Raw genomic sequence first — 57,671 nt, 5'->3', positions numbered from 1 at the left:
CGGCGGCGGTGACGCGATCGCCATGCGGCATGTCGTACGCGGGGTGGTGCGCCAGTTCCAGCGCGAGGCCCGCCTGCTCCGGCCGTCCGAACTGGGCCCCCACGCCGATCTGCTCGTCGACACGTCCCGGAGGTGACCTTCGATGCTGCCGACCGAACCCCCGCTCTCGCTGCACCGGCTGGTGGCGCCGGTGCCGCCGGCGCGCGCCCGGGAGGTCGTGGCCGCCGCCCACCAGGGGCGGACCGGCCCGGTTCCGGTGAGCAACGCGGCACTGGCCCACAGTGTGTACGCGCTGGTCAAGACGCCGTCGGCCGCTACCCAGGACCAGCTCGGCAACGCTGCCGTGACCAAAGCAGCCGCAATGGCGTCCCCTGCCGTACCGCTGATCATCATGCCGTCGAAGACGCGCTCCGCGAACGCGCCGAGTTGGTGAGACCGCAAACGACCTGAGTGAAGTCCACAACCGCTCCGGTAAGCGCCACAGTCGACGAGTGCAACGGCTTCTCGCAGGGTGAGGGCGGCGTCCTCATGCGGGCTGCGCTCACCGCGCCTCGCGCGCTGCGACCTTGCGCCGCAGCTCCTCGACCCGCTCGACCAGTTCCCGTGCCGCCTCCAGATGCTCGTCCTCGGCGCCGACGCCCCAGTCGTCCGGGGCGTCCATCAGGCGCTCCGTCTCGCGTAGTTCTTCGAGATGGAGTTCCTCCAGCACCGTCAGCAGGGAGTCGCCCCGCCGCTTCACCCTGTCGCGACGAGTGGTCTTCTCCCGCAGTCTGAAGACGGTCGGCCGGCCCGCAGCGAGCTCGGACAGCCGGTAGCAGAGCACCTCCTTGTTCTCCCAGGATGGGCTGTTCGTGCCGAGCGTGAAGACGAGGGGCAGGAGATCGGGGTCCAGGGCGAGAAGCTTTGGCTCCGTCCCGTCGGGCGGATCCGAGGCGGCCAGCGGGCCGCCCCGCGCCGGCGGGACGGCCAGTCGCCACGGCTGATCGGTGCATACGACCAAGAGGCCGAGTCGCCACAGCTCGGCCTCGGCGAGCACGAGGAACTCCAACGGCAGATCGACCCCGTAGCACTCGCGCATGACCTCCGGCACGGACAGGCCGTTCTCGTACAGCGCATGCGCCAGACGGGCCATCGAGGAGTAGTTCTCGCGGGACGCCTCCGCCCGCAGCTGCCGGAGTACGGACTCGTCCACTTACTTCCTCCCTGCTTTCGCGCTCTCCTCGGCCTCGGCCTTGGCCTCCTTCAGCAGGAGGGACAGCTTCCGCCAGACGCTCTTGAGCTCCTCTGCCGTCAACGCGGTGATGATCTCGCTCGTCACGGCTTCCGCCCTGACGAGGACGTCGTGCAGTCTTTGTTCCCCGGCGTTGCGTTTCGCCACCGGCGGGAGCTTCCCGAGGTACTCCCGGACCGACTGTTTCATGGTCTCGATGCGTTTCTGGATCTTCGGGTCGTCCACCGTCAGCTCCGGGTTGTCGACCATCATCTTGACGACGGCCTCCACATGGGAGAAGACGTCCGCGCGCACGAAGTTCTTGGCCGGGAGGCCCAATCCCAGATTCGCCAGGAACAGTTCGTTGGCCAGCACTTGCGCGTTCGCCATCGACTGCGACTGCAACATGATCGCGTACGCCATGTGGCGTTTGCTGCGCGCGCTCGGCCCCCGCACCGCGAGTCTGCGACCGGGGTCGTTGAGCTTCGCGTCCGTGCTGATGGAAGCGCTCGGATCGTACACGGGGGAGAAGCCGCGGCCGTAGAGACGCAACAGCCACTTTCGGAAGCTGCGTCCTTCCCCTTCACCGAAACCGTAGGGACGTTCTTCCTTGGCCGCCTCGTCGGCCCGCTTCTGCATCATCTGGAAGACGCCGTTCAGGCGAGGCTCGTCCCAGACCTTGACCAGTGTGTTGGGCTCGGTGGGGTACGTCATCTCCGGGATGCGCCGGGCGAGGGCCGCCCGGACCGCCCGGTCGACCGCGTTGGCGAGCTGTGTCAGCTGCACCACCCGCTCCGGGGCGCCCTCCTGCCACTTGAGCTCGTCGAAGTCGTAGCCGCCGACGATCATGATCGGGTCACGTTCGACGGCACGGAGGATCTGCTCGTACGCAGCCAGCACACCACGGCCCCCGGGAGCGTGGACGCCGCCGTCGGGATCCTGGCTCAGGGCGTGGACCTGCTGGTTGACCTTGCTGAGGACGGCGACCGCGCGCTCGGTGTGCGAGGACGTGAAGACGTGTCCGCGCAGGAGCCCGTACGGCACCGCCTTCGCCCGCTTGCTGCCGATGCCCTTCTCCTCCTCATGGCGTGCGGCCCTCTTGTGCTCGTCGGACAGGCCGTCGTACGTGCTTTTCACCGTACTGAAGGGAACGGTCTTCTTGCTCTCGATGTCGAACCACTCGGGCGTCCAGACGAAGCCGAACGCGATCATGCGCAGCTTGTCCGGGCGCAGGATGGCCCCCAGCGCGGCGGAGATCACAGGAACGCCGCTTTCCGAGTGCCCCGGGTCCAGGCGTTCGGCGGAGTTGACGCCGATGACGACGGCGGTCCTGGCCCACGCAACCTTCTTTTCGGAGGAGCCCGCCCAGGCCTCGTCGAGATAGCGGGCGGCGATCCTCGGCCTTCTCTTCACCTCGTTGGGCGTCGCCACCATGGTGATGACGAAGGCGGCCGAGTACTTCTCCGGCAGCATGGGGTGGTCGATGTCGTGCAGGGCGCCGACCGGCACGCCGACGTCGGTCAACACGGTCGACGCCGCAGCCTTGCCGATCTTGTAAGGGAAGAGTTTCTTGAGCGGGGTCTTGGCGCTGGGATTGATGGAGACCGTGATGAAGTAGGTGTTGCGGGCCGACTGCTTGAGTTCGATCCGGGAGAGGCCATGGCGCGCCTTGATGGTGGGAAGCCCTTGCCGTACGGTCTCCTCCGTCGCCGACTTGGCGTCCAGCAGACGCGTCGCCTCGCGGACGGCGGCGTCCAGGGCGCGCTGCATGTCCTTCTTGGACCTCTTTTTCCTGCGGTCCTTCCTCTGGCGGTCCGGATGGCTCCTGTGCCTCGGCCGCCGTTCGTCGCGGCGCTTGGGCCGTCGGCCACGGCGCCTGCCGGGGCGGTCGTGGTCGTCGCGGCGCTTCTTTGGCTTCTTCCGGCCGAACTTCGACCTGAGTCTCGCCCACACCTTCTTCACCAGGCCCACGATCTTGTCGATCACCCAGTCCACCGCCCGGTCGACCGGCTTGGACAGGGCCTGGACGATCTGCTTGACCTTGGCGGCGATGCCGCCGACGCCGAGGAGGGAGGCCAAGACGCCGAGCAGGACCGGGATCGAGCGGGCCAGGGCGCGTTCGATGAGGCCCGGGACGCCGCCGCTGCCGCCTCTTGCGATCAAGATGACCGCGTCGAGCACCGCGTTCACGAACTCGAAGATCTGGCGCGCCTGGGTGACGATGAAGCGCACGATGTCGATGATCAGCTTCACCGCGCGCACGAAGGCGGACGCCGGGTTGAGCAGTGAGAGCACCCACATGATCCCGGCCTGGATGATCGTGGGGGTCACATACGCGATGACCTTGTCCAGCAGATCTTTCTTCAGGTCGCCCACGCGTGCCTTGAGGTCCTCCCACATCCCCGCGACGCCCCGCTTGCGGACCTCGGCGACCAGCGGGACGGCGGTCTCGGCCGCCGCGACCGCCGGTTCCATGTTCGGGACTTTGCGGACGATCCGGCCGCGGATGTTCTGCCAGGTCAGCCCGAGCAGAGAGGCGAGCATCTTCAGGACGCCCCGGGTGTCGAACGTCGCCGGCAGCTCGATGCCCGCCTCGGCCGTCTTGCCCAGCAGCCAGGACAGGATGCCCTGTTGCAGATGGCGGCCGATGTTCGCCAGGAACTGCCGCAGACCGGCGCCGACGGCGGACACCAGGTTGCGCAGGAAGCCGATCGGGTCCTTCAGGATCAGCATGACCGCCTGGGCGGCCTTGGCGAGGACCGCCAGCAGCAGCCGCTTCAGTTCCAGGATCGTGTTGATCACGGCCTTGACCGCGTCCACGGCCTTGGCCACCAGGCCCTTGTTCTTCTCCTTCTCCGCGGCGATCTCGTCGTCGACGGACTTGAGCGCCTCGGTGTACTTGGTCGCCAGGGTGTCGACCAGCTGGGTGCCCTTGTCGTCCACGGCCTGCGTGAGCTCGTCGAACTTATCGGTGAACTCGGAGGCCGCCTGCTGCCCGATGGTGCGCAGGTCGGCCGGGAGCTTGCGCACCGCCTCCTGCATCTCGGTCCGGCCCTGAGCGATACGCCGCTTGGCCCGGTTCAACTCCGCGCCGATGGTGTCCGCGACGTCGGAGATCACCTGCCGCATCCGGCGTACGTAGTGGTCGCGGGCCTCCTCGAAGATCTTGTCGGCCTCCGCGGGCAGCCCGGCGAACTTGTCGCGCACCCAGCGCAGTTTGCCCCGCACGCCCGAGTACCGGCGGTCCTTGTACTCGTCCATCTTCCGCTTGTGCTCGGCGGTGAACGCGTCCCGAGCAGCCTTCTCGCCCCGGCTGAACTGGTCGTCGACGAGCTTGTCGAGGCCGCTCAGGATCGCTTCGACGTCCTTCTTCATCGTGTCGAAGACGCCCTGCAGAACCGCCGTGACCTGGGCCCGCTTCTCCTCGTCCCGGCTCTTGGCGCCGGTCTTGCCCGTGTGGACCTGCTGCCCGGTGCGCACCCGCTGGGCGCCCATCGCGCCCATCGCCGCCACCCCGAGCCGCCGGGCCTGGGCAGTGGAGGCGCTCAGTTGGGCGGCCTCGTGCTTGCGCATGGCACCCGGGGCCGTCTCGGAGTGCCGCTCGGCCGCCTTCTTCTCGCCCAGCGCCTTGCCGAACGCCGGTTCGTTGGACCGCTGCAGCTGCGGTTCGGTGACCTGGGCATCGGCCATGCGCTGATTGACTTCGGCCGGACCGGCGGACAGATCGGTCGCGGAGGGCGGCAGCTTGTCCGGTACCGCCTGCGCGGGGTTCGGCGCGCCCGGCGTGCCGGGAGGCCGGTCCGCACTCATCGGCACGACCTTCTTGGGTACGGCCGCCGAGGTGTCCGGCGGAGCGGCGGTCGTCGTGGCGATCTGCTCGGCCGAGTCCGACTTGCCCTCGCCGACCTTGCCGTGCACCTCCGCTCGGACCTCGTCGGCCTTCCCGGAGCCGGCGAACTTGTCCGCCTCGTCGAGGTTCTTCGGTGCCTTGTCCGCGATCGCCTTCTCGACCGCCCTGATGAACCCGTCCTTGTCGAACTCCTTGGGCCGGGCCTCGTTCATCCTCTCGGCGTTGGCGGTCTTGCCCTGCGCCACCTCGTCGTCCTTGGGAGGCAGTGCGGCGTCCTGCGCCGCCACCGCCTCGGCACGCGGCGGAGGGTGCGAGGCGGCCAGGGCCCGCTTCTTGTGCCGTACGTCCTTCTTCAGGGACGCGAACTTCGGATCCGCGTCGGGGCCCGGCCGGGCCTTCACCTCCGATCCGGTGCCGGGGGCCGCCGGCGCCTCCGCCTCCGCACTCCGCGACGGCGGTGCGACGGCGGCCACCGCCGGGACGGCACCCGCCTCGGCGCGGCCGGCCGCCGCGACGGCGCCGTTGCCGACCATGTCCTGGGCGGCGGGCGCCGGCCGCCCGGGGAAGGGCGGGGCCGGCACCGTTCTGCCTGCGCCCATCAGCGCGGCCGTCACCGCCGCATTGGACGGGGCGTGCACCGGCGACGGTGCGGAACCGGTCGTCTCCGGCCGCTGCTTCGTCGGCGCGGACACCGCTGTCGACGCCGTCGGCCGCACCGCGAGAGCCCTCGGCACTGACATCGGACGGAATCCCTCCCCAGCAGGTCGGCCGCGACAGGAGTCCGGTGCATCAGGGACACCCCGACGCAGTGTGCCGCCACGGGCGTGACGAGTTCGTCACCTCCGTATCCCCCGAAGCGTCTCCGTGCGCCACGCCTCCGACCCGGCGGTCCGGCGCCTCGACGCGCGCATGTCCGCCGGTACCCGGTCCCCTGGCCGCGCTTGTGAGACGGCAGGCCGCGCCGCTGCGGTGGACGCCGGACGCGCGGTCGGTCCGGTCCTTCCCCGGGGGCCTTCCGGCCCGACCGCACGTCCCGTCGGCCACAGCACGGACACGTACGCCAACCCGGCCGGGTCCCGCCCCGACAACGCGACGGCCTGGCGCTCCCACCGGCCAGGCCGGCCGCTTCGGGCAGGGCCTTGGAACCAGCGGACTCCGGCCGGTGCATCAGCACGGGCACGAATGCGCGCGTGCGGTGGCCGGAACCGAGGGTGGGGTCGTTCCGGTGGTCACCGGTGACGACGAGGCGGTTATTGGGCGCGTCGAGGAGGGTGATGAGTTCGCCCGGTCCCGTATCGACCTGTTCCAGGACGGCGCCGTAGCCCGCGGCGTCCCGCCGGCGTCCGGCCGGGTCCGTCTCCTGGAGGTCGGCGACGGCCAAGTGTCCCCGGTGGCGTCGAGGGTGCGCGCGACCACTTCGGCGGTCGCCACCCCTGGGCCGCGCAGTGCCGCCGCAGTTGCCGGGTGAACCGAGGACACAAGGCAGCGGACCGGCGCCGGATCCGGGACGACTTCATGGCCGGGACGCCCCCGCAGAGCCGTAGCCAGATCGCTCGACGCCGCGGCCTGTCACGCCAGGGGCAAGCATGACGCGCCGCGGGAAGGCGTGCGTCCGCTGTCTGCGCCCGCCCCAGCCTGCTCCACCCCATTTCATGACGAGGTCAGCGGCAGGCCCACCAGTGCGGCGAGCACGACGATGCCCACGGCCAGCCAGGCGACGTAGTCGCCCACATGGCCGGAGTGCAGGCGGCGCAGCCCCGCCAGCGCTGCCGCGCCCGGACGCAGCAGGGCGTGGACGGCGGCGAGCGAGCGCGGCGGCCAGACCGTCAGGCAGGCGAGGGCCACAGCGACGGCGACCGACAGGACGTCGAGGGCGACACCGGAGGCGGTCCAGTCCGTGTGCAGGACATACGGTGCGGGGGGCGGTGCGGAGCCGGAGAGCGACCGGGCGATGTAGGCGGTGCGGTCGGTGAAGGCGAGCGCCGCATGCCCGAAGGCGGTACCGCTGTAGGGCAGGAGGCCGATCGCGAGTGGGGCGACGATGAGAATCACGACGGCGGTGAGCATCGTGCGGGGGATGGTACGCAGTGGTTCCGTTTCCCGTTCCTCTTCCGAGCCCGTGGTGCGTTCACCGGGGTGCTCCTGCCCACCAGCGTGTTCTTCGGCCCGCCCCCAGCCGAGGTACACGTGCATGCCCGCGCGCAGCACCGCCGCCCCCGTCACGCCGGAGACGAGGACGAACAGTGCCGGCATCCAGGGGTAGCCGGCGACCGTGAGGGCGTCTTCTGTCACCGCCTTGCCCAGCCCGGTCGCGAAGGGGGGCAGTCCCGCCAGGCCAAGGGCCGCGGCGAAGTAGAGCCACGCGGCCGGGCCGGCGTTCCTGCCGCGGCCGTGCAGGGCGTGTTCGTCGACGTTGCCGTGCCTGGCCAGCAGGACGCCCACGAGCAGGAACAGCGCCGCCTTCACTCCCGCGTGGCCCACCGCGTACAGTGCGGCGCCGGCCGTGCCGTCCGGGTCCAGGCAGGCGAAGCCGAGGGTGAACAGTCCGACGTGCGCGATCGTCGAGTAGGCCAGCAGCCGCTTGAGGTGGCGCTGGAGGAAGCACATCACGGCGCCCACCACCGCCGTCAGCGCGCCGAGGACCAGGAAGGCCCGGCGGATGTCGTCGTGGGGGAGGGTGGAGCCGAAGACCACCCAGTACACCCGGGCGGTGCCGTACAGGCCCAGCTCCACCATGACGCCGGAGAACAGCACGCACACCGGGGCGGGGGCGACCGCGTGCGCGTCGGCGAGCCAGAAGTGGAAGGGCACGAGGGCGGCCTTGACCAGGAAGCCCGTGACGATCAGGACGAAGCCCGCCACGACGAGGGCGTCCGGCCGTTCGGCCGGCCGGTGACCGAGCTGGGGAAGGCCCAACTGCCCGTAGCGGGAGTACAGCATGCCAATCCCTGCCAGGGAGAGGTACGCGCCGAGGGAGTTGACCATCGCGAAGTTGAGTCCGCCCTGGACCGCCGTGGCGTCCTCGATCTTGATTCCGGTGAGCGCGTAGGCGACCGCGCCCATCAACTCGAAGAAGACGAACATGTCGAAGACGTCGCCGGAGAGGCAGAACCCCTCCATACCGGCGAGGAAGAGCAGCATCAGCGCGTGGAAGTGGCCGTGCTCCGGGGCGTAGTAGTGCCAGCTGAACAGCAGCGCGGAGCTGACCAGACCGCCGATGAGCACGGCGAGGCCGCCGCTCATGGTGTCCGCGACGAGGGGGATGCCCACCCCGACGCCGTGCGTGGGCCGCCACGCGCCGGTCCAGCTCACCGTGCGTTCGCGGGCGGCCTGGACCAGCACCGCAGTCGCGCAGCCGGTCACGGCGACGGCGCAGCCGCCGGCCAGCACGTCGAGCACCCTGTGTGGCAGCCGGCCGCCGAGGGCGATCAGCAGGCAGGCGACGACGATGGGCAGGGCGATGACGAACGGCAGCAGTTGTGCGGCGGACGGTGCCACGTTCAGCCCCTCAGTGCCCGGAGTTCGTTGGGGTCGACGGTGCGGTGCCGCTTGTTGATCTGGATGGCCAGCGCGAGGAGCAGGGCGGTGACGGTGGCCGCGACGACGATGTCGGTGAGGGTCATCGCCTGCACCACGGGATCGACGACGTTCCGGTTGGGCTTGGTCGTGGAACCGAAGACCGGCGCGGTCGCGCCCCGCTGATAGCCGACGGCGAGCAGCAGGACGTACGTGCCCGACTGGCATACGGACAGGCACACGATCGCGTGCACCATGTTGTGGCTGCGACAGATGCCGTACGCCCCGGTCAGCAGCAGCCACGCCGCCACGCAGTAGGGGTAGATACTCATCGGCCGCCCTCCTCCTCGACGCCGTGCCGGCCGTTCTGCCCGCCGGCCGAGATGGTGAGGTCCGCGGTGAAGAAGTGGGTGAGCACGACGACACCACCGCAGGCCACCTCCACCCCGACGAGAGCGTTCAGCACCGGGACCGTCCCGGCGGAGAACAGGCTGCCGAAGGAGCCCAGGGGCAGCACGTTCTCCAGGAACGCAGTGCCGGCCAGGATGCCGATCAGACCCATGACGGTGAACATCCCGGCGCCGAGCGCCTCACCGACGTCGAACACCCCGACCGGCCGCAGTCGCTCCAGTGCCCCGTAACTGCCGGCGAGGTACAGCAGGTGGACGCCGGTCGCCAGGACGACACCGCCCTGGAAGCCGCCGCCCGGAGTCAGATGGCCGTGCGCCACGACGTCGATCCCGACGATCAGGGTGACGGGCAGCAGCAGGTATCCCACCAGCCCGGTCGCCTCGAGCGTCCGCCCGCCGTGCGGCGGACGCCGCTTCCTCTCATGCTCCGTGGGTCGCAACAGTGCGGCGACGCCGACCACCGAACCGAGCAGGATCGTCTCCTCGCCCAGCGTGTCCAGGGCCCGCTGGTCGAAGTTGACCGCTGAGACCACGTTCGCGGTGGTGTGCCGCACCGCCGCCGGCACTGCCAGGTCCCGGTACAGGTGGACGGCCGAGCCGAACGCCGGCATCCGCAGGAAGGCCAGGACCAGCAGCGCCGCCAGCGCCGAGGCGGCCAGCAGGTAGACGGTGACGCGGCCGCGTTCGTTCACTCCTCGTCCTTTCCGGCTCCCCGCCCGGAGGCGTGCTGGTCACGGCGGATCCGGCGAACGGCGAGCATGACCATCAGCGGGACCAGCGCCGCACCGACGCCCAGTTGGGACAGCGCGACGTCCGGCGCCTGGACTGTCACGAAAAGGACCGTGAGGGCCAGCCCGAACATCGACAGGCTGACGGCCTGCCGCTCCGGTGAGTGCGAGGCGACCACCGCCGCCCCCAGCGCGCCGACCAGGGTCAGCGCTACCGCGATGATCGGCGTCACCACGACGAGTCCTCGCCGATGAGACCGGCGCGCTGGGCCATGACCCGGGCGGTCGCGGCCTCCAGCACCGGGGCGCTCAGGGCGAGCAGGGCGACGATCAGGATGTCGAGGCCGGCGGTGAGCCCCCAGCCGTTCTCCAGCACCAGCCCCGCTCCGATCAGGGGAGCACCGAGCGAGGTGGCGGGGGTGAGGAAGTGCAGACGGGTGAAGGAGTGCCGCATGCCGAGTGCGGCGAGTGCCGAGGCCACGACGACCACCGTGCCGCCGGCCTCGCAGACCAGCGCGGCGACATGGCCGGGCCCGCTCATGACTCCTCCGCAGGGTCTGCGAGCAGCCGGGTGAAGACCAGCGTCCCGGCGAACGACAACAGCACCATCACCAGCGGGACGATGAGATAGGACGGCTGTTGCAGCCCCTGGATCAGCAGCAGGAGGAAGAGGACGGCCACCGTGCTGCCGATCTCCACCCCGATCAGTCGCTCCACCGCCTCGCCACGGACCGACAGCAGCGCGGCGGGCGGCAGGCCCCCGGCCAGCAGGGCCAGCGCACCGATCAGCCACGCGTTCACCGGGTGACCGCCTTCTCCACCAGAGAGGTGGTGTCGGACAGGGAGTGCACCACCAGGCAGTGCCGCTCGGGGTCTCCTGCGAGGACGTATGTGCCCGGCGTCGCGGACAGGCCCACGGTGGCCAGCGCTCGACGGGCGGCTGCCACCGCTTCCGGCGTGTCATGCGGCAACGCGATCTCGCGCAACTTCCCCGGCGGACGCTCACTGCGGGCATGGCGGACGGCGGTCCACAGGACCCGCCCGGTGTCGGCGACCACTGACGGTGGCAGCACGACGGCCCACCGGATCCAGCCGGCCCGGGGCCGCCAGCAGCCTCCGACGGCCAGGCGCCCGGCGCGCGCGGCGACGGCGGACGGCAGCCCGCACGCCGCCGCAACCATCAGATCGGGCAAGGTGACGGACGACAGCGTCAGCAGCCAGACGCCGACGGCCGCCGCCCACCACCACCACACAAGCTCAGCAGCCCGGACCACCGCCACACCTCCGACCGCCTACACGCTCGCCCTGTCCGCGCCCGGCAGCTCCGGCAGATTTCCGCGCGGATCGATCGACTTCGTGCCTGGGCAGCCACCTCGCGGCAACGGCGGCTCACTCTCCCTGACCCATGCTCACCGCAGCCGGCAGCGCACCTTGAGGTGCGCGTACCACCATCCTGGCCGCTGAACGAACGCAGCCCGCGCAGCCGTGATGGGCAGTCACCCGAATGCCCGTCGCCGACACCCGACTGACGGGATCCGTTCGGTGAGTGAGGCGAGGGAGCAGCCGCGGCATCAAGACCGCCGAGAGGACCTGTGCTTCTGACCGCAGTCACAGTCGAAGATCCCTGTTCCCGGACGGCTTCGCCCGTACACCTGCTCGCGTACGGCGTCCACACGTCCTGTTCACGGCGCGAGGGGCGGATGCGCCAGCCGGGGCAGGCCGATGGTGCCCAGAGCGACCAGGACGTCCTGGTGGTGGTCGGTGCGAGGCAGCGGGGGTGGCTGCGCCGGGTGCTGCGGTCCTCGGTGAGCCGGGTACTGGCTGGCCCACGCCACCTGTCCGGTCCTTGCGGTGCCGCCCTCACCGCTGGAGGCCGGGCTCAGGGCCGTGCACCGCCGTCACGTCCTGGGGCTGAGGCTGGACACGCGGCGGATGCTGAGGGAGTTCGAGACGGTTCCGCCCAGGGCCTGAAGGCTCGTGCGGGCCCGGCTGCTCATGTCGTGACGGCGGATGTGCGCTCGGACTCCGCTGGGCGGCGTTGGGGTGCCGTCGGCAGGGTGAGGACCATGGTGAGGCCGCCGCCGGGGGTGTCCTCGGCGTTGAGGGTGCCGCCGATGGCCTCGGCGAAGCCGCGGGCGACCGCGAGGCCGAGGCCGACGCCGGCGCCGCGGGGTGAGTCGCCGTAGCGCTGGAACGGTTCGAAGATGCGGGACTTGGCCTCGTCCGGGACGCCGGGGCCGCGGTCGACGACGCGGACCTCCACGCGGTCAGCTATGGCACTGGCGGAGACGAGGACCGGTTCGCCCGGCGGGCTGTACTTGACCGCGTTCTCCACGACGTTGGCGACCGAGCGCTCCAGCAGGCCCCGGTCCACGTCGACCATGGGCAGCGTTTCCGGGATGTCGAGGTCGACGTTGTCCTCGGGTACGCCGCCGAGCGCCATGGGGATCACCTCGTCCAGGTCGGTCTCGCGGATGATCGGTGTGACGGTGCCGGTCTGGAGGCGGGACATGTCGAGGAGGTTGCCGACGAGGTGGTCGAGACGGTCGGCGCCCTCCTCAATGGCTGCCAGGAGCTCCGCCTGGTCGGCCTCGGACCATTCGACGTCGTCCGAGCGCAGGGAGGTGACGGCGGCCTTGATGCCGGCGAGCGGGGTGCGCAGGTCGTGGCTGACGGCCGCGAGCAGGGCGGTGCGGATGCGGTTGCCCTCGGCCAGGGCCTTCGCCTCGTCGGCCTTCTGCTGCAGGCGCTGGCGGTCCAGCACGACGGCGGCCTGGGCCGCGAAAGCGGCCAGCACCCGGCGGTCCTCGGCGGGCAGGACACGGCCGGAGAGGGCCAGGGCCAGGTGGTCACCGACCGGGACGTCCACGTCGGCTGCGTCGGGGGTGGTGCAGGGGCGGGGGCCGATGCTGCCGGCGCAGGTCCAGGGAGCGACGTCGTTCTCGCGTTCCAGCAGGGCCGCCGACTCCATCCCGAAGGTCTCGCGGACCCGGTCCAGCAGTGCTTCCAGGGTGGTCTCGCCGCGCAGGACGTTCCCGGCGAGGAAGGAGAGGATCTCCGACTCGGCCCGGAGCCGGGCCGCCTGGTGGGTGCGGCGGGCGGCCAGGTCCACCACGGACGCGACGGAGACGGCGACGCCGAAGAAGACCGCGATGGCGACGATGTTCTTCGGATCGGCAATCGTCCAGGTATGGACCGGCGGGGTGAAGTACCAGTTCAGCAGGGCGGATCCGACCACCGCCGAGGCCAGCGCGGGGAAGAGCCCGCCGAGCAGCCCCGCCGCCACCGTCATCGTCAGGAACAACAGCATGTCGTTGGCGAGCCCGACGTCCGGCACAACGCTGCTCAGCAACCAGGTCAGCAGCAGCGGTCCGGCGATTCCGGCCAGCCAGCCCCAGATGAGCCGGGCCCGGCCGAGCCGCGCGCCCCTGGCGGCGACGGGTAGTGCTCGGCCCTTGCCGACCTCGTCGTGGGTGATGAGGTGCACGTCGAGGTCGGGGCCGGAGTCCCGGGCGACGGTGGCGCCGACGCCGGGACCGAAGACGTACTGCCAGCCCTTGCGGCGCGAGACACCGAGCACGATCTGGGTGGCGTTCACGCCCCGCGCGAAGTCGAGCAGGGCGGCCGGTATGTCGTCACCGACCACGTGGTGGAAGGTGCCGCCCAGGTCCTCCACCAGGGTGCGCTGGACCGCGAGTTCCTTCGGGGAGGCGGAGGTCAGGCCGTCGCTGCGGGATATGTAGACGGCCAGGACCTCGCCGCCCGCGCCCTTCTCGGCCAGGCGTGCGGCGCGCCGGATGAGCGTACGGCCCTCGGGGCCGCCGGTGAGCCCGACCACGATCCGCTCGCGCGAGCCCCAGATCTTGGAGACCCGGTGCTCGCTGCGGTACTCGGTCAGGTATTCGTCGACCCGGTCGGCCACCCAGAGCAGCGCCAGCTCACGCAAGGCGGTCAGGTTTCCGGGGCGGAAGTAGTTGGAGAGCGCCGCGTCGACCTTGTCCGGCTTGTAGATGTTGCCGTGCGCCATACGGCGCCGCAGGGCCTGCGGGGACATGTCGACCAGCTCGATCTGGTCGGCTCGCCGGACGATCTCGTCCGGGACGGTCTCCTGCTGTCGAACCCCGGTGATCGACTCCACGACGTCACCGAGCGATTCCAGGTGCTGGATGTTGACCGTGGAAATGACGTCGATCCCGGCGGCGAGCAGTTCCTCCACGTCCTGCCAGCGCTTGGCGTTGCGCGAGCCTGGGACGTTGGTGTGCGGCAGCTCGTCCACAAGCGCGACCTGGGGGCGGCGCGCGAGGACGGCGGCCACGTCCATCTCGGTGAAGACGCTGCCCCGGTACTCGATCTCCTTGCGCGGCACCTGCTCCAGACCGTGCAGCATCACCTCGGTGCGCGGCCGGGCGTAGTGCTCAACGAAGGCGACGACACAGTCGGTGCCCCGCTCCACTCGGCGGTGCGCCTCGGAGAGCATGGCGTAGGTCTTGCCGACGCCGGGTGCCGCGCCGAGGTAGATCCGGAGCTTGCCGCGTGCCATGTTCACCCTTCGAAGCGGTAGCCCATGCCGGGCTCGGTGATGAGATAGCGGGGATGGGACGGGTCTGTTTCCAGTTTGCGCCGCAGCTGGGCCATGTAGACGCGCAGGTAGTTGGTCTTGTTGCTCTGGGAGACGCCCCACACCTCCTGGAGCAGCTGCTTCTGGGTGATGAGCCGGCCGGGGTTCGTCACCAGCATCTCCAGCAGGTGCCACTCGGTCGGGGTCAGCCGTACGTCCCGCCCGTCCCGTACGGCCTTCTTGGCCAGCAGGTCGAGAGTGAAGTCCTCCGTCTCGACCAGCGTGGTCTCGGGCACGAGGGGCGTGTCCCCGGTGCGGCGGACGGCCGCTCGCAGCCGGGCCAGCAGCTCGTTCATGTTGAACGGCTTGGTGACGTAGTCGTCGGCGCCCGCGTCGAGGGCCGCCACCTTCTCGTCGGACGACTGACGTGCGGACAGGACCATGATCGGAACGCGGGTCCAGCCGCGTAGGGCCCTGATGACGTCGACGCCGTCCATGTCGGGCAGGCCGAGGTCGAGCAGGACCACATCCGGCTGGCGGGCCGCCGCCAGACGGAGCGCGGTGGCCCCGTCGGGGGCGGCGTCGACGCCGTAGTCACGTGCCTGCAGGTTGATCACGAGGGCCCGTACGAGCTGCGGGTCGTCCTCCACCACGAGCACCCTGGTCATGGGTGTGTGCCTCTCCTGTCGTCATGACAGCGGAAGTCGACGGACCCGGGATCTCCCTCCGGCCGCCGACTCCCACGCATGTCGCGTAATCCCGTCAGTGCTTCGCCAGAAGGTCCTTGAGCGCGATGTTGAGCGCCAGGACGTTGACGTGCGGCTCACCCATGAATCCGAGGGTGCGGCCGTCGGTGTGCTCCCTGACCAGCTCCTGCACCTGGACAACGGGCAGGCCGTTCGCCTTGGCCACGCGGCCCACCTGAATGCCGGCGTAGGCCGGGGAGATGTCCGGGTCGATCGCGGAGGCAGAGCCGGTCACCGCGTCCTTGGGCACCTCGGACTGGGGTACGCGGTTGAACTCGGCGACCCGCTTCTTCGCGTCCTTGACCATCTGCACCAGCTTGGGGTTGCCGGCGCTGAGCTGGCTGGAACCGGTGGTCAGCGGGTCGTAGTTGCTGTTGGACGGGCGGGGCTGGAACCACTTCGGGTCCGGCTTGTCGGTGCCCTTGATGTTCCAGCTCTGGCCGATCAGTGAGGAGCCGACCTCCTTGCCGCCGGCCTTGACGATCGAGCCGTTGGCCTTGCTGCGGAAGGCCGCCTGGCCGATGCCGGTGACGACGAGGGGGTAGACGATGCCGGTCACGACGGTGAGGACGAGCAGCATGCGCAGGGCGGCCCACGTCATACGGCCGACGTTCACAAAGGAGTTGTTCATGTCCTTCACCCGATCCCGGGGATGAGCGAGATGAGCAGGTCGATGATCTTGATGCCGATGAACGGCGCGATCAGGCCGCCCAGACCGTAGATGCCGAGGTTGCGGCGCAGCATCTTGTCCGCGCTCATCGGCTTGTACTGAACGCCCTTCAGGGACAGCGGCACCAGCGCGATGATGATCAGCGCGTTGAAGACGACGGCCGACAGGATCGCGGAGTCGGGCGAGGACAGGTGCATGATGTTCAGCTTGTCCAGGCCCGGGTAGACCGCCGCGAACAGCGCCGGGATGATCGCGAAGTACTTCGCGACGTCGTTGGCGATGGAGAACGTGGTCAGCGCACCGCGCGTGATCAGCAGCTGCTTGCCGATCTCGACGATCTCGATGAGCTTGGTCGGGTTGGAGTCGAGGTCGACCATGTTGCCGGCCTCCTTGGCGGCCGACGTACCGGTGTTCATCGCCACGCCGACGTCCGCCTGGGCGAGCGCGGGCGCGTCGTTCGTGCCGTCACCGGTCATCGCGACCAGCTTGCCGCCGGCCTGCTCCCGCTTGATGAGCGCCATCTTGTCCTCGGGAGTGGCCTCGGCGAGGAAGTCGTCGACGCCCGCCTCCTCGGCGATCGCCTTGGCGGTCAGCGGGTTGTCACCCGTGATCATGACCGTCTTGATGCCCATGCGGCGCAGTTCCTCGAACCGCTCCCGCATGCCGTCCTTGACGACGTCCTTCAGGTGGATGACCCCCAGCACCCGGGCGCCCTTGTCGTCGTGGACGGCGACCAGCAGGGGCGTGCCGCCCGCCTCGGAGATCCGGTCGGTCAGCTCCTGGGCGTCCTCGGCAACCATGCCGCCCTGCTCCTTGACCCAGGCGACGACCGAGGCCGTGGCGCCCTTGCGGATCTTGCGGCCGTCGACGTCCACACCCGACATGCGGGTCTGGGCGGTGAACTCGATCCACTCGGCGCCGACCAGTTCGCCCTGGTGGCGCTCGCGCAGCCCGTACTTCTCCTTGGCCAGGACGACGACGGAACGGCCCTCGGGGGTCTCGTCCGAAAGGGAGGACAGCTGGGCGGCGTCGGCCACCTCGGCCGCCGTCGTCCCGCGTACCGGCACGAACTCGGCGGCCTGGCGGTTGCCGAGGGTGATGGTGCCGGTCTTGTCCAGCAGCAGGGTGGAGACGTCACCGGCGGCCTCGACCGCGCGCCCGGACATGGCGAGCACGTTGCGCTGGACCAGCCGGTCCATGCCTGCGATGCCGATCGCGGAGAGCAGGGCGCCGATCGTGGTCGGGATCAGGCAGACCAGCAGGGCCACCAGGACGACCATGCTCAGCTTGGAGTGTGCGTAGTCGGCGAACGGCGGCAGGGTGGCCACCGCCAGCAGGAACACGATGGTCAGCGACGCCAGCAGGATGTTCAGCGCGATCTCGTTGGGCGTCTTCTGCCGGGCCGCGCCCTCGACCAGGTTGATCATCCGGTCGATGAAGGTCTCGCCGGGCTTCGTCGTGATCTTGATGACGATCCGGTCGGACAGCACCTTCGTACCGCCCGTCACCGCGGAGCGGTCACCGCCGGACTCACGGATGACCGGGGCCGACTCGCCGGTGATGGCCGACTCGTCCACGGACGCGACGCCCTCGATGACGTCACCGTCGCCGGGGATGATGTCGCCGGCCTCGCAGACGACCAGGTCACCGATGGTCAGCTCGGTGCCCGCAACCTGCTCCTCGGACGTGCCGTCCGCGAGCAGCCGACGGGCGACGGTGTCGGTCTTGGCCTTGCGCAGGGTGTCGGCCTGGGCCTTGCCGCGGCCCTCGGCGACCGCCTCCGCCAGGTTGGCGAAGATCACGGTCAGCCACAGCCAGGCGCTGATCGTCCAGCCGAACCAGTCGGTCGGGTGCTGGAAGGAGAACACCGTGGTCAGGACGGAGCCGACGAGGACCACGAACATCACGGGGGACTTGACCATCACCCGTGGGTCGAGCTTGCGGAAGGCGTCGGGCAGTGACTTGACCAGCTGCTTGGGGTCGAACAGTCCGCCGCCGACACGGCCTTCGGGAGCCTTGTGCCCGGTCGGCGCGTCCTGGTGGGGCGCGAGGGTGGGAGTGGACATCGAGTCCTGCTTCTTGATTTCTGTCTTCTGCGTGTCGGTGGTCATCACGCCAACCCTTCGGCCAGCGGGCCCAGCGCGAGGGCCGGGAAGAACGTCAGACCGGTGATGATCAGGATCGCGCCCACCAGCAGACCGGTGAACAGCGGCTTCTCGGTCCGCAGGGTGCCCGCGGTGGCCGGGATCGGCTGCTGCTCGGCGAGCGAGCCGGCCAGCGCCAGCACGAACACCATGGGCACGAAGCGGCCGAGCAGCATGCACAGGCCCAGCATCGTGTTGTGGTACTCGGTGTTCGCGGCGAATCCGGCGAACGCGGAGCCGTTGTTGTTTGAGGCGGACGTGTAGGCGTACAGCACCTCGGAGAACCCGTGCGCGTCCACGTTCGTCATCGACGACTGGCCCTTGCCCAGCGCCATCGCCAGCGCCGCACCGACCAGCACCAGGGCCGGGGTGACCAGGATGTAGGCGGCGGCCAGCTTCATCTCGCGGGCGCCGATCTTCTTGCCCAGGTACTCGGGCGTACGGCCGACCATCAGACCGGCGATGAACACCGCGATCACGGCCATGATCAGCATGCCGTACAGGCCGGAGCCGGTGCCGCCGGGCGCGATCTCGCCCAGCATCATGCCGAGCAGCAGCACACCGCCGGAAAGGCCGCCGAAGGAGTCGTGGAAGGAGTCCACCGAACCGGTGGAGGTCATCGTGGTCGACACGGCGAAGGCCGACGAGTTGCCCTCGCCGAACCGCTGCTCCTTGCCCTCCATCGCGCCGCCCGCCAGGTGCGAGGCGGTGCCCGGGTGGGCGTACTCCAGCCAGGTCACGGCGACCACGGCGAGGAACCAGATGATGCCCATCGCGGCGAGGATCGCGTAGCCCTGCTTGACCGAGCCGACCATCGTGCCGAAAGTGCGCGGCAGCGAGAAGGGGATCACCAGCAGCAGGAAGATCTCCAGCCAGTTGGTGAAGCCGTTGGGGTTCTCGAAGGGGTGCGCGCTGTTGGCGTTGAAGAAGCCGCCGCCGTTGGTGCCCAGGTCCTTGATGGCCTCCTGCGAGGCGACCGCGCCGGGGCTGATGGCCTGCTTCTGGCCGGTGAGGGTGGTGATGTGGTGGATGTCGCCGAAGTTCTGGATGGCACCGCAGGCGATCAGGACCACGGCCGCGATCACGGAGAGCGGGATCAGGATCCGGATGATGCAGCGCACCAGGTCGGCCCAGAAGTTGCCCAGGTCGCCGGTGCGGGAGCGGGCGAAGCCGCGCACCAGCGCGACCGCGACCGCGATACCGACGGCCGCCGACACGAAGTTCTGCACGGCCAGACCCATGGTCTGGGTGACGTGGCTCATCGCCACCTCGCCCGAGTACGACTGCCAGTTCGTGTTGGACACGAAGGAGGCGGCCGTGTTGAACGCCTGGTCCGGGCTGATCGGCTTGAAACCGAGCGACAGCGGCAGCTTGTCCTGGACCCGCTGGAGCAGGTACAGGAACAGCACGCTGACGGCGGAGAAGAACAGCACCCCGCGCAGATAGGCCGGCCAGCGCATCTCGGCGTCGGGGTTGGCTCCCACGGAGCGGTAAATCCACCGCTCGACGCGCAGGTGCTTCCTGGACTGGAAGACGGCGGCCATGTAGTCGCCGAGGGGACGGTGCACCAACGCGAGCGCGCCGATCAGCGCGGTCACGAAGAGCACGTCAGCAAGTACGGGACCCATGGCGCCCGCTGCGACAGCAGCTGATGTCACAGTCAGAACCTCTCCGGGAAGATCAGGGCGAGGACGAGGTAACCCAGCAGGGCGACGGCCACGACCAGGCCGACGACGTTCTCGGCGGTCACAGCTTCGTCACCCCCCGGGCGACGAGGGCCACCAGCGCGAAGACCGCGATGGTTATGACGACGAAGGCCAGATCGGCCATCGTGAACTCCTGAAGAGGTTCGGGGCGGAACAAGGACGGTTAGAAGGAAACCGCTTCTCTGGCCGGATCCGGTCACCCGTTGACGGCCCTCTTACGGCTGCACCCGCGGCTTTGACGGAACTCTTACGACCGATGATCCCTACCGGCCGGTAACCCACACGCATGCGACGACGACCCGTTCCCGGGTTTCCCACACCCCGCCGATGCCGTGCTGCGAGCGGTACTCCTGGAGCGCCTCGTCCACCCGGTCGGCCACCCACAGCAGGGCCGGCTGCCGCAGGGCGGTGAGGTTGCCGGGCCGGAAGTAGTTGGCGAGGGTCGCGTCGATCTTCTCGGCGTAGATGTTGCCGTGCGCCATCCGGCGGCGCAGGCTCTCGGGGGCATGTCGACCAGTTCGATCTGCCAGGCGCGGCGTACGACCTCGTCGGGCACGGTCTCGTGCTGCGGGACGTGGGTGATCTTCTCGACCACGTCGTTGAGGGATTCGAGGTGCTGGATGTTCACCGCGGTGATGACGTCGACGCCCGCGGCGAGGAGTTCCTCGATGTCCTGCCACCGCTTGGGGTTCCTGCCGTCGCCCGGCACGTTGCTGTCGGCGCACTCGTCCACGACCGCGACCTGCGGCCGCCGGGCCAGCACCGCGGCCAGGTCCATCTCCTCGAAGCCGCCACCGCGATAGGTGCAGCGGGCACGGGGGACGACCTCAAGGCCATCGATCATGGTCTCCGTGTGCTGGCGACCGTGCACTCGACGAAGCCCACCACCACGTCGGCTCCGCGCGAGGCACGGCGCCGCCCCTCGTCGAGCATCCGGTAGGTCTTGCCGACCCCGGTGCCGCACCGAGGTAGACCTTCAGTCGTCCGGGACTTACGTCACTCATCGCCGCCGACGCGCTCCGCTCACTCGGTCCTCTGCTCCGCCGCAGAAACGGGATTCCTCCAATGAAGCCCCTCGGCAAGGGATCAGGGGCGAGCGTTGGCGATCCCTTGGCGCCGTTCCCGCAGACCTTGACACCGTCTTGATACGAACGGGGCAGATAGGGTGAAGGCGGTGTGCCGGGAAGTCTGGTCGGCGGGGGAGCCAGGGTGGCCCCTTTTTTCAGCCCCAGGGGGACGGCATGCGCAGCGTCGGTACAGTTCTCGCGTTGGTCATTCTGGCCACCGTGGTGGCAACCTTCGCGCGCCGCTGGCGCATACCCGCCCCCTCCCTGCTGGTCGTCGCCGGTCTCGCCGTGGCACTGCTGCCGGGCACCCCCGAGATCCAGATCAGCCCCGAGATCATCGGGCTGGTCGTGCTGCCGCCGCTGCTGTACGCGAGTGCCGAGGACATGCCCTGGCGGGAGCTGCGCGCGGTGTGGAAACCGGTCGGGATCCTCGCCATCGGCCTGGTCCTCGCCTCCGCGGCGGCCGTCGGCGCGGTCGCTGTCCTGGTCACCCCGTTGTCCTGGCAGATGGCGTTCGTGCTGGGCGCGGTCCTGGCGAGCACCGACCCGGTGGCGGTGACCGCGCTCGGCCGCAGGCTCGCCCTTCCCCCGAAGGTGCAGGTCCTTGTCCAGGCGGAGAGCCTGTTCAACGACGCCACCTCCCTGGTGCTGGTCCGGGTCGCGGTGAGCATCGCCATCGCGTCCGCGGCGGCGAACTGGGGCGCGGCGAGCGGCGAGTTCCTGCTGCTGGCCGGCGGCGGCACGGTGATCGGAGCAGCGGTGGCCGGAGTGATCACGCTGATCCGGCGGCGCACCGAGGACCCGGTGCTGGAATCGGTGATCGCGCTGGTCACCCCATACGCGTCCTATCTCCTGGCGGAGGCGGCGCACACCTCCGGGGTGACGTCCTGCGTGGTCGCCGGGGTGATCCTGGGCGGCCGGGGCGACCGGCTCACCAACGCCCGTATACGCCTCCAACTGCACGCCGTGTACGGCACGGTGGTCTTCCTGCTGGAGAGCGTGGTCTTCTCGCTGATCGGGCTGGCGCTGCCCGCGGAGGTGCGAGCCTTGGCCGACGGCGACCGGGCATGGCCCCTGTACGCGTTCGCCGTCGCCACCACGCTTATCGCCGTGCGCCTGCTGTGGCTCGCCCCGCTGTCGGCGGTCGTGCAGCGCAGGGGCGGCATCAGCCGGCTGAACTGGCGGTTGCCGGTCGTGCTGACGTGGGCCGGCACACGGGGGGTGATGCCGCTGGCCGCCGCGCTGTCCATCCCCGAGGTGGCGAAGAACGGCAGCCCGCTCACCGACCGCCCTCTGGTCCTGGTCCTGACCACCTCGGTGGTGGTCGTCACGCTCGTGGGGCAGGGCTTCACCCTCGCCCCCGTCGTCCGCGCCTCCGGCATCGCCCTGGAGCCCGCCCACACCGAACGCGAGGAGGTCGAAGCCCGCTCCCGTCTCGCCCACGCCGGACTCGCCCGCCTGGAGGAGCTGGCGGAGCTGGAGGCCGTCCCCGACATCGTCGTCGACCGGCTCCGCCGTGGCCTGACCGCGCGCCTGGACGATGCCAGCGACCGCCTCGCCGAACGCGACGGCAGCGCCGTGGCCACCGAGTCCGCCGACCTGGTCTACCGCCAGCTGCGCCGCGACCTGATCGCCGTGGAGACCGAGGAACTGCAGCGCCTGTACGACGCCCACCGCATCAGCGACACCACCCGCCGCCGGCTCCAGCGGTCCCTGGACCTGGAAGAGGCACGGCTGGCGGATGCCTAACGGAACTCGGCCAGCCGGGGGCGCAGTGCGAGCAGGGTGAGCACCATTGCCGCGAGCAGCAATCCGCCCGCCCAGGGAAGCAGGCCGCTCACCGCCGAGCGGCCGTCCTGTACCGACGACGCGAAATGGGCACGGTTGATGCGGGTGAGCTGGTCCAGGGCGGCCATCCACGCGCCGAAGTGGGCGTTGGACATGCCCGGCTCCCAGCTGATGCAGAAGGCCACGGCCTGCTGTGCCTTGCCCTGCGCCACGAGCGTGCGGATCTTGCGGTCGTCGCGCTGGTAGACCGCGTACGTCTCCACGGTTTTCTCGCCCGCGGCCCGCTCGCCGGGGAAGGTGATGTTGTCCAGCTCGCGCCGGAACTCCCCGGTGAAGCGCAGGTCGTGGTGGTCGCGCTTGTACGCCTGCCAGGTGGCGGCCAGCTCCGCATCGTACGTCGACATCGTGGTGCCCTTCAGGCCATACAGCTGCTGCGACTTGACGAGGAACGCATCCTCGTACTGCTCGCGGCGCTGTTGGTCGAGGAGGTAGCGGCTCTCGTCGGCGTTGGCGTCGTAGGCGATGGCCCGCGCGCGGGAGAGCGCGACCACGGAGTCGAAGGCGTCACGGCGGGCGCCGCGCAGGTCCTCGGACGAGGATGTCAGCATCTGTGCGCCGAGGATCACCGCGAGCAGCGTGGACAGGGTGGCGGCGAGGAGTGTGGGGTTCAGGATCCGGTGGAAGCGGCGGGCCAGATACCACTGCATGACTCCGAGCACGCCGAGCAGGAGTACCCCCAGCGCGGCGGTGGCGGCGAGCTGCGCGGCGAGAGTGGAACGCGCCGCGCTGTACTCCGCGTCGAAGGCACGATCGTTGGAGGCGACCAGACTGCGTGACGCGGGCAGGAGTCTCTCCTGGAGCAGGTCGGTCGCCTTGCGGTAGTCGGCCAGAGCGGCCGGCTTGCCGCCGGTGTGCCCGTCGTTCTCCAGGGCCCGTCCGATCAGCTCCTGGTACTCGGCGAAGTCGTCGGTCAGGTTCTCGACGGTCTTCTCGTCGGACCGGTTGCCCTGCGCCGCGACGGCGAGGGTCCGCAGATCGTGCCCGATCTCCCGCCGGGCGTCGCCGTAGAAGCCGACCGCCTTCTCGTATGGCGTCACCAGGCGCCCTTTGCCCGCGTCCCCGTTGGACAGCAGGACGTTGGCGGCCTGGGCGTCCATGTCGTTCAGGGCGAGGTTGAGGTCGGCGGCGCTGGTGGTGCGTGGCGCGTCCCGTCCGGCCACGCTGTTCCAGGTGCCGCGTGCGGCGAGCCCGGCGACGAGCAGCAGGATGGTTACGGCGGCGGCGAGCAGGAGCGTGGCCGCGCGCAGAAGGCGCAGCTGCGCGGGCACGGTGGCCCAGAAGCGACGGCGCAGGGCGGCCCGCGCGGCCACGGCCTGCCGCCGCAGGCGCAGCCTCGGACCCGGTCCGGCCGGCCGCGGAATCCCTCGTCTCCGCGGTCCGGGGCTGCCCCCGGGCTGGACGACATCCCCTCCTCGTGGCGTCGCGGCGGTCCCCTCGGTCCCAGGACCCTGCGTCGTTCCGGCCGTGAGAGTCACGGTCCCTCCAACGTTCAGGCCACGGACGGTCGCCCGTCCCCCCGTCGCCGATCAGTCTGCGTCCGGTTTCGGACACCCCTGGCCGTTCTTGACGGGTTTCTGACGGCTGCTCGGCTTTGTTTGACGGGACTTTGACGGCGCCTCGGGCCTGGCCGTATGGGCGCCGCAAATTCCCTGCCGGACTGGGTGGTTGTGGCGGCGAGCCGGGTTGGAGGGGGCACGCACCCGCGCAGGACGCTTGTCGTCGCCTCATCGCCGGCACCGCACGGACCGCGGCAACAGTCCCTGTCCACCGTCACGGCACAAAGGTGTCCATGCTTCCCGCCGCCCCCCAACAAGCCCCACGCTCAAGTCCCCAACGGCCGCCCCGGACCAGAACGGAACGGGCGAGACGCCACGCTCCGAGCGGGCTGTTCGAACCCGCCCAACTCCTCCGCTGCCTTCCCGAGGCACTACGCAAGCTGCATCCGCGCACCCTGGTCCGAAACCCGGTCCTGTTCGTGGTGTCCGTGGGCGCGGTGCTGACCACCCTGTCGGCGTTGCTCCATCCACCGTTTTCACCCGGGTCATCAGCCTGTGGCTGTGGCTGACGGTCGTCTTCGCCAACCTGGCCGAGGCGGTCGCAGAGGGCCGCGGCGAGGCGCAGGCGGAGTCCCTGCGCAGGGCCCGTACGGACACCGTGGCGCTAAGGCTCCTGCACTGGAGCTACGGCACCGACCCGGCCACCGCCCGCACCGCTCTTCGGCATGACACTGGATCTCCGCCACTGACACGACCTGGCCGGCGCGCTCCCCTGAACAACCGAACCTGCGCCCGCGCAGTGGTTGCCTCTTGATCCTGATGTGCCGGCGGTTGTGGCCCGGACGGTCTTAACGGAAGCTTGACGCGCTCGGTGAGATCGCTCACGGGCCGATGGGCGACTCTCTGCTTAGCTGATGCCGCCGTCCGAGGGACGGCCGGACCCCGACTGAGCCGCTGAGCCGCACACCTGGAGAACTCGTCCATGACCGCCACCGAACACCCGCAGCCGAGCCGATTGCGGACGTGGATGCTGGAGGGTCTGTCCGAGAGGGCGGGACACCAGCAGGGGCCGTACGCCGAGGCGGGTGCGCCGCACGCGGGGCAGCGTTGGTGGCGGGTGATGTGCCTGACCGGTGTGGACTACTTCTCCACCCTCGGCTACCAGCCGGGCATCGCAGCGCTGGCAGCCGGATTGCTGTCTCCGGTGGCCACCGTCGTGCTCGTCGTGGTCACCCTCTTCGGCGTTCTGCCGGTCTACCGCCGGGTGGCCGTGGAGAGCCCCCGGGGTGAGGGCTCGATCGCGATGCTGGAGCGGCTGCTGTCCTTCTGGAAGGGCAAGCTGTTCGTCCTCGCGCTGCTCGGTTTCGCCGCCACCGACTTCATCATCACCATCACTCTGTCCGCGGCCGACGCCTCCACCCACCTGGTGGAGAACCCGCACATGAACAGCCTGCTGCACAACCAGCAGATGCTGGTCACGCTGTTCCTCGTCGCCCTGCTGGGCGCGGTGTTCCTCAAGGGCTTCATGGAGGCGATCGGTGTCGCGGTCGTCCTGGTGGTGGCCTACCTGGGCCTGAACGCGGTCGTGGTGGCCGTCGGTCTGTGGCACGTGGTCACGGCGGGCCATGTGGTCACCGACTGGACGAACGGCCTGACCGCCGAGCACGGGAACATCTTCGCCATGATCGGCGTCTCTCTGCTGGTCTTCCCGAAGCTGGCCCTCGGCGTGTCCGGCTTCGAGACCGGCGTCGCGGTCATGCCGCACATCCAGGGAGACCCCGACGACACCGAGGAGAACCCCAAGGGCCGGGTCCGGGACACCAGGAAGCTGCTGACCACCGCCGCTGTGATCATGAGCATCTACCTGATCACCACCAGCTTCATCACCACGGTGCTCATCCCGGCGAAGGAGTTCAAGACGGGCGGCCAGGCCAACGGCCGCGCGCTCGCCTACATGGCGCACGAGTACCTCGGTGGCACCTTCGGTACGGTCTACGACATCTCCACCATCGCCATCCTGTGGTTCGCCGGCGCCTCCGCCATGGCCGGCCTGCTCAACCTCATGCCCCGCTACCTGCCGCGCTACGGCATGGCCCCGCAGTGGGCGCGCGCCGTGCGCCCCATGGTGATCGTCTTCACCCTGATCTCCTTCCTGATCACCTGGCTCTTCGACGCGAGTGTCGACGCCCAGGGCGGCGCCTACGCCACGGGTGTGCTGGTCCTGATGTCCTCGGCCTCGATCGCGGTGGCCATCGCCGCCCACCGGGCCGGCCAGCGCGGGTGGCTCATCGGCTTCTCGATGGTGACCGCGGTGCTGCTCTACGTCACCGGCGCCAACATCGTCGAGCGCCCGGACGGTGTGAAGATCGGTGCCTGCTTCATCGTCGCCATCATCCTGGTCTCGCTGCTGTCCCGGCTGGCCCGCGCCTTCGAGCTGCGCGTCACGCAGGTCGAGCTGGACCCGATGGCGGAACGATTCATCCGGGACATGGCCAGCCGCAAGCTCCGCTTCATCGCCAACGAGCCGGACCAGCGCGACAAGGCCGAGTACCGCGACAAGGTCGAGCAGATCCGGGCCGACAACGACATGCCCGAGCAGGAGGACTTCGTCTTCGTCGAGGTCACGGTCACCGACCCCTCCGAGTTCGAGGAGGAGAGCCTGACCGTCCGCGGTGAGGTCCTGCACGACCGCTACCGCGTCCTGACCATGGAGTCCTCCTCCATCCCCAACGCCTTGGCCGCCCTCGTCCTGCACGCCCGGGACATGACCGGTTGCACCCCCCACATCTACTTCGAGTGGACCGAGGGCAACCCCTTCGCCAACTTCCTCCGCTTCTTCCTCTTCGGCCAGGGCGAGGTCGCCCCGGTCACCCGAGAGGTACTGCGCGAGGCCGAGCCGAACCGGGAAATCCGCCCGCGCGTGCACACCGGCTGAGGACCGGCTCCGGCGGCCGCGTCAGGATCCCGTCAAGATTCGCCCGTACGCGTCAGGAGCCCGTAAGCAGCGGTCGCCGCACCGGGTGCGGGCGCCTAGCGTCGGCGTCATGCGACGGAGCGGACCGCCAGGCTCGGCCGGCGACCGCCACTGGCGTGGCAGCGCCCGGCTCGCGGTGAGCTGTGCCTTGCTGTTCTGCGCCCTGAGCCTTTTGGTCGACTGGGACGCCGACACCCTGACGCCCCTGCGCGCCCTGCTCTGGTTCACCCTGTCGGCCGCGGTGTGCGCCGTCCTGCTTCCCCAGCGGGTGAGTGCGGGCCCCGGCTGGCTGGCGGTCCGCACGCCCTGGCGCCGGCGCATGGTACGCACCGACGGGCTGATGACAGTCCGGCAATACGACGGCGTCTCTTCGCACCTGGTCCTGCGCGACGTCCACGGCAACCGGCTGGAACTCGACCCCCGCGTCCTCGCCGCCAATCCGCTGCTCTGGCACGAACTCGACACGGGCGTCCGCCGCTCCGTGGAACGCGGCACCTTGCGTCAGGGAGCCGAGGTCCTGGAACGGCTGGGCCACCGTATCGACGGCGAGGCGCTGCAGGCGGTCCTCCGGGCGTCGGGACTCTCCTGACCTCACCCGAGCGCCACGCACGCGGTACCGCTGTACCGCTGCACGCCTCCCGGGGGTGGTCACCTCTGCCGACAGCGGTGGCGCCCACGCGCCCGTCCTCGCCCGCTGTCTCGTCGCCGGAAACCGGTGACGACCGGCAGGGCAGCCCCCGGTTGAAGCTGCCGCCCAGCGCGATCGCGATGTCGAACGCGCCGTCCAGCAGCCGTCGAAGCCCCAGCGACAGGGCGAGGTGCATGACCCCCGTGATGACCAGTCCGAGAACCAGGCCATGCGTGTTGCCCCCTCTCGCCCGTCACTGGCCTCCGGATTGACGGAATCCTGACATGGCGAGGCGGGCCGCTTCACTGCCGTGTCCCGGCAAGCTGTACGTGCTCTTGATGCCGCCTTCCGGCGATGTGGCCGCCAAGTCAGCCGTGCAGGCGGCGCCACGTCCGCGTCACGAGGCGGGTGGCCAGGGCGGCCAGCACGAGCGAGGTCACCAGGAGGAGAACGGTCACCACCGTCCCGAAGGGTTGGGAAGCTCGGTGCGGCGCAGCGGCAGGGCGCCGCCGGGACTCAGGACTCAGGCAAGGACGATGACAAGTGATGCCGCAGGGATCACCGGGGTTCCGGTCGCATCCAGCGGGTCGGCCCCGGTGCGCTGGGCAATCCGGTGGTGTTTCGACGACTCCAGGAGCGTCAGCGCCCAGAGGCCGGCAAGCAGGACGAGGGCGGCTGTGCATGTGACCGTGGGGAAGCGGAAGGCGGCTTCGGTGATCTTACGCACGCTTCCACCGTATTCCTCCCGGGGCATGCCGGGAGGCTCCGGTGGCACTGACGTCTTCACCTTCTCCTGACCAGGTCAGGTAAAGGTGAAGTAGCGCAGCCACACATAGCCCAGCGAGATGACCACGGTCACGGCCGTGACGATGAGACCGTACTTGGTGAACTGCCAGAAGGAGATGGGCTGTCGGTTGCGTTCGGCGATGCCGAGGACGACTACGTTGGCGGAAGCGCCGATCGCGGTGGCGTTGCCGCCCAGGTCCGCACCAAGTGCGAGTGCCCACCACAGGACGTGGTCGCTGGAGCCGCCCATGTCGCGGACGAGGTCGCTGGTGATCGGCGCCATGGTGGCGACGTACGGGATGTTGTCGACGATGCCGGACAGGACCGCCGAGCCGCCGAGCAGTGTCATGGAGCCGCCGAGTTGGTTGCCGCCGATGGCGTCGGCCAGCTGTCGGGAGATCTCGCTGACGACGCCGGTGTCGATGAGTCCGCCGATCATGATGAACAGGCCGGCGAAGAAGGCGAGCGTGGGCCACTCCACCTCGGCGAGAACGTCGTGCGTCTCCAGGGCGGCAACCGCGACCAGCAGTCCGGCGCCAAGGAGGGCGACGATGCTCGGTGCGTAGTGCAGCACCGGATGCAGGACGAAGCCGGCTACGACCAGGGCCAGCACGATCAGTCCCTGGACCATGAGCCGCGGGTCCCTGATGGCCTCGCGTTCCTCCAGGGCCATGATCTCGGCGGCACGGTCCTCGTCGTAGACGAAGTACCGGCGGAACATCACCCGGCACAGCACGAGAAGGACGACCACGAGCACAGCGGCGAGTGGGGCGAGGTGGACGAGGAAGTCGTTGAAGGTCAGGCCCGCCCGGCTGGCGATGATGATGTTCGGCGGGTCACCGACCAGCGTCGCGGTTCCGCCGATGTTCGAGGCCATGACCTCGGCGATGAGGAACGGCGCGGAGGGCAGCGCCAGGCGCTCGCACACCAGCAAGGTGACCGGGGCGACCAGCAGGACCGTGGTGACGTTGTCGAGCAGCGCGGAGGCCACCGCGGTGATGAGGACGAGCATCGCCATGACGCGGAACGGTTTTGCCTGGGCCCGCTTGACCGCCCAGATCGCCAGGTACTCGAACATGCCGGTCTTCTTCAGTACACCGACGATCATCATCATGCCCATCAGCAGGAAGATGACGTTCCAGTCGATGCCGGAGTCCTCGGAGTAGAACGCCGAGATGTCATCGGTCGCCCCGATCGCCAGCATCAGGCCCGCGCCGCCCAGAGCCACGGCGACGCGGTGGATCTTCTCGCTGATGATCAAGGTGTACGCGCCGACGAAGACGACGATCGCCGCCCAGCTGTGCCAGTCGCTCATGGTCCTCCGATTCCTCCTGCAGTTCGGGCGGGCTCACGTTGCGCTGTGCCTGCCTCGTCGTCCCCGGCCGGGACGCCGGCCAGGTCCTCGACGTCGAACGCGCGGGCGATGGGCACGTCGGTGGAGCTGTGGGCGATGATCGAGAAGGCGATGCAGACGGCGATGAGGGTGAACGCCTCCTTCGCCCCCGGGATCCCGGACTGCAGCACCAGCAGCCCGTACACCACCGAGGCAAAGCCCTTCGGGCCGAACCAGGCCGCCACCAGCTTCTCCCGCCGGGAGACAGGCGTACCGATCAGGGACAGCAGCAGCGAGGCCGGGCGGATCAGGAAGATCGCCAGGACCACTGCCGCGTACCCCCCGAGCGACAGGTCACCGAACAACCGCGGAGTCAGCAGCGCGCCGAAGACCAGCAGCGCGGCGAACTTCGCCAGCTCCGCCAGAGCCTGGCCCAGCGGTTCGAACGACGCCTTCGCCTCCGGTGACACATGGGCCAGCACGGCGCCCGCGGAGAAGGCGGCCAGGTAGGGGTTGGCGTGCGTGAGGTGGCAGGCCGCATAGAGGATCACGCCGGTCACCAGCGGCAGCAGGGGCTGGAGCTTGGGCTCGGGGCCCAAGAGCCGGAAGCGCACGAGGCCGTTGACGACCAGCGGCAGGGCGATACCGAAGACCAGGCCCAGCAGCAGCTCGGCCGCGATCGTCTCCGGGGCTGCGTCCACGGTACCGGCCGAGGGACCGGCGGCCGCGAGCAGCATCAGGACCACCGGCAGGGCCAGCCCGTCGTTGATGCCGCTTTCCACGTTGAGCAAGTGCCGCAGTTTTGCTGGAACTTCGATGCGGCCCACGATCGCCGAGGCGAACACCGGGTCGGTGGGTGCCAGGACCGCTCCGACCAGGAACGACGTCGTCCAGTCCAGGCCCGCCAGGAAATGGGCGGCCAGCCCCATGAACACGAAAGCCAGCGGCATGCCCAGGCCCAGGGCGCGTGCAGGGTTCCGCCAGCCGGCTCGCAACGTGGGGAGCGAGACGTGCATGCCGTCGGTGAACAGCACCGCGAACAGGGCCAGGTCGGCGGTGACGGACACGATTTCGCTGTCGGGTGTGATGTGGATCAGCCCGAGGAAGCCATCACCGACGAACGCGCCGCCCACCAGGAAGAGCAGCGAGGTGGACAACACCGTGCGGGCCGCCAGGCCCGACAGCAGCACCGCCACCAACAGCGCCGCACCGAACACCGCCACAAGCACCATGGCAGACGCCCCCGATCGGAAGTAGAGAGAACTGTCCTCTGCTCGCCGACCAGGCTTCCCGGCACACCACGGGGAACCTTACCTACTCTTGGTGCATCTTTGACAGATTACTTATGTGCAGCCATCAGGGCTCGTCGTTGCCGGACCCCGGCAACGACGAGGCACTCAGGGACGTGGACCCCCTCGTGCATCAGGAGGCGGCGACGAGCAGCCGCTCCAGAAGATGGGAAGCGGTGATCACACCGAGCAGCCGGGTTCCGGTCCCGACCGGCTCCGCGACCGCAACCAGGGGACTACGGACCTGGGCCATCAGCGCGGCGACCTCCAGCGCGGTCGCGTCGGGCTCGGCCACCGGCGGAGCGGGCACGGTCTTGGACAGGCAGTCGCGGACCGTACGCCCCTTCAAAGCCTGGCACAGCCGGTCGGCATGGCCTTCGTCCACCACGGCGGCCAGCGTCGGGTCCTCAAGCACATACGCCGGCACCAAGATCTTGATCATCTGTGAGGCGGGAAGGATCGCCTTCGGTGCGCCCCTCTCATCGACGACCAGCAGCGCCGGCAGTCGACGCTCGGCCATCAGCCGTGCCGCCGCCGTCGCATCGGTGTCGACGCTCACGGTCTCGTACTCCACTGCCAAGTCACGTGCCCGCACGATCGACTCCCGGTTCGCTGTGTGTCCCCCGGCCATTGTGGGGCAACCATCCTGGCCCGTCGGTGCTTCGCCATTTCGCGTCAGTGGCCGCGGCACTCGGTGGCCGCGGCCAGCGGCAAGGCGAGCCGGCGGACGCTGCGCTTGCTCTGCGGGATGATCGGTGAATCGTTGCTCGCTCAGCCGCGGCGGCGACGCCGGCCCCTGCGACCGCAGGGCACGCGGGCCACCCTCCTCCCGTGCCTGCCGCCATCGCTGCACCGACCGGACACTGACACGCAGGTCTTCGGTGATCAGCGAGCTCGCCTCGCCCCTGGTGAACCGCTCGGCGGCCTGGAACCGTAACTCCTCGCGGAACTGCTGAGGTTCGGCTGTCAGCGATCCGCTGCTGTGTCGCTGCGCCCGTTCGGCACTCAGGATCTTCGATGCACCTCGGGTGCCTCCACCTGCGGGGCCGTGTGGAGGCGCTCGGGCCAGCCGACCCATGACGGCGCGTGGTCCGGCTCCCGGGCCGGCCGCCTTCGCCCCTGACCGCCGTCCAGACCGCCCGAGTGACGGTCATCACGGATGCCCCTGAGAGGGTGCTGCGTAGGCTTGTGCCGTCGTCGCGGTGGGGGACGGGAGAGTGTGCGAAACCCTCTTTCAGTCGTCTGGCGACGCATCAGAAAAGTCAGCAGGTGGTCAGCACGAGTCCTGGGAAACCTGGGGAAAGCTGCCCGGACGTGCGACTCGTTGTAGGGTGTGGAAACAGCCCTTGACCTGCAAAAACGCAGGCAGGGAGCCTATATGTGGGAGTGCCCCGATGTTGCGTACCATGTTCAAGTCCAAGATTCACCGAGCCACCGTCACCCAGGCCGACCTGCACTACGTGGGATCGGTGACCATCGACGCCGACCTGCTCGACGCCGCCGACCTCCTGCCCGGCGAGTTGGTGCACATCGTCGACATCACCAACGGTGCCCGTCTGGAGACGTACGTCATCGAGGGCGAGCGCGGGTCCGGGGTCATCGGGATCAACGGGGCCGCCGCCCATCTCGTGCATCCCGGGGACCTGGTGATCATCATCAGCTACGCTCAGGTCACCGACGCCGAGGCACGGGAGCTGAAGCCGCGGGTCGTCCATGTGGACGGCGACAACCGGATCGTGTCCCTCGGTGCCGATCCGTCCGAGCCGGTGCCCGGCTCCGACCAGCAGCGCAGCCCGGAGGCCGTACCGGCCTGACGGGCGGACGACGACCAGGAGCGTGCGTGCCCATGAGCAACACCGAGATCCGCGACGACCGGGCGGCGGGCCGCCTGGAGGCTGTCGACGGGGGTGAGGTCCTCGGCCACATCCAGTACTTCGTACTGGAGTCGCCCGCGCGCGCCCTGGTCCCGGTCCACACGATCGTGGAGCCGGCGCACGAGGGCAAGGGCATCGCCGGGTCGCTGGCCCGCGAGCTGTACGCCGTCGCCGAGCGCGAGGACATCCCGGTGGCCCCGCTGTGCCCGTACGTCGTCGGCTGGGCCGCACGCCATCCCGAGGTGGCCCCGCCGGCTGACCCGAAGCTGCTGCAGGCGGCACAGGAGTGGGTGTCCGCCCACCCCGACCGGTTCTGACCCAGGGCCTCCGGGGGCTGCGGCTCGACGGCCTCCCCGACCTCCCAGGCCTCCCCGGACTCCCCAGCCTCCCGGCTCTGTAGCCGCCTTGTGGGCCTGCGGCCCCGCGCTCTGCTATTCCGTGGCCGCACGGTCCTGCGGTCCGTGGCCGCACGGTCCTGCGGTCCGTGGCCGCACGGTCCTGCGGTCCGTGGCCGCACGGCCGAGCGGGCCTGCGCATGCATCCACCGGCCTCACCGTCCTACGGCCGCCCGGCTCCACGCTGCTGCGGCTCTACGGGCGTCCGGGCCTCACGGCTCCACGGTCATACGGCCATCTCGTCCTGGGGCTCCACGGTCATACGGCCACCACGCCCCGCAGCCCCAGAGCCCGTCCCCGCGCGGCCCCTGGCCCGCGGCCCCGGCTCACCCCCTACCCCACCACGCGCGCACCCCGACGCACCGAAGGCTGGACGCCCCCATGCTCGCCCTCCTGCACACATCACCCGCTCACGTGCCGGTCTTCGACGCCCTGCGTGACATCGGCCACCCAGGGCTGCAGCTGCGGCATCTCGTCCGCGAGGAGTTGCTGGAGCAGGCCCGGCGGGAGGGGACCGGTGCGGTCGTGGGCGGGGTGCGGGAGGCTCTGGAGGCGGCCGTGGCAGAGGGGGCGCGGGCGGTGCTGTGTACCTGTTCCACCATCGGCGCCGTCGCCGAGGGCTGCGCGGTCGGTGTTCCGGTGCTGCGGGTCGACCGGCCCATGGCAGCCGCCGCCGTGGCCGCTGGGCCCCGTGTCACCGTCCTCGCCACCCTCGACAGCACCCTCGGCCCGACCGCCGAGCTGATCGAGGAGGAGGCCCGGCGAGCGGGCCGGCCCGTCTCCGTCGCCACCCTGGTGGTGGACGGGGCGTGGGATCTGTTCGCGGCCGGGGACAGCGAGGGCTCCGCACGGCGGATCGCTGCCGCCGCCGACGCCCTCACCGACGCCGACACCGATGTGGTCGTCCTGGCCCAGGTGTCCATGTCCCCCGCCGGGCGACTGACGTCAGGCAGCGTGCCGGTGCTGTCGAGCCCCGGCCCGGGACTGGCCGCGGGCTCGGCGGCGGTGGCCACCGTGCGCACCCACCCGGGTTCCTTCGGCGGCGCCGTCGGGTGACTGGGCGAGCGGGGGCCGGGTAGTCGGGGAAGTAGTCCACAGGCGACGTCACACGACCGGCCGGAGGACACCATGACCAGCCCGCATCCCGGCCCCGTCCCCCCGGAGCCGTATCCCACCCCGGTCCCGCCCCCGGAGCCACCTCCCGGCCCCGAGCCGGCCCCGCCGCCCCAGCCTCCGGCACCGCCCCAGCCGGGCCCGCCGGGTCCGCCGGAGCCGTCACCGTCACCGATCCCCCCGGGCCCGGAACCCGTGCCGAACCCGGAACCGGGGCCGCCCCTGAGCTGAGGAGCCGGCACTGGAACCGGTCAGGCCGTGACCTCCGCCCGGTTCCCGCCCCACAGCGTGTGGAACGAACCCTCCCGGTCCACCCTGCGGTACGTGTGCGCCCCGAAGAAGTCCCGCTGGCCCTGCGTGAGCGCTGCGGGCAGGCGTTCTGCGCGCAGCGCGTCGTAGTACGCCAGTGCCGCCGCGAAGCCCGGCGTCGGCACCCCTTGCCGCGTCGCCGCGACCAGCACCTCGCGCCAGTCGTCCTGCGCCGCCGTGATCTCCTGTGCGAACGTCTCGTCCGCCAGCAGGCTCGGCAGGTCGGGGCGGGTGTCGTACGCGGCGCGGATGCGGTCCAGGAAGGCCGCGCGGATGATGCATCCGCCGCGCCAGATGGAGGCCACCCGGCCGAGGTCGATGTCCCAGCCGTACTCCTCGCTGCCCGCGGCGATCTCGTGGAAGCCCTGCGTGTACGACACGATCTTGGACGCGTACAGCGCCTGTTCCACCCGGTCGGCGAAGGCCGCCGCCTCCGCCTCGCCGAGCGGGGACGCCTTCGGTCCGGCCAGCCCGCGGGACGCGGCCCGCAGCGCCGCGTGGCCCGAGAGCGAACGCGCGAACACCGCCTCCGCGATGCCGGACACGGGGACGCCCAGGTCGAGCGCGATCTGCACCGTCCAGCGGCCGGTCCCCTTCTGCTCGGCCTGGTCCACGACCACGTCGACGAACGGACGGCCGGTCGCCGCGTCCACGTGGGACAGCACCTCGGCGGTGATCTCGATCAGGTACGAGTCCAGGCGGCCGGTGTTCCAGGTGCGGAAGATCTCCGCGATCTGTGCGGGGGCGTACCCGGCGACGTCGCGCAGCAACTGGTACGCCTCGCCGATCAGCTGCATGTCGGCGTACTCGATGCCGTTGTGGACCATCTTCACGAAGTGACCGGCACCGTCCGGGCCCACGTGCGTCACGCAGGGTGCGCCGTCCGCCGCCTTCGCGGAGATCTTCTCCAGCATGGGGCCGAGGGACGCGTACGACTCCACCGAACCGCCCGGCATGATGCTCGGCCCGTGCAGCGCGCCCTCCTCGCCGCCGGAGATGCCCGTGCCGACGAAGTGGATGCCCTGCTCGCGCAGCTCCCGCTCCCGGCGCCGGGTGTCCGCGAAGTGCGCGTTGCCGCCGTCGATGATCATGTCACCGGGCTCCAGCAGCGGTGCGAACTCCTGGATCACCGCGTCCGTCGGCTCACCGGCCTTCACCATGATCACGAGCCGGCGGGGGCGTTCCAGCGCCGCCACGAACTCCTTCGCGGTCTCGGCCGGGACGAAGTCCCCCTCGTCCCCGAACTCCGCCACCAGCGCGTGCGTGCGCGTCGCCGTCCGGTTGTGCACGGCGACCGTGTAGCCGTTGCGCGCGAAGTTCCGTGCGAGGTTGCGGCCCATGACCGCCAGCCCCGTGACGCCGATCTGCGCCGAAGTGCTCATACCGACTGCTCCTGGTTGCCTCGTGTGTCTGGCTGCCCCGTGACCACGGCTGCGTCGCTGCGGGCCCGGGCCCATCCTGGCGTGCCGCTCCGGCAGTAGCACGCACGACCCGCCACGGGTGACGTACGGACCGAGGCGCCGTTCGTCTCAAGGAACGTTTCTTCCCGGCCAGTTGGTCTGACCAGGAGGGCGGGTTTCCGTCTTGTCATGGCCTGTTCGTGGCGCTTACTTTTGCGGCTCCTGACGCATGCCGAGGGGAATCGGACATGGCCGTACGCGGCCGGCATCGCCGGTACCAGCCGAACAGGATCAACCGCGCCTCACTCACCGTCACGGTGGGCGGAGCCGGCCTCGCCATCCCGCTGGTCGCCGCCGGCAGCGCCGACGCCGCCGACCCGGCCACCTGGAACAAGGTCGCCGCCTGCGAGTCCAGCGGCAACTGGAGCATCAACACCGGCAACGGCTATTACGGCGGCCTGCAGTTCACCCAGTCCACGTGGGAGGCGTACGGTGGCACCCGGTACGCGCCGCGCGCCGACCTGGCCTCCCCGGGCGAGCAGATCGCCGTCGCCGAGAAGGTCCTCGACGGGCAGGGGCCGGGCGCCTGGCCGGAGTGCTCGGTGCACGCCGGGCTGACCCTCCCGCACTCGCAGCTCCGTTCGAGCGAGGGGACTCCCACCGGCGGCACCGCGGACGTGCACACCGAGAGCGCCGCCACCCGGCCCGCGCGGACCACCCGTAGCTCTGTACGGGACGTGCTGCCGCAGACCACACCGCAGTCCCGTGCGGGCAGGGCCGAGATGTACACGGTGGTGCGCGGTGACACGCTCTCCGGCATCGCCGACGAGCACCAGGTGCGGGGCGGCTGGCAGCGGCTGTACGCGGGCAACCGTGCGACGATCGGCGCCGATCCCGACCTGATCCTGCCGGGCCAGCGGCTCAGCCTGCGCGCCACCGGTGCTCCGGCGCCCGAGACGCACGCCACGCCCAAGTCGCACAAGAAGAAGCACACAGGGCACCCCGGGCAGCACACCGGACACACGACACACACCCCGCACGCGCCGTCCGGCAGCGGACACGCGCTCGTCGCCCCGGTGCACGCCCCCCTGGGCACCGGCTACCGCGAGGCCGGGTCGCACTGGTCGCTGGGCTACCACACCGGCATCGACTTCCTCGTGCCGACGGGCACCTCCGTCAAGGCGGCGGGGGCCGGGCACGTGGTGGCCGCGGGCTGGGGCGGGTCCTACGGCTACCAGGTGGTGATCCGGCATGCCGACGGCCACTACACCCAGTACGGGCACCTGTCGGCCATCTCCGTGCGCGCCGGGCAGACCGTGTCCGCGGGGCAGCGCATCGGCCGCTCCGGGGCCACCGGAAACGTCACGGGCCCGCATCTGCACTTCGAGGTGCGGACGGGGCCCGGCTTCGGCACGGACATCGACCCGGTCGCCTATCTCCGGGCCGGAGGCGTCAGGATCTGACCCGCGTGCGGCCCCGGTCCCCGGCCCGCGCCGGAATGTGCTGGGCCTCGGACAGCGGGTCGTGCCAGACGGGGAGGGCGAAGCAGAGGACGGGGACGGGCGAGCAGACAGCCGAGGGGGCGAGCGGCTCACCACCGTCCCGTTCCCTGCCCCGGTCTCCGCTCCGGTCCCTGTCCCGCCGCTCTCCGCCCCGCTCTCCGCCCCGTTCCCCGTTCCGTTCTCCGTTCCGGCCCATGTGCGGTCCGAGCGCCGCCTGGTCCAGCTCCGCCCGCTCCAGCTCCACCTGTGCCGCCCCCGCTTCCGCGGCCGTTCGCTGCGCCGGTACGTCGAGCAGACCGCCCCCGGCGCAGAGGCCGGCCCCCTGCACGGCGGCGTCGGCCTCGAGCGCGGCAACCTCGGCCTCCAGCGCCGTGACGCCCGCTTCCGGCACCGTGACGGCGGCCGGCTCCGGCTCCGTGACCGCCGTCGTCTGCGCCGCCGCTGTCTGGGCCGCCGCCGTCTGCGCCTCCTGCGCCGGCGTGCCCTCGATCCGTTCCGTGGTCAGCAGGATCAGGCCGCCCGCCGCCACCGCGCCGCAGCCCAGGGCGAGCAGGGTGCCCGTGCTGCCGTAACGGAACGTCTCGCCGAACATCAGGATGCCGACGGCGGCGGCCAGCACCGGGTTGACCACCGTCAACGTGGCCAGCGGTGCGGCCAGTCCACCACCTTGGTACGCGGCCTGGGACAGCAGGACACCGGCGACCGCGAACACGGCGATCGCGGCGAGACAGAGCAGACCGCCGAGGCCCACCCCGCCGGACCAGTCGACGGCGACGGACTTGGTGAACACCGACGACATGCCGAAGGCCACGCCGGAGGCCGTCGCGAGCAGCACGCTGCGCACCGCAGGGTGCCGGTGCACGGCCCGGCCCGCGCACATCAGCGCGACGACCGCCCCACCGGTGACCAGCCCGACGACCACCCGCTGGGCACCGCCCAGGGAGTGCGCGTCGGACGAGCCCACGAGGGACAGCAGGCCGGCGAGACCGACCGTGGCCATCGAGGCACCGCGCCAGGCGGTCGCCCCGGCCCTGCGGCCGACGAACAGCGCCGCCATGGGCAGTGCGAAGACGATGGTGAGCGCGCCCAGCGGCTGGACCAGGCTGAGCGGGCCGTAGGCGAGCGCCACGACGTGCAGCAGACCACCGAGACCGTTCAGCGCCAGCGCCGCCCACCAGCCGGCTCTGCGCAGCGGCATGGACGGGCCGCCGGGGGCGGACACCGCGACCTGCTCCTGCACGATCGCTCCGCCCGCGTAGGCGAGGGCAGAGACGATCGACAGCAGCACGGACAAGGCGAGGGCGCTCATCGGCGTCTCCCTTGCGTGCGGCGGGGGGCCTCGGCCCGGCGCGGCGTACGGTCGGCTCTCATGGTGAACACTCTGCCCCGCCGGGCCCGTTCCCGTCGTCGTACCTGAGCACGCAATGCCTCCTACTACCGAAGGAGTACATCTGGCGTCCGGTCATCCCCCAGGTGGGTAACGGGGAGAGGGGCACCCGGACGTTCCAGCGATGATCGAGCCTGGTACTAGTGCCTTTCGTGGACCTCGACCCCGATCTCGCCGCGCTCCGCCCGCTCGGCGGCTTCTTCGTGCTGCGCACGACCACAGCCGCGGGCGGGCCGGATCCACGTCCGCTGCCGACCCTCGCGGACACCTATGAAACCGGAACATCGGACATCTGCCGAAATGCCCTGACTTCACGCGTCGCCACGGTCGCGGACCGTCTCCGCACCTCCGAGCCACGGGTTTCCGCCTCCGTCACGCACCAGGCGCTGGCTGCCCGCCTCTGGTCGGTGGCCCTCGGCTGTGCCGCGCTGTACGGGCGGCTGCCCGACCTCGATCCGCGCCTGCTGCGCTGGGACGCCGCCGCCTCGGCCCCCGACGACCTGTGGCTCACCGAGATACGCCCCCTGCCCGCAGACGCGGCCACCCTCGCCGACACCGTGCTGGAGGGCCATCTGGTGCCCCTGGGCGCGGCGTTGCACTCCCGCTACGGCACCGCGGCAGGCCTGCTGTGGGGAAACGCGGGCTCCGCGCTGGCCGGTGCCGCGCGGGAACTGCACCGATGGGCGCGGGCCAACGCCCGTACGGACGTGGCCGAACGCGCCCGCGCCCTCACCAGTGGCCTTTTCGCGCACCCCCTGTTGCACGCCACGGGCGCCCTCACCGGCACCGCGTTCCGCCGCCGCAGCTGCTGCCTGTACTACCGGGTACCCGGCGGCGGCCTGTGCGGCGACTGCTGCTTCACCCGTCCCCCGCGCCCTTCCCCTCGAGCCCCGTCCGGCTGACCAGGAGCGGAACTGCCGCCGGAACCAGGGGTTGTCGGCGTGAGGGGACTGCCGACCCGGAAGCACCTGCCGGACGCGTACGGCGAGGCAGGCGTCCATGCGGAGTTCAGCGTCCAGGAGTTGGCCTTCCTCGTGCACCTGGAGGTGCGACCGTGGACCTGTCCGCCGTCGCCGCCTGTCGCCGTGTTCGTCTGCCCGCCGGTGGACGAGCCCTTTCATATCGAGGGGCCTGCTCGGCCTGTCGGGCGACGCTCCAGGGGCCTCGCCCACGCGCTGGAGGCCGTTCTCGGTGACCCGGACCGCGCCCGCGCGAGGCACGAGGCCGGACCGGCGTGCGGGAAGGGCGAGTTCGACCGGGAGGCGGTGGTCCCCCGTCAGAAGGCCGACGCACTGCACCCGGACGCCGAGGACGGCGGGCCCGTACACGCCATGGGCGGCTCGATCCTGCCCCGGCCCAGCGCACGCGGAGAGGCGCAGCTGTGCGGCTTCGGCGACAACCACGCGCCGGCGAGACCGGCCGCGACCAGGGCCCGGTGCTGCACGACGACGTCCGCATCGGCCGCGGCACGGTCGTGCGCGGTGCCGTGCTGGAAAAGAACGCCGAGGTCCCCTCCGGCGCGACGACCGGCGTCGCCCCCGCGAGGGACGCCGAACCGCACACGGTCTCCAAGGGCGGGGCGACCGCGCTGGGGGAGGCCAGGCGGGTCTCCTTGGCAGGCACCGGCGGACAGTGACAGGTCGTAGGGTGTACGGCGTGACCACTGCCGCCTCCGCCTCAGCCTCCGCCGTCGTCCTGCGCCCCGCGACCCGCGCCGACCTGCCCGCGGTCCTCGCCCTGCTGGCCGACGAGGAGCGGGTGGTGGATCCGGCTGGAGTCGAGGTGACACGGGCGTACGAGACCGCCTTCGCCGCCATCGAACAGGACCCGCGCAACGAGATGCTCGTCCTCGTCGAGGACGGCCGCACGGTGGTGGGCTGTCTGCAGGCGACGTACATCCCCGGGCTCGGCAAGGGCGGCGCCGAGCGGGCCCTGATCGAGGCGGTGCGGATCCGCGCGGACCGGCGCGGCGGCGGACTCGGCCGGGCCCTGATGGCGGGCGCCGTCGCCCGGGCCCGTGCGCGGGGCTGCGCCCTGGTTCAGCTGACCAGCAACAAGAGCCGCGAGGACGCGCACCGGTTCTACACCGCGCTGGGCTTCGCCCGCAGCCACGAGGGGTTCAAGCTCGCGCTCTAGCCGTCGCCGCAGCCGACGGCGTGGCGCCGCCGGTGTCCTGGCGTGGCGTCAGGAAGTCCGCCGCTCGCGCGCGACGCGTTCATGCTGATCGGCGTTCATTGCCCGGGTTCGGCGCTGTCGGCCCTCACGATGCAGACATCGACGTCGAAGCTTCGGAGGTCATCCGACATGAGAGGGACCCGGCGCACACGGCTGTGCCTTGCCGGGGTGCTGGCAGCGTCCACGCTGATCGCCACCCCCGCCGCACGGGCGGCCGAGCGGACCGACGGCCACCTCACCGACCTGGTCAACCCCTTCATCGGGAGCCAGAACGAGGGCAACACCTTCCCCGGCGCGGCCGTGCCCTTCGGCATGGTGCAGCTCTCCCCGGACACCGGGCACAACACGGGCTACGACTACACGCAGAACCGCATCCGCGGCTTCTCGCTGGTCCATCTCTCCGGCGTGGGCTGCCGGATCGGCGGCGACCTGCCCGTGCTGCCCACCACCGGTGAGGTGACGCAGACGGACAACGCCCGGTACGCGGCGGCCTTCTCCCACCAGGACGAGCAGGCGAGCCCCGGCTACTACCGCGTCGGCCTCCGCTCCGGCATCCGGGCCGAACTGACCGCGACCGAGCGCACCGGCGTGCAGCGCTACACCTTCCCCGCCACCGCCAAGGCCAACGTCCTGCTCAACGCGGCCCAGTCGCTGCACAAGGCCGTCTCCAGCACCGTCGAGATCCTCGGCGACCGCACCGTACGCACCAGGATCACCGGCCACGGCTTCTGCCGGGACACCGGCCCGTACACCGTGTACACGATCACCCGCTTCAGCCGGCCGTTCACCGCCTACGGCACCTGGAACGGTGCCAGGCTCACCCCGGGGGCGCGGAGCGGACACGGCGGCGCCTACCTCCGCTTCGACGCGAGCCGGGACCGTACCGTCGAGGCCACCACCGCCCTGTCGTACGTCGACTCGCGCGGCGCCGCGACCAACCTGGCCGCCGAGGGCGGCCGGTCCTTCGACGCCGTGCGGCAGCGGGCGCGTGCCGCCTGGGAGCAACGGCTGGCCGCCGTCCGTGTCCGGGGCGGCACCGCGACCCTGCGGCGTACCTTCTACTCGTCGCTGTACCGCTCGTTCCTCGCACCGAACATCGGCGGCGACGCCGACGGCCGGTACTTCGGCTGGGACCGCCGCGCCCACCGCGCCGACGGCTTCACGTACTACCAGAACTGGTCCCTGTGGGACACCTACCGCACCCAGGCCCAGCTGCTCGCCCTGCTCGCCCCCCGCGAGGCCCGCGACATGGCCCGCTCGGTGGTGCGCATCGACGAGGACGGCGGCTGGCTGCCCAAGTGGGGGTACGGCCCGGTCGAGACGAACATCATGAGCGGCGACCCGGTCACCCCGTTCCTGACCACCGCCTACCAGTCGGGCCTGCTCAAGGGCTTCGAGGAGGAGGCCTACCGCGCCCTGAAGAAGAACGCCGACGGCGTGCCGCCCGCCGGCTACCCGGGCATCGGCCGGGAGGCCAACGCCGACTATCTCGCGCACGGCTTCGCGCCCCACGTCAAGAACCGCCCGTACGCCAAGATGGGCGACTCCGACTACCACCACGGCGCCTCCGTCACCCTGGAGTACGCCCTCGCCGACGCCATGCTCGCCCAGTTGGCCCGCGGCCTCGGCCATGAGCAGGACGCCGCCCGGTACGCGGCCCGGGCGCGCAACTACCGCACCCTCTTTGACCCCGGCACCCGCTTCTTCCGCGCCCGTGACGACTCCGGCGCGTTCACCGGCCCGGCCGACCCCGCCCGCGGCACCGGCTTCCACGAGGGCACGGCCTGGCAGTACCAGTGGCTCGTCCCGCAGGACCTGCCCGGCATGATCGCCCTGATCGGCGGCCGACGCGCGGCCAACGACCGCCTGGACACCTTCTTCGCCTACGACAGGCTGCTCGCCGACCCCGAGGCGACCGCCCGCCAGGCGTGGGTGCACGGCGACCCGTACGACTACTACAACGCGGCCACCTACAACCCGCAGAACGAGCCCGACCTGATCGCGCCCTACACCTACCTGTCCACCGGCCAGCCGTGGAAGACCACGGATGTGGTGCACGCGGCCCTCACCCTCTTCACCGACGGGCCGGCCGGCATCACCGGCAACGACGACCTCGGCACGATGTCCGCCTGGAACGTGCTGTCCTCCATCGGACTCTTCCCGGTCCAGCCCGGATACGGCACCTGGGGCCTGTCCACCCCGGTCTTCGACCGCGTCGACCTCACCCTCGACCGGCGCTACTGGCCGAGCGGCGGACTGACGGTCACCGCGCCCGGCACCTCCTCCGCCGACCGCTACATCCAGGCCGTCCGCACCGACGGTGCGGCGCACCCGCGCACATACGTCACGACGGACGCGCTGCGCTCCCTGCACACCCTCGCTTTCACGGTCGGCCCGCGCCCGTCTGAGTGGGGTACGGCACCCGAGGCGGCGCCCCCGGTGCTGAACTGACCTCGGCGGCGCCGGGAGTCCCGCCCCTTTCGGGGGTGAGGCTTAATCTTGCGTTAACTGAGAGTAACGCGATCGTACTTGACCGTGATCGGCAGTCGGGGATTGACTGCATATATCCAACCGTCGTCGACGTGCGAGGCAACCCCTTGACTTCCGACCTGCTCGCTCCCCTCGACCTGGCTTTCTGGAACATGGAGTCCGACCGGCATCCCATGCACCTGGGCGCGCTGGGCGTCTTCGGCGCGAACTCGCCCACCGCCGGCGCCCACGCCGCCGACCTGCTCGCCGCCCGCGCCGCCGCCGTACCCGGCCTGCGCATGCGCATCCGCGACGTCTGGCAGCCGTTCGCCTTCGGCGGTGCCGCGCGGGAGCCCGACCCGGACTTCGACCCGCTCGACCACGTACGGCTGCACGCCCCCACCGCCGACTTCCACGCGGTCGCCGGACGGCTGATGGAACGCCCGCTGGAGCGCGGCCGGCCTCCATGGGAGGCGCACGTCCTGCCCGGCGAGGACGGGGTGTCCTTCGCGGTGCTCTTCAAGTTCCACCACGCCCTCGCTGACGGGCTGCGCGCGCTCAAGCTGGCCGCCGGCGTCCTGGACCCGGTGGAACTGCCCGAGCGCGCCCCCCGCGCCGTCGAGCCGCCGCGCGGTCTGCTGCCCGATGTGCGCAGGCTGCCCGGACTGCTCCCGGGGCTGGTCAGGGGCGCGCTGTCGGACGTGGGCCGGGCTCTGGACATCGGCGCCTCGCTGGCCCGCTCCACGTTCGGCATGCGTCCCACCTCGGCGCTGACCTCCGCGCCCAGCGGCACGCGCCGCACCGCCGGGGTCGTGTTCGACATCGACGACGTGCACCGGGTCCGAAAGAGTGTCGGCGGCACCGTCAACGACGTTCTGATCGCCGTCGTCGCCGGTGCCCTGCGCCGCTGGCTGGACGAACGCGGTGACGGCAGCGAGGGTGTCGCGCCCCGTGCCCTCATCCCCGTCTCCCGGCGCCGCCCGCGCACCGCCCAGCCACAGGGCAACCGGCTCTCCGGGTACCTCATACGGCTCCCGGTGGACGACCCTGACCCGCTCGGCCGGCTCAGCACCGTGCGCACGGCGATGGTCCGCAACAAGGACGCCGGTCCCAACCGGGGCGCCGGTGCCGTCGCCCTGCTCGCCGACCACGTGCCGGCCCTCGGTCACCGGCTCGGCGGACCGCTCGTCGGCCAGGCCGCCCGGTTGTGGTTCGACATCCTCGTCACCAGTGTGCCGCTGCCCGGGCTGGGGCTCAGGCTCGGTGGTCAGGAGCTGACCGAGGTCTATCCCCTGGCGCCGCTCGCCCCGGGGCAGTCCCTCGCGGTTGCCATCTCGACGTACCGGGGGCGTGTCCACTACGGGCTCGTCGCCGATGCGCAGGCCGTGCCGGACCTGGATGTGTTCGCCCGGTCGGTGTCGGACGAGGTGGGCATGCTGCTGGCGGCCTGCCGGGCCTGAGCACCCGGCCTCCGGCCGGGTCCGGTTCCCACCGCACCAGGGGCGGCGCGGTGGGAGGCGGAGCCGTGCCGGCGCCTGTCAGGTGCGGGTGCCCGGGGCGGCGTGGAGGCGGTGCCGGTGGTGTGCGCCGTCTCGTAGGACGGACGCCCAGGTCCGAGCGGTTTGGCCAGTGGGCCCCGGGCTCCGTAGACTTCCCCGTTCGAAAGCGGGCGCGAGTCGGAGCGCCGCGCGGGTGATCAGGGAAGCGGCAGCGCGATGACGGTGACAGACGACGGCTCCACGGCCATGGAAGAGGTCGTGTACGGCCCCGGCATCGACCCGGAGCGCCTGGCCGTCTGCCTGAGCGTCCTGGAGGAGCTGGACCAGCTCGATGTCGACCACCCGGACGCGATCAAGGTGCGCCGGGCCACCTCGCACATCTACCGCACGGTCAAGCAGCGCCGCCGCCAGGAGCGCCGGGCCGCCAAGACCGCGCACGACCGCTCCGTCACGGAGGCCACCGCGACCGGCTCCGCCGAGCGCATCGACGACGAGACCGAGGGCATCCTGCCCTCCTCCAAGGTCGAGTCCGGCCGGATCGCGGGCATACTCCAGCGCCCGCGCTCCTGCTACGTCTGCAAGACGCGGTACGTCGAGGTCGACTACTTCTACCACCAGCTCTGCCCGGACTGCGCCGCCGAGAACCGTGCCAAGCGGGACGCCCGCACCGACCTCACCGGCAAGCGCGCCCTGCTCACCGGCGGCCGGGCCAAGATCGGCATGTACATCGCGCTGCGCCTGCTGCGGGACGGTGCGCACACCACCGTCACCACCCGGTTCCCGAAGGACGCCATCCGCCGTTTCAAGGCCATGGACGACTCGGCGGACTGGATCCACCGCCTGGAGGTCGTCGGCATCGACCTGCGCGACCCGGCCCAGGCCGTGGCCCTGGCCGACCAGGTCGCCGAGCAGGGCCCGCTCGACGTCCTGATCAACAACGCCACGCAGACCGTGCGCCGCCTGCCCTCCGCGTACGCCGCGCTGGTCGAGGGCGAGAGCGCCCCGCTGCCGGCCGGTGAGCTGCCCGCACACCACGTCATCGGCGCCTTCAACTCCGGCGCGGTCGACGGACTGGCCGCGCTCCCCGTCGGGGTCAGCGGACTCGACGCGCAGAAGGTGGCCGACCTCGCCCTGGTCGCCGGCAACGCCAGCGTGGCCCGGCACCGCGACGGCACGGCCATCGACGCGGGTGGCCTGGTCCCCGACGTCGTCGACACCAACACCTGGGTGCAGTCCATCGACCAGATCTCCCCGGTCGAGCTGCTGGAGACCCAGCTGTGCAACTACACGGCGCCCTTCATCCTGATCAGCAAGCTGCGCCCGGCGATGGCCGAGGCCGCGCGCCGGGCGGCGAGCAAGCGCGCGTACGTGATCAACGTCTCCGCGATGGAGGGCGTGTTCAGCCGCGGCTACAAGGGTGCGGGCCACCCGAACACGAACGCCGCGAAGGCTGCCATGAACATGGTGACGCGGACCAGCGCCGAGGAGATGTTCCAGACCGACGGCATCCTCATGACCTCGGTCGACACCGGCTGGATCACCGACGAGCGACCGCACTACGACAAGCTGCGCCTCGCCGAGGAGGGCTTCCACGCGCCCCTCGACCTGGTCGACGGCGCCGCCCGCGTCTACGACCCGATCGTGCGCGGCGAGGCCGGCGACGACCTGTACGGCGTCTTCCTGAAGGACTACGCGCCGGGCAAGTGGTGACGGACCGTCAAACACCCTCGGCCGGCCTCCGGCCGGGGGTGTGAACCGCCGGGCCCCGAGCGGCCCGGGACGTCGGCCGCCCGGGCCTCAGTCGACGGCGCCGAGCCGTGAGTTGCGGGCCGCCACCAGCTCCAGCACCGTGCGCCAGTCCTCCAGCACGCCCGCGTCGAAGTGTGCGGTGCGGGCCTCCTCGTCCGCCTGACGCAGCCGCAGCGTGTCGTCGTCGGCGGGCCCGGCGTCCCCGCGCACCAGCTGGAACACCCGCTCCCCGAGCAGCGGGCGCACCGCCTGTGCCGTACTGTGTGCCCGCTCGGCCTCGCCACCCGGGCCCGGGCGCAGTACCGGCCCGATGCCGTGCACCAGGCCCGCCACCTGGAGCTCCTTGTCGGCGGGGCGGCCGCGACGCAGCAGCGCCGCGGTCCGCAGCGCGTGCTGGTGCCGACCGGCGTACAGCAGGTCCATCAGCTCCTCGACGCTGCGCAGCTCCATGCGTCAGTCCTTCCGCGAGTCAGCCGTTGCCGCCCGCCACGAGATCATGACGAGCTTGCGACCCGGCCAACAGGACTTGAACTGCACCGCGTCCCAGGGGACGAACAACGGGAACCTCGACAATGCGTTCATACATGGGCCGAGTGGGTGATTCTCTCTCGGGTGCCCGAGAGATGCATTGTGCCGGAAATAGCTACATATTGTGGCATTGAAGTGCCGAATGACTCGCGATAGTTACACCTTGTTTGCACTCCCTATCGAGCGGGGGCCCGCTCATTTGGTTAATCTGGAGGGGGCGGACCACAGTACGGGATCCCGGCCCACACCCATGGTCCGTCCCGGGATGAGCCGGACCCGAGCGGGCGTCGAGCGCCGGAACCCAGAATGTTTCGGTACGGCCTGAGAGGGTGACCCGACACATAAGGAGTGCGCGGTGACACCGGAGAAGACGAATCGCGAAGAACGCCCCGAGGAACCCACGGAGCGCATCGGCCGGCGGCGGTCCGACGAACTCGGCAGCCTCGAGGTGTGGGCGCGGTCAGCGCCGATCCGCCTGGCCGGCTACGAGGACGACCTCGCCGAACCGCACATCCTTCCCAGCGTGGACTGAGTCCGGGGCGGGAGTACCGCGATCGCCGCACGCGTGGGCGTGACAGACTCACGCCCATGCTGATCAGAGAGGCCGTGGCCGGCGACTGGCCGCGGATCTGGCCTTTTTGGCACCGGATCGTCGCCGCCGCCGAGACCTACGCCTGGGACCCCGACACCTCGGAGCAGGCGGCCCGCGCGTTGTGGATGAGTCCTGCCAAGCGCGTCTACGTGGCGGTGGATCCCGCCGGCGCCGTCATCGGATCGGCGTACCTCACCCCCAACTACGCGGGACCGGCCTCGGACGTGGCCAACGCGGGCTTCATGGTGGATCCCGACCACTCCGGCCAGGGCGTCGGCCGGGCCCTGGCCGAACACGTCCTGGCCGAGGCCGCGGCCCACGGCTACCGGGCGATGGTCTTCAACGCAGTGGTCGAGACCAACCCGGCCGTGAAACTCTGGACCTCCCTCGGCTTCACGATCCTGGCCACGATCCCGCAGGCCTACGACCATCCCCGGCACGGCCGGGTGGGCCTGCACATCATGTACCGGGCGCTCGACTGAAGAACGTCGGGCGAACCGTCATGGCGCCGTCCGCCGCCACGGTCGCAGCGCTTCCAACTCCTCCGCCAGCTCCAGCAGATCCCGCTCCGTGCCGGTGCGGCCGACCAGTTGTACGGCGCAGGGCGCGCCCGAGGCGAGGCTGCCGAAGGGGACCGACATGGCCGGCCAGCCGGTCAGGTTCCAGGGCGGGGTGAACGGCGAGTACGCGGTGTCGGCCAGGATGTTGCGCAGCCAGCCGCGCTCGTGCCACGGGCCGGCCTTGGGGGACCGGCGGGCCAGGGCCGGGGTCAGCAGGACGTCGTGCTCGGCGAAGAAGGGCGCGAGGCGGGCGCGCAGCCGCTCGCGGCTGTCGCCCGTACGGACCGTGCGGACGAACCGCCGGCCCACCGTCGCGTGCACCCGGGTACGCCGGGCCAGCAGCGCGGGGTCCAGTCCCTCCGCGTCCACCGCCGTACCCGCCGTCCAGTGCTGAAGCGCGGTCAGGCCCAGCAGGAGCGGGTACGGCGGCTCGGCCCGCCGCACCCGGTGCCCGGCCCGCGCCAGCACCCCGGCCGCCTGCCGTAGCGCGGTCGTGTACGGCTTGCTCACGCTCACCCCGGCGAGCGGACTGCGCAGGGCGACGGCGATACGGCGCCGCGGCGCCTCCCGCTGCTCCGGCCGGGCGAACTCCGCGTCCGCGAGGACCGACAGCATCAGCCGAAGATCCTCGACCGTGGTGGCGAGCGGGCCGTTCTCCGACATGCCGAACCAGTCACCGTTGCCGATGCCGGCCGGCACCACGCCGTGCCCCGGCTTCAGCGTGACCAGCCCGCAGTTCGCCGCCGGGATGCGCAGTGAGCCCATGCCGTCGTTGCCGAGGGCGAGGGGGACCAGCCCCGCGGCCACCGCCGCCGCGCTGCCGCCGGAGGAGCCGCCCGCCGACCGGGAGGTGTCCCACGGATTGCGGGACGTGCCGTAGACCCCCTCGGTCGTACCGAAGATGCACAGCTCGGGCACGTTCGTCAGTCCCACGACCACGGCACCGGCCGCGCGCAGCCGGGCCACGGTGACGTGGTCCTCGGCGGCCGGAGTGTCCGCGGTCGCTCGGGAGCCGTCGCGGTGGGACTCGCCGCGCACGGCCAGGTTGTCCTTCACCGCCACGGGCACCCCGGCGAGCGGCAGGCCGGCCAGCTCCGGACGGGACCCCACCGCGTCCGCCTCGGCGAGCGCGGCCTTGGCCCGGACCTTGCGGAACGCTCCGATCCGGCCGTCGGCCCGCTCGATCCGCGCGAGGTGCTCCGCGACCACCTCGCGTGGCGTGGCCCGCTTCCCGCGCACTGCGGCGGCGATCTCGGCGGCGCTGCGTCCGACCCAGTTGCTCAACGGCACTCCTCGGCTGCTCGTCGGTACGTTTCCTCGCGCAGGTCGGGCGGGAGCAGCTCCCGGATCCGGTTCCGCTCGGCGTCGGCGAGGCCCGGCTCGCGGGCGAGACGGAAGAGGCCGAGGTGGGCCTCGGCGGTCTCGCGCAGGGTCAGGAGTGCCGTCGCCGCCTCGATCCGGACCCCGGCGGCAGCGGCCGAGTCGCCGAGCACGGTGGCCAGGACCCGGCGGGCCACGTGCCGTACCGGGCGGTACCTGGCCATCCCGCTCGCCGCCCGCACCCGGTGCCCGGCCGCGGTGCCCTCGGCGTCCAGGACCCGGCGGTAGGCGGCGACCGCCTCGTTGCCCACGTCCAGCTCGTCCCAGGCGGCGGCTGCGGCCAGGTGGGCCTCGGGGTCGGTGGTGTCGGGGTTGGACAGGGCGCGGAGGACGGCACGGCCTTCCTCGCCGAGGTCTTCGGCGAGGAGCGCCGCGGCCTGGGCCCGGGCGGGCAGGGGAGCGGCCGGGTCGGCGGCCAGTGTCCGGGCGAGGGGGATGCGGTTGTGGACGCCGCTTGCAGGCAGCAACTCGCAGATGTGAGAGCGCAGATCGTGCGGAGTGGCGAGGTCGGCGGCCAGCTTGTACCAGCCTGCCGTATCCGTCTGGTTCGTCATCGGATCCATGATCTCCACGGCGGCGATCCGGTCGGCCAGGGGAGCCTGTGGGTCCTCGGCCCAGGCGAGCAGGAGGGCGTCGACTCTCGGCTGCAGAGCCTCGCCGCGGACCAGCCGGTACAGGGGCCGCAGTGCGGTGACGGCGGATGCCTCACGTTGTTCGAGCAGTTCGAGCCACTGGTCCAGGGCCGCTTGCGGATCCACGCCCGCGAGCGCCCCGGTCGGACTGGCCAGGTCGTTCCGTGTCGTACGGCCGAAGGACAGCAACTCCCAGTACCCGGGTGACGGTACATAGCTGCTGACCGAGGCTGCCTCCACGTGCAGGGCGAGACGCAGCAGCGGGTCCGGGTCCAGCCCGGCCATCCGTTTCCGCCACCGGGGGTAAGGGGTCCAGCCGCACGAACGGGCGACAGCCTGACATCGTGGACCGGGCTCCGTACGCGGGTCGTCGGCGATCCGGTCGAGCGCACGCATCAGCGGCACCAGCGCGGACCGGTGCTCGCCGTGGTCCGCCTCGATCCGCAGCAGGGAGGCCACGGGGACGGTCACGTCGTCGAGCAGCTCCTCCAGGCGACCGTGCAGCGAGGTGTCCGGGACCAGGGCGTCGGCGAGATCGATCAGCTTCCACATCTGCTCGTCCGGGACACCGGTCTCGTCCAGGACCCGGTGCAGTGCCTCGGAGGCCGCACGCAGGTCGATCTCGGCCAGCTCCGCGAGGGCGTTCACCCGGTATTCCAGTCCGCACGAGGAGTCCTCGGCGAGAGCACGCAACGCACCTGCTGCCGTGTCCCGTCGGCCAGCGTTCAGCAGGAGCTGCGCGACCTTGTGGCGCACCGATGGGGGCAGCGTGACGTCCGAGGCCATGGCGACGAGAGTCTGCTCCCGAGCCGCTGTGTCCTCGGCATGGAGGCGACGGACGGCCGACAGCCGGTCGGAGGCCGCGATGTCCGGGTCAGCGGCGAGTCTCAGCAGTGTGTCGCGTCCCGCCCCCGCATGCCCGGTGTCGGCCAGGCGTGCGATGCAGTCGGTGCGCAGGTCCGCGGGCATGTCAGGGTCGGTCACCACCGAGAGCAGCAGCTCTCTGAACCTGCCGGTCTGCCCCAGTTCAAGCAGAATGGCGGAGAGTTGCATGACGCTGTGGTCCGACGACTCGGACAGCACTGCGTCGACGCAGGAGCCGGCGGCGTCCAGTCGGCCCAGCTCGATGAGTCGCGTGATGGCCATGGTGCGGGCGGATTCCCCCAAGCGGCCGTCTCGCGCAGCCGTTTCCAGCAGACGCGCGTCACGCACCCGGTACAGGGCGGAGTCCACCGCCCCGTCGCACGCGTCCGGATTCCGTAGCAGCCCGGGCAACACACGTGACAGGAGGGGGTGTTCGGCGGGCAGATGGTCCAGCGCCCGGACGCGCAGGTACACGGGGGCGGAACGGTCCTGGGCCAGTTCTTCGAAGGGGGCCGCGGTCCCGAGCAGGGTCCCGAGCAGGTACCGGGACTCGTGGGCGCTCGTCCCGTCGAGGGCCGGGTTCTGTGCCAACGCCTTGCTCAGCGTGATCCGTGTCTCCGGATCCGCCTGGTTTCGGATGTCGCGCAGTTCCCTGGTGAGGTCGATGTCCAGGATTTCCTGCATGGTCCCCAGCAGCTGGGCGAGCAGTTCCGCTGCGGCGGCAGCGTCGTACGACAGCAGCATGGCGGCGGCCGAGAGCCGGCTGCCGGGTGGGTGAGAGGGGTCGTGTGCGATGGCCGTGAGCCGGGCGCAGGCGGTGGACGGGTCCCCTGCCTCGGCGGTCAGCCCGACCGCGGTCAGCCGCGCTACGGGGGCGAGATCCGGTTCCCCGGCCAGTGCGGCGGCCAGTGCCGCGGCCCCGTGCCCCGCCCGGCGCACATAGCTCTCCAGCGCGTCCAGGCGTGGCCAGTCCGGGACCGTCCGGTCCCGGACGATGTCCCTCAGGTCGTCCTCGTGGAGCACCGCGTACAGCCGGGCCAGCACCGTGCTCGTGCCGATGTCGCCGCCGGCCGAGACGCTCCGCCCGTACACCTTGATCACGGCCCGCGCGAACCAGGCCACCAGCTCCCGGTCGGTGCTCGCCTCGTCGCTCAGGACGGTCGCGCACAGCAGCAGCTCCCGCCAGCCGCCCGCCTTCATGGCGGTGCGCAGGAACTCGTCGAGCGCGTGACCCCGGGCCCGCCAGGCCGCGGCCATGAACAGGATCACGTTCGGCCGTTCGGCGGCGATCGCCTCGCGCAGGATGTGCAGCGCCTCCGGATCGCGTGGGCTCAGCCGCCCGGCGATGCCACAGCCCGCGAGGTACTCCTGGATCGTGTGGTGCAGGAAGTGGAGTTGGCCGGACCGCTCGGTGAGCAGCCCCGTGAACGTGAGGGCCCGCAGGACGACGTCCTGCTCCACGGGCTCGTCGGGGCCGTCGGGGGCGAGCAGGTCGAGCACCTGCTCGAGCAGCGGGCGCGTGTCTCCGGCCTGCCGCCGCTCGGCCACCGGGCCGAGTACGTCGTGCACCCGGGACAGGAGGTCGGGTGTGATCCCGTAGCTGCCCGCCCCGCCGCGCCCGAGGTGCTGGGCTCCCTTGCGCCGCAGCAGCTTGATGAACCGGGCGTACAGGTCGGCCGGGTTGCGGGGAAGTTCACCCGAGGCTGTCACCACGCAGATCATGGTCAGGTACAGCGGGTTCTTCGCGACCTCGCCGAGCCGCCCGTGGCGGAGATCGGCGAGCAGCCAGCTCGCCCGCCGTGCCGCGTCCGGTACCTCCAGTGCCTCGAACCATGCCTTGGCGACCTTCGTGATCTCCTCGTCCCCGAATTCGAGGAGGGAGTACCGCTCCAGGGCCTTCAGCTTGTGCATCTCCGAGGTGACCAGGGAACGGCTGGCCACCACGAACCGCATGTGCGGCTCGCGCGTGGCCCAGCGGTGGATGATCTGGATGACCTTGTTACGTGTCTCCGAGTTCAGGACCTCGTCGAGGCTGTCGATGCACACGAGCCAGTCCACGCCCGGCAGCGGGGCGGAGGCGAAGAACTCCGGCGACGGCGAACGGCGCAGGCTCGTGAGGTCCCGTCGTACGGCGTCGGCCAGCGCCTCCGGGAGGGGGCGGTCCCCGAGCTGGTCGGCGGCCACCCGCACGGGAATATACGACGGCGCTCGCGCCGGGTCCTCGAGCCAGGCGTTGGCCGCGGTGTACGTCAGGCGGCGCAGCAGGCTCGACTTGCCCGCGCCCGCGCCACCCGTGAACAGCACATGACGCTTGGTGTCGAGAACGCTCTCGGCGGCGGGCCGTTTCTTCCCGGCCGGCTGCCGGTCGGGCGCGTCCAGGACGTCGGCCGCCTCCTGCTGGACATACACCGTGGACAGCGGGATGTCCCGGGTGTCGCTCAGCAGCATCGCGTAGGGGTGTTCGTCCGCCTCGGCCCGCGCAGCCTGCAGATAGTCCCGGAGGTCCGGTCCCGGGTGACGGAACCCGCCCGAGCGCAGCTGCGCGTCGGTCAGGGTGCTCAGCCAGGCGACCGGCGGCTCCGCTGCCGCGCACCGCGCCAGGATCTCCGCGATGGGCACCAGGTGCGCGCTGCCGGCCTTGTCGGAGCGCGCCAGCATCCCGCAGACCGCGCCGGTGCGTTCGTTGACCACCGGGCTGCCGCTGTAGCCACTGCCGACCGGTGTGCCGTAGCCGCGGGGCATGGGCATGGAGTCGTCGAAGGTGAGCCGGGAGTCGCCGAGATACTCCAGGGTGGCCCACTGGCCCGGCCGGTAGTGCCCCTGCGGGTGGCCGTGGGCCCGCATGCGGTCGCCGGGCGACAGTGCGGGGGCCGTGAGCACCAGGCCGGTGCGGGTGGCCTCCGCGTCGAAGCGCAGGAACGCCAGGTCCAGTCCGTTGGCGGCCTTGTGCTGTTCGTCGTCCGACAGCGAGACCGCGAGTTCCTGCCCCGTCCTGACGATCCGCGCCCGTACGCCTCGCGCTCCGGCGACGACATGGGCGCAGGTCACCAGCACTCCGGGGGCGATGACGAAGCCGGTCCCGTATCCGTCGCCGTCCGGGAGGTCCAGGGCGACGGTCGCCGCCTCCAGTTGCTCTGTCCAGCCGTGCACCCCTAGGCTCCCGGAGCCTCCGGGGCGGTCCATTCCAGGGTGACCTTCCAGGTGGACCTGGACGACGCCTTGCCCACCACGGCCAGGAACTGACCGGTGTCGAAGGAGACGTCGCAGCCGAACTCGACCGTCGCCTTGGACGCCCCGGTCTGCCGCAACCGCGTTCCCATGGCGCGGGCGACCGCCGTCAGGCCGTCGAGCACGGGCTCCAGACGGGGGCGACGCCAGCCGATCTCCTCTTCCTCGCCGAGCTCCGAAGCCGCCTTCCGGCCGCCCGGCCCGATCGCCAGCAGCACCTTCTGACCGTCGATCTCGACCGGAACGACCGTCTCGCCGCCCGCGTCCAGTTCCTCGTCCAAGGCCGTACTCCTTGTCCCGGCGCCGGCCTGTCCCTGAAGAGGCCGGAGGGCATTCATCGTAACGGCGGCCGTTCCTTCAAGAACCTTGCCGGCTCGGGTGGTTGACGGGAGGGCCGCCGTACTGCCCCGACCCGTGAGCCGGGGCACCGGGGCGCCCACCGCGCGGGCCGCATGGCCGTCCACGGACGAGCGCGGTCGGGGGCGGCGTGCCGCCGAGGACCCGGCGGGCACGGCGGCGCCCGAGGTTCACCACCGGCGGGCCGGGGCCTCCTCCAGTCGCACCGGAGGCATGTAGGTCCGGACGTAGGTCCGCTCCCAGCAGGCCCCGGTCGCGCGCAGCTCGCGCCAGGTGGTGTACCGGTAACGGAAGAGCCGGGCGCGGACGCAGCGGGGCGGGGTGCTCGGCGGGAAGGGGGAGCGGCGCAGCAGGCGCAGGGTGTCTCGGTCGTTCTCCAGCAGGCGCTCCACCAGACCCCCGAACCATTCCCCGGCGTAGCCCGGTGAGAGCGCGGCGAACCACATCAGCCAGTCCAGCCGCAGATGATAGGGCGCGAACTGGCGCGGCCAGTGCCGTGGATCGCCGGGCTTGCCCCTGAACTCGTACTCCCGCCAGTCGGAGTCCTCGCGCGGTACCTCGTCCAGCGTGCCCTCGATCACCACCTCGTAGCGGACCTGGCTGACGCTGCCGAACGCGCCGTAGGTGTTCACCAGGTGCAGCGGGTCGAAGGAGCGGTTCATGATCTGACGGCGGGAGATCATGTTCATCACCGGGCGGTGGCTCAGGTACAGCAGGAGCGCGGCGACGGCGAGCACCACGACCTCGTACCACAGGGGTGCGGCGGGTACGGACGGAGCGGTCGTCGGGAGCCGGAGCGCGGACACCGCCAGGACGACGGTGATCCAGTTCAGCCAGGAGAAATTGCCCGACAGCACCAGCCACAGCTGGGTGACGATCATCAGCGCGGCGGCGGCCGAGGCGATCGGCTGGGGCGTGAACAACAGGAAGGGCACGGCCAGCTGGGTGAAGTGGTTCGCGGCCACCTCCATCCGGTGCAGCGGTTTGGGCAGGTGGTGGAAGAACCAGCTGAGCGGGCCCGGCATCGGCTGTGTCTCGTGGTGGTAGTCCAGGCAGGTCAGCTTGCGCCAGCACGCGTCGCCGCGAATCTTGATCAGACCGGCTCCGAACTCGACCCGGAACAGGATCCAGCGCAGCAGGAACAGCACCACGATCGGCGGCGCGACCTTGTCGTTGCCGAGGAACACGGCAAGAAAACCGGTCTCCAGGAGCAATGACTCCCAGCCGAACGCATACCAGGTCTGGCCCACGTTGACGATCGACAGGTACAGCGCCCACGGCACCAGCCACAGCATCATCCCGGCCCACAGCGGCAGTCGGGAGTCGGCTCCGGCCAGCAGAGCGGCCGAGACTGCGCAGCCCGTCCAGGCGCAGGCGGAGAAAAGGCGGTCCGAATAGCGCAGTTGGAACAGGCTCGGCGCCCGCTTGAACGGCACTCGCGCCACGAAACGGGGGATCGGCAGTATGCCGCGCTCGCCCAGCAGCGCCCGGAACTGCCGGGCCGCCGTCAGGAACGCGACGAGATACAGCGCTGCCAGAGCCCGCTGCAGGACCAGCCGGCTCAGCCAGTAGTCGGGTGCGTTGAACCAGTTCACGGTCGTGTGCTCCCTGCCTCCATTGTGGCCACCGTGACGACCGCACCCCAAGCGCTCGGCCCGTCTCGTCACTCTGCGCGACGTGCTGCACCGCTTGCGTGATCCGAGCAAGCGAAGCAGACAATAGTGGACGAACTTGCCACCGAGAGGATGCGGGAGAACACGGTGCGGATACCCGCCGGATCCATCGTCACGGCCTGCGCGCTCGTGGCGGCGCTCTTCGTCGCCGGCTGCGCCGGACAGACCGTGCGCGAGACCGTTCCGGGCGGTGAGATCTTCCTCCAGCCCGCGGCGGACCGGGGCCCCGACCCCTTCACCGACTCCACGGCCGCCCGCGCCACCGCCGGCCGGCCGTCCGCGCAGACCGCGCCGATGCCGCCGGGGCTGCCGCAACCCGCCGGTCAGGCCGGCGTGGGCCCGCGCGCGGTGCGCGCCCTGTCCGGTGCGACCCCGGGGCTGTACAGCGGCACCCAACGCGTCTCCGGCTGCGACGTCGAGCGGGAGATCGGCTACCTGGCCGCCGATGCGGGCAAGGGTGACGCCTTCGCCCGCGCGGTGGGCATCTCCCGCACGGCGATCCCCGGCTACCTGCGCGGGCTGGCGCCGGTCGTGCTGCGCGCCGACACCCGGGTCACCAACCACTCCTACCGGCACCGCCAGGCGTCCGGCTTCCAGTCGGTTCTGCAGGCCGGCACCGCCGTCCTCGTCGACGACCGCGGCGTGCCGCGCGTGCGCTGCGCCTGCGGCAACCCGCTCAAGCCACCCGAGGCCGGCCGCGGCATCCCCGCCGCCCGGGGCACCGCCTGGTCCGGCTACCGGCCGGCCGACGTGGTCGTGGTGACCCCGGCGCCCCTGGCCGTCACCGCCGTCACGATCATCGACGTCGAGACGGGCACCTGGTTCGAGCGCCGGATCGGGCACGACGTCCGCCACGACCGTGTCGTGCCCGCACCCGCCTGGGTGTCACGGCAGGTGGGCACAGAACCCCCGCACACCGGCAGACCCAGCCCGCAGGAGCGCCGCCCGGACCCGAGTACCTCAGCGGGTGCCGTCGGGGGGACGGGCGGAGCAGGGGGGACCGGCGGCACCGGCGGCACCGCAAGG

General features: G+C 71.0%; 46 protein-coding genes and 3 pseudogenes (2 of these 49 only partly in view). 19 read left to right on the top strand and 30 right to left on the bottom strand.

Going from position 1 to position 57,671, the window contains the following annotated elements; translation table 11 throughout:
* Together K7G59_RS02220 and K7G59_RS02215 are read left to right on the top strand one after the other, a co-directional pair.
* Positions 1–136, top strand: partial view of an ATP-binding protein gene (locus K7G59_RS02220; RefSeq protein WP_225830056.1) — the 3' end only. 2,054 nt of this gene lie to the left of the window's left edge; only the last 136 of its 2,190 coding nucleotides appear in the window; the start codon falls outside the window, past its left edge; it ends in the stop codon at positions 134–136.
* Between the two features lie 6 nt (positions 137–142).
* On the top strand, positions 143–433 hold the full coding sequence (locus K7G59_RS02215) for a hypothetical protein (protein WP_225830055.1): 291 nt from the start codon (positions 143–145) through the stop codon (positions 431–433).
* Between the two features lie 108 nt (positions 434–541).
* Here K7G59_RS02215 and K7G59_RS02210 read toward each other — a convergent pair whose 3' ends face one another.
* The 18 genes and pseudogenes from K7G59_RS02210 to K7G59_RS02125 form a co-directional block, all read right to left on the bottom strand.
* A complete protein-coding gene (locus K7G59_RS02210; RefSeq protein ID WP_225830054.1) occupies positions 542–1,192 on the bottom strand; it encodes a hypothetical protein in 651 nt (216 codons plus the stop codon).
* Positions 1,193–5,752, bottom strand: a complete 4,560-nt coding sequence (locus K7G59_RS02205; protein ID WP_374114174.1) for a hypothetical protein — start codon at positions 5,750–5,752, stop codon at positions 1,193–1,195.
* Positions 5,671–6,441, bottom strand: a complete 771-nt coding sequence (locus K7G59_RS35220; RefSeq protein ID WP_225830053.1) for a hypothetical protein — start codon at positions 6,439–6,441, stop codon at positions 5,671–5,673. The genes K7G59_RS02205 and K7G59_RS35220 overlap by 82 nt, the downstream gene beginning before the upstream one ends.
* Positions 6,442–6,710: 269 nt before the next feature.
* Positions 6,711–8,558: a complex I subunit 5 family protein gene (locus K7G59_RS02195; protein WP_225830052.1), complete on the bottom strand. Its 1,848-nt coding sequence runs from the start codon at positions 8,556–8,558 to the stop codon at positions 6,711–6,713.
* 2 nt (positions 8,559–8,560) lie between these two features.
* Entirely contained in the window at positions 8,561–8,908 is a 348-nt protein-coding gene (locus tag K7G59_RS02190; RefSeq protein ID WP_225830051.1) for a sodium:proton antiporter, read from the bottom strand.
* The gene (locus K7G59_RS02185) at positions 8,905–9,678 is read right to left on the bottom strand and encodes an MnhB domain-containing protein (RefSeq protein ID WP_225830050.1); all 774 of its coding nucleotides are present in this window, start codon (positions 9,676–9,678) and stop codon (positions 8,905–8,907) included. The genes K7G59_RS02190 and K7G59_RS02185 overlap by 4 nt, the downstream gene beginning before the upstream one ends.
* Positions 9,675–9,950: a DUF4040 domain-containing protein gene (locus K7G59_RS02180; RefSeq protein ID WP_225830049.1), complete on the bottom strand. Its 276-nt coding sequence runs from the start codon at positions 9,948–9,950 to the stop codon at positions 9,675–9,677. Before K7G59_RS02180 ends, K7G59_RS02185 begins: the two co-directional genes overlap by 4 nt.
* The gene (locus K7G59_RS02175; protein WP_225830048.1) at positions 9,944–10,255 is read right to left on the bottom strand and encodes a monovalent cation/H(+) antiporter subunit G; all 312 of its coding nucleotides are present in this window, start codon (positions 10,253–10,255) and stop codon (positions 9,944–9,946) included. Before K7G59_RS02175 ends, K7G59_RS02180 begins: the two co-directional genes overlap by 7 nt.
* A complete protein-coding gene (locus K7G59_RS02170; RefSeq protein WP_225830047.1) occupies positions 10,252–10,515 on the bottom strand; it encodes a monovalent cation/H+ antiporter complex subunit F in 264 nt (87 codons plus the stop codon). The genes K7G59_RS02175 and K7G59_RS02170 overlap by 4 nt, the downstream gene beginning before the upstream one ends.
* The gene (locus tag K7G59_RS02165) at positions 10,512–10,988 is read right to left on the bottom strand and encodes a Na+/H+ antiporter subunit E (protein ID WP_225830046.1); all 477 of its coding nucleotides are present in this window, start codon (positions 10,986–10,988) and stop codon (positions 10,512–10,514) included. Before K7G59_RS02165 ends, K7G59_RS02170 begins: the two co-directional genes overlap by 4 nt.
* Before the next feature lie 408 nt (positions 10,989–11,396).
* Positions 11,397–11,549: a hypothetical protein gene (locus tag K7G59_RS02160; protein WP_225830045.1), complete on the bottom strand. Its 153-nt coding sequence runs from the start codon at positions 11,547–11,549 to the stop codon at positions 11,397–11,399.
* 158 nt (positions 11,550–11,707) lie between these two features.
* Entirely contained in the window at positions 11,708–14,254 is a 2,547-nt protein-coding gene (locus tag K7G59_RS02155) for a sensor histidine kinase KdpD (protein ID WP_225830044.1), read from the bottom strand.
* Between the two features lie 2 nt (positions 14,255–14,256).
* The gene (locus K7G59_RS02150) at positions 14,257–14,940 is read right to left on the bottom strand and encodes a response regulator (protein WP_225830043.1); all 684 of its coding nucleotides are present in this window, start codon (positions 14,938–14,940) and stop codon (positions 14,257–14,259) included.
* Positions 14,941–15,034: 94 nt separating this feature from the next.
* The gene (kdpC, locus tag K7G59_RS02145) at positions 15,035–15,649 is read right to left on the bottom strand and encodes a potassium-transporting ATPase subunit KdpC (protein WP_225830042.1); all 615 of its coding nucleotides are present in this window, start codon (positions 15,647–15,649) and stop codon (positions 15,035–15,037) included.
* 5 nt (positions 15,650–15,654) lie between these two features.
* Positions 15,655–17,799 (bottom strand): potassium-transporting ATPase subunit KdpB, encoded by a 2,145-nt coding sequence (kdpB, locus tag K7G59_RS02140; protein WP_225830041.1) that lies wholly within the window; start codon positions 17,797–17,799, stop codon positions 15,655–15,657.
* Positions 17,799–19,460 carry a potassium-transporting ATPase subunit KdpA gene (kdpA, locus tag K7G59_RS02135; RefSeq protein ID WP_225830251.1) on the bottom strand — a complete coding sequence of 554 codons (1,662 nt, stop codon included), beginning with the start codon at positions 19,458–19,460 and terminating at the stop codon, positions 17,799–17,801. The genes kdpB and kdpA overlap by 1 nt, the downstream gene beginning before the upstream one ends.
* A 32-nt stretch (positions 19,461–19,492) precedes the next feature.
* On the bottom strand, positions 19,493–19,582 hold the full coding sequence (gene kdpF / locus K7G59_RS02130) for a K(+)-transporting ATPase subunit F (RefSeq protein ID WP_009326374.1): 90 nt from the start codon (positions 19,580–19,582) through the stop codon (positions 19,493–19,495).
* A 243-nt stretch (positions 19,583–19,825) separates the two neighbouring features.
* Positions 19,826–20,542: pseudogene (locus K7G59_RS02125) on the bottom strand (histidine kinase); the annotation flags it as partial.
* A 237-nt stretch (positions 20,543–20,779) separates the two neighbouring features.
* Here K7G59_RS02125 and K7G59_RS02120 point away from each other — a divergent pair.
* Positions 20,780–22,354, top strand: a complete 1,575-nt coding sequence (locus K7G59_RS02120; RefSeq protein WP_225830040.1) for a Na+/H+ antiporter — start codon at positions 20,780–20,782, stop codon at positions 22,352–22,354.
* Here K7G59_RS02120 and K7G59_RS02115 read toward each other — a convergent pair.
* Positions 22,351–23,763 carry a hypothetical protein gene (locus K7G59_RS02115; protein WP_225830039.1) on the bottom strand — a complete coding sequence of 471 codons (1,413 nt, stop codon included), beginning with the start codon at positions 23,761–23,763 and terminating at the stop codon, positions 22,351–22,353. The two genes, K7G59_RS02120 and K7G59_RS02115, sit on opposite strands and share 4 nt — an antisense overlap.
* A gap of 479 nt (positions 23,764–24,242) precedes the next feature.
* Here K7G59_RS02115 and K7G59_RS02110 point away from each other — a divergent pair.
* The 3 genes and pseudogenes from K7G59_RS02110 to K7G59_RS02100 all read left to right on the top strand — a co-directional run.
* Positions 24,243–24,640: pseudogene (locus K7G59_RS02110) on the top strand (potassium-transporting ATPase subunit B); the annotation flags it as partial.
* A 291-nt stretch (positions 24,641–24,931) separates the two neighbouring features.
* On the top strand, positions 24,932–26,884 hold the full coding sequence (locus K7G59_RS02105) for an amino acid transporter (RefSeq protein WP_225830038.1): 1,953 nt from the start codon (positions 24,932–24,934) through the stop codon (positions 26,882–26,884).
* A gap of 109 nt (positions 26,885–26,993) precedes the next feature.
* Positions 26,994–27,512: a hypothetical protein gene (locus tag K7G59_RS02100; RefSeq protein ID WP_225830037.1), complete on the top strand. Its 519-nt coding sequence runs from the start codon at positions 26,994–26,996 to the stop codon at positions 27,510–27,512.
* 562 nt (positions 27,513–28,074) lie between these two features.
* Here the strand turns inward: K7G59_RS02100 and K7G59_RS02095 are convergent.
* The 4 genes from K7G59_RS02095 to K7G59_RS02080 form a co-directional block, all read right to left on the bottom strand.
* Positions 28,075–28,278: a hypothetical protein gene (locus tag K7G59_RS02095; RefSeq protein WP_225830036.1), complete on the bottom strand. Its 204-nt coding sequence runs from the start codon at positions 28,276–28,278 to the stop codon at positions 28,075–28,077.
* 75 nt (positions 28,279–28,353) lie between these two features.
* A complete protein-coding gene (locus tag K7G59_RS02090) occupies positions 28,354–29,652 on the bottom strand; it encodes an SLC13 family permease (protein WP_225830035.1) in 1,299 nt (432 codons plus the stop codon).
* Positions 29,649–30,902 (bottom strand): sodium:proton antiporter, encoded by a 1,254-nt coding sequence (locus K7G59_RS02085; RefSeq protein WP_225830034.1) that lies wholly within the window; start codon positions 30,900–30,902, stop codon positions 29,649–29,651. Before K7G59_RS02085 ends, K7G59_RS02090 begins: the two co-directional genes overlap by 4 nt.
* Positions 30,903–31,092: 190 nt before the next feature.
* Entirely contained in the window at positions 31,093–31,554 is a 462-nt protein-coding gene (locus tag K7G59_RS02080) for a CBS domain-containing protein (RefSeq protein WP_225830033.1), read from the bottom strand.
* Positions 31,555–32,353: 799 nt separating this feature from the next.
* On the opposite strand from K7G59_RS02080, the gene panD reads away from it, so the two are divergent.
* The 3 genes from panD to K7G59_RS02065 all read left to right on the top strand — a co-directional run bounded on the left by panD (position 32,354) and on the right by K7G59_RS02065 (position 34,284).
* The gene (gene panD / locus K7G59_RS02075; RefSeq protein WP_225830032.1) at positions 32,354–32,773 is read left to right on the top strand and encodes an aspartate 1-decarboxylase; all 420 of its coding nucleotides are present in this window, start codon (positions 32,354–32,356) and stop codon (positions 32,771–32,773) included.
* Positions 32,774–32,805: 32 nt separating this feature from the next.
* The gene (locus tag K7G59_RS02070; RefSeq protein ID WP_225830031.1) at positions 32,806–33,150 is read left to right on the top strand and encodes a GNAT family N-acetyltransferase; all 345 of its coding nucleotides are present in this window, start codon (positions 32,806–32,808) and stop codon (positions 33,148–33,150) included.
* 459 nt (positions 33,151–33,609) lie between these two features.
* Positions 33,610–34,284, top strand: coding sequence for an aspartate/glutamate racemase family protein (locus K7G59_RS02065; RefSeq protein WP_225830030.1), 675 nt, complete (start codon positions 33,610–33,612; stop codon positions 34,282–34,284).
* Positions 34,285–34,592: 308 nt separating this feature from the next.
* Here the strand turns inward: K7G59_RS02065 and gndA are convergent, their stop codons facing one another.
* Complete coding sequence (gene gndA, locus K7G59_RS02060) at positions 34,593–36,032, bottom strand: NADP-dependent phosphogluconate dehydrogenase (RefSeq protein ID WP_225830029.1); 1,440 nt, start codon at positions 36,030–36,032, stop codon at positions 34,593–34,595.
* Positions 36,033–36,298: 266 nt separating this feature from the next.
* On the opposite strand from gndA, the gene K7G59_RS02055 reads away from it, so the two are divergent.
* Entirely contained in the window at positions 36,299–37,513 is a 1,215-nt protein-coding gene (locus K7G59_RS02055; RefSeq protein ID WP_225830028.1) for a transglycosylase family protein, read from the top strand.
* Here K7G59_RS02055 and K7G59_RS02050 read toward each other — a convergent pair.
* A complete protein-coding gene (locus K7G59_RS02050) occupies positions 37,503–38,861 on the bottom strand; it encodes a DMT family transporter (protein WP_225830027.1) in 1,359 nt (452 codons plus the stop codon). The genes K7G59_RS02055 and K7G59_RS02050 overlap by 11 nt on opposite strands.
* Before the next feature lie 230 nt (positions 38,862–39,091).
* Here K7G59_RS02050 and K7G59_RS02045 point away from each other — a divergent pair, with 230 nt between their 5' ends.
* The 6 genes and pseudogenes from K7G59_RS02045 (at position 39,092) to K7G59_RS02020 (ending at position 46,792) form a co-directional block, all read left to right on the top strand.
* Complete coding sequence (locus K7G59_RS02045; RefSeq protein WP_225830250.1) at positions 39,092–39,841, top strand: (2Fe-2S)-binding protein; 750 nt, start codon at positions 39,092–39,094, stop codon at positions 39,839–39,841.
* Between the two features lie 384 nt (positions 39,842–40,225).
* A pseudogene (locus K7G59_RS02040) lies at positions 40,226–40,575 on the top strand (hypothetical protein); the annotation flags it as partial.
* 20 nt (positions 40,576–40,595) lie between these two features.
* Positions 40,596–41,075: a GNAT family N-acetyltransferase gene (locus K7G59_RS02035; protein ID WP_225830026.1), complete on the top strand. Its 480-nt coding sequence runs from the start codon at positions 40,596–40,598 to the stop codon at positions 41,073–41,075.
* A 168-nt stretch (positions 41,076–41,243) separates the two neighbouring features.
* Positions 41,244–43,565: a GH92 family glycosyl hydrolase gene (locus K7G59_RS02030; protein WP_225830025.1), complete on the top strand. Its 2,322-nt coding sequence runs from the start codon at positions 41,244–41,246 to the stop codon at positions 43,563–43,565.
* Positions 43,566–43,711: 146 nt separating this feature from the next.
* Positions 43,712–45,043, top strand: coding sequence for a wax ester/triacylglycerol synthase family O-acyltransferase (locus K7G59_RS02025; RefSeq protein ID WP_225830249.1), 1,332 nt, complete (start codon positions 43,712–43,714; stop codon positions 45,041–45,043).
* A 255-nt stretch (positions 45,044–45,298) separates the two neighbouring features.
* Entirely contained in the window at positions 45,299–46,792 is a 1,494-nt protein-coding gene (locus K7G59_RS02020) for an SDR family NAD(P)-dependent oxidoreductase (protein ID WP_225830024.1), read from the top strand.
* An 87-nt stretch (positions 46,793–46,879) separates the two neighbouring features.
* Here K7G59_RS02020 and K7G59_RS02015 read toward each other — a convergent pair whose 3' ends face one another.
* On the bottom strand, positions 46,880–47,281 hold the full coding sequence (locus K7G59_RS02015; RefSeq protein ID WP_225830023.1) for a hypothetical protein: 402 nt from the start codon (positions 47,279–47,281) through the stop codon (positions 46,880–46,882).
* A 433-nt stretch (positions 47,282–47,714) separates the two neighbouring features.
* On the opposite strand from K7G59_RS02015, the gene K7G59_RS02010 reads away from it, so the two are divergent.
* Together K7G59_RS02010 and K7G59_RS02005 are read left to right on the top strand one after the other, a co-directional pair.
* The gene (locus K7G59_RS02010) at positions 47,715–47,891 is read left to right on the top strand and encodes a hypothetical protein (protein ID WP_225830022.1); all 177 of its coding nucleotides are present in this window, start codon (positions 47,715–47,717) and stop codon (positions 47,889–47,891) included.
* Positions 47,892–47,947: 56 nt separating this feature from the next.
* Complete coding sequence (locus tag K7G59_RS02005) at positions 47,948–48,433, top strand: GNAT family N-acetyltransferase (RefSeq protein ID WP_225830021.1); 486 nt, start codon at positions 47,948–47,950, stop codon at positions 48,431–48,433.
* An 18-nt stretch (positions 48,434–48,451) separates the two neighbouring features.
* Here the strand turns inward: K7G59_RS02005 and K7G59_RS02000 are convergent, their stop codons facing one another.
* The 4 genes from K7G59_RS02000 to K7G59_RS01985 form a co-directional block, all read right to left on the bottom strand.
* Positions 48,452–49,795: an amidase gene (locus K7G59_RS02000; RefSeq protein ID WP_225830020.1), complete on the bottom strand. Its 1,344-nt coding sequence runs from the start codon at positions 49,793–49,795 to the stop codon at positions 48,452–48,454.
* The gene (locus K7G59_RS01995; protein ID WP_225830019.1) at positions 49,792–54,537 is read right to left on the bottom strand and encodes a serine protease; all 4,746 of its coding nucleotides are present in this window, start codon (positions 54,535–54,537) and stop codon (positions 49,792–49,794) included. The genes K7G59_RS02000 and K7G59_RS01995 overlap by 4 nt, the downstream gene beginning before the upstream one ends.
* Positions 54,538–54,539: 2 nt before the next feature.
* Positions 54,540–54,896 (bottom strand): CU044_2847 family protein, encoded by a 357-nt coding sequence (locus tag K7G59_RS01990; RefSeq protein ID WP_225830018.1) that lies wholly within the window; start codon positions 54,894–54,896, stop codon positions 54,540–54,542.
* Between the two features lie 246 nt (positions 54,897–55,142).
* Complete coding sequence (locus tag K7G59_RS01985; protein WP_225830017.1) at positions 55,143–56,567, bottom strand: lipase maturation factor family protein; 1,425 nt, start codon at positions 56,565–56,567, stop codon at positions 55,143–55,145.
* Between the two features lie 126 nt (positions 56,568–56,693).
* On the opposite strand from K7G59_RS01985, the gene K7G59_RS01980 reads away from it, so the two are divergent.
* On the top strand, positions 56,694–57,671 hold the 5' portion of the coding sequence (locus tag K7G59_RS01980; RefSeq protein ID WP_225830016.1) for a DUF6777 domain-containing protein. The gene runs 444 nt beyond the window's last position; the window shows 978 of its 1,422 coding nt (coding positions 1–978); it begins with the start codon at positions 56,694–56,696; its stop codon lies beyond the right edge, outside the window.

The sequence above is a fragment of the Streptomyces sp. NK08204 genome (assembly GCF_020400585.1).
In the GTDB taxonomy this organism is placed as follows: Bacteria; Actinomycetota; Actinomycetes; order Streptomycetales; family Streptomycetaceae; genus Streptomyces.
The sequence above is the reverse complement of the archived record's forward strand: the minus strand, read 5'-3'. Positions and strand labels throughout refer to the sequence as shown.

Coding starts and splice junctions, on each gene's coding strand:
- K7G59_RS02215 (WP_225830055.1), top strand. CDS start 143: ATGCTGCCGACCGAACCCCCGCTCTCGCTGCACCGGCTGGTGGCGCCG.
- K7G59_RS02190 (WP_225830051.1), bottom strand. CDS start 8,908: ATGAGTATCTACCCCTACTGCGTGGCGGCGTGGCTGCTGCTGACCGGG.
- K7G59_RS02175 (WP_225830048.1), bottom strand. CDS start 10,255: ATGAGCGGGCCCGGCCATGTCGCCGCGCTGGTCTGCGAGGCCGGCGGC.
- K7G59_RS02155 (WP_225830044.1), bottom strand. CDS start 14,254: ATGGCACGCGGCAAGCTCCGGATCTACCTCGGCGCGGCACCCGGCGTC.
- K7G59_RS02150 (WP_225830043.1), bottom strand. CDS start 14,940: ATGACCAGGGTGCTCGTGGTGGAGGACGACCCGCAGCTCGTACGGGCC.
- kdpC (WP_225830042.1), bottom strand. CDS start 15,649: ATGAACAACTCCTTTGTGAACGTCGGCCGTATGACGTGGGCCGCCCTG.
- kdpB (WP_225830041.1), bottom strand. CDS start 17,799: ATGACCACCGACACGCAGAAGACAGAAATCAAGAAGCAGGACTCGATG.
- kdpA (WP_225830251.1), bottom strand. CDS start 19,460: ATGGGTCCCGTACTTGCTGACGTGCTCTTCGTGACCGCGCTGATCGGC.
- K7G59_RS02120 (WP_225830040.1), top strand. CDS start 20,780: ATGCGCAGCGTCGGTACAGTTCTCGCGTTGGTCATTCTGGCCACCGTG.
- K7G59_RS02105 (WP_225830038.1), top strand. CDS start 24,932: ATGACCGCCACCGAACACCCGCAGCCGAGCCGATTGCGGACGTGGATG.
- K7G59_RS02100 (WP_225830037.1), top strand. CDS start 26,994: ATGCGACGGAGCGGACCGCCAGGCTCGGCCGGCGACCGCCACTGGCGT.
- K7G59_RS02090 (WP_225830035.1), bottom strand. CDS start 29,652: ATGAGCGACTGGCACAGCTGGGCGGCGATCGTCGTCTTCGTCGGCGCG.
- K7G59_RS02085 (WP_225830034.1), bottom strand. CDS start 30,902: ATGGTGCTTGTGGCGGTGTTCGGTGCGGCGCTGTTGGTGGCGGTGCTG.
- panD (WP_225830032.1), top strand. CDS start 32,354: ATGTTGCGTACCATGTTCAAGTCCAAGATTCACCGAGCCACCGTCACC.
- K7G59_RS02070 (WP_225830031.1), top strand. CDS start 32,806: ATGAGCAACACCGAGATCCGCGACGACCGGGCGGCGGGCCGCCTGGAG.
- K7G59_RS02065 (WP_225830030.1), top strand. CDS start 33,610: ATGCTCGCCCTCCTGCACACATCACCCGCTCACGTGCCGGTCTTCGAC.
- gndA (WP_225830029.1), bottom strand. CDS start 36,032: ATGAGCACTTCGGCGCAGATCGGCGTCACGGGGCTGGCGGTCATGGGC.
- K7G59_RS02055 (WP_225830028.1), top strand. CDS start 36,299: ATGGCCGTACGCGGCCGGCATCGCCGGTACCAGCCGAACAGGATCAAC.
- K7G59_RS02050 (WP_225830027.1), bottom strand. CDS start 38,861: ATGAGCGCCCTCGCCTTGTCCGTGCTGCTGTCGATCGTCTCTGCCCTC.
- K7G59_RS02030 (WP_225830025.1), top strand. CDS start 41,244: ATGAGAGGGACCCGGCGCACACGGCTGTGCCTTGCCGGGGTGCTGGCA.
- K7G59_RS02020 (WP_225830024.1), top strand. CDS start 45,299: ATGACGGTGACAGACGACGGCTCCACGGCCATGGAAGAGGTCGTGTAC.
- K7G59_RS02015 (WP_225830023.1), bottom strand. CDS start 47,281: ATGGAGCTGCGCAGCGTCGAGGAGCTGATGGACCTGCTGTACGCCGGT.
- K7G59_RS02005 (WP_225830021.1), top strand. CDS start 47,948: ATGCTGATCAGAGAGGCCGTGGCCGGCGACTGGCCGCGGATCTGGCCT.